General features: G+C 71.6%; 58 protein-coding genes (1 of these 58 running past the window's edge). 25 read left to right on the top strand and 33 right to left on the bottom strand.

Annotated elements, in window-relative coordinates; translation table 11 throughout:
* From BOSE127_RS00295 to BOSE127_RS17465, 8 genes are all read right to left on the bottom strand, one after another.
* On the bottom strand, positions 1-190 hold the 5' portion of the coding sequence (locus BOSE127_RS00295; RefSeq protein ID WP_017887520.1) for a hypothetical protein. Its footprint begins 65 nt before the window's first position; only the first 190 of its 255 coding nucleotides appear in the window; it begins with the start codon at positions 188-190; the stop codon falls past the left edge of the window.
* Positions 187-489 (bottom strand): SHOCT domain-containing protein, encoded by a 303-nt coding sequence (locus BOSE127_RS00290; protein ID WP_156463926.1) that lies wholly within the window; start codon positions 487-489, stop codon positions 187-189. The genes BOSE127_RS00295 and BOSE127_RS00290 overlap by 4 nt, the downstream gene beginning before the upstream one ends.
* A 274-nt stretch (positions 490-763) precedes the next feature.
* Positions 764-1,888 (bottom strand): NAD-dependent epimerase/dehydratase family protein, encoded by a 1,125-nt coding sequence (locus BOSE127_RS00285; RefSeq protein ID WP_042541017.1) that lies wholly within the window; start codon positions 1,886-1,888, stop codon positions 764-766.
* The gene (locus tag BOSE127_RS00280) at positions 1,888-3,081 is read right to left on the bottom strand and encodes a zinc-dependent alcohol dehydrogenase (protein WP_017887523.1); all 1,194 of its coding nucleotides are present in this window, start codon (positions 3,079-3,081) and stop codon (positions 1,888-1,890) included. Before BOSE127_RS00280 ends, BOSE127_RS00285 begins: the two co-directional genes overlap by 1 nt.
* A 154-nt stretch (positions 3,082-3,235) precedes the next feature.
* On the bottom strand, positions 3,236-3,871 hold the full coding sequence (locus BOSE127_RS00275) for a DNA alkylation repair protein (protein ID WP_052481944.1): 636 nt from the start codon (positions 3,869-3,871) through the stop codon (positions 3,236-3,238).
* The gene (locus BOSE127_RS00270) at positions 3,868-4,671 is read right to left on the bottom strand and encodes a sulfite exporter TauE/SafE family protein (RefSeq protein ID WP_159555943.1); all 804 of its coding nucleotides are present in this window, start codon (positions 4,669-4,671) and stop codon (positions 3,868-3,870) included. The genes BOSE127_RS00275 and BOSE127_RS00270 overlap by 4 nt, the downstream gene beginning before the upstream one ends.
* Before the next feature lie 26 nt (positions 4,672-4,697).
* Positions 4,698-4,934, bottom strand: a complete 237-nt coding sequence (locus tag BOSE127_RS00265; protein WP_056073201.1) for a sigma factor-like helix-turn-helix DNA-binding protein — start codon at positions 4,932-4,934, stop codon at positions 4,698-4,700.
* A gap of 201 nt (positions 4,935-5,135) precedes the next feature.
* Entirely contained in the window at positions 5,136-6,332 is a 1,197-nt protein-coding gene (locus BOSE127_RS17465; RefSeq protein WP_159555942.1) for a peptidoglycan DD-metalloendopeptidase family protein, read from the bottom strand.
* A gap of 158 nt (positions 6,333-6,490) precedes the next feature.
* On the opposite strand from BOSE127_RS17465, the gene BOSE127_RS00255 reads away from it, so the two are divergent.
* Positions 6,491-8,365, top strand: a complete 1,875-nt coding sequence (locus BOSE127_RS00255; RefSeq protein WP_159555941.1) for a gamma-glutamyltransferase family protein — start codon at positions 6,491-6,493, stop codon at positions 8,363-8,365.
* A gap of 111 nt (positions 8,366-8,476) precedes the next feature.
* Here the strand turns inward: BOSE127_RS00255 and BOSE127_RS00250 are convergent, their stop codons facing one another.
* Positions 8,477-9,520, bottom strand: coding sequence for an NAD(P)-dependent alcohol dehydrogenase (locus tag BOSE127_RS00250; protein ID WP_042541023.1), 1,044 nt, complete (start codon positions 9,518-9,520; stop codon positions 8,477-8,479).
* Between the two features lie 22 nt (positions 9,521-9,542).
* Positions 9,543-10,157, bottom strand: coding sequence for a DUF805 domain-containing protein (locus BOSE127_RS00245; protein ID WP_042541025.1), 615 nt, complete (start codon positions 10,155-10,157; stop codon positions 9,543-9,545).
* A 123-nt stretch (positions 10,158-10,280) separates the two neighbouring features.
* Between BOSE127_RS00245 and BOSE127_RS00240 the strand changes: the two genes are divergently transcribed.
* The 3 genes from BOSE127_RS00240 to BOSE127_RS00230 all read left to right on the top strand — a co-directional run bounded on the left by BOSE127_RS00240 (position 10,281) and on the right by BOSE127_RS00230 (position 12,657).
* Positions 10,281-10,721 carry an OsmC family peroxiredoxin gene (locus tag BOSE127_RS00240; protein ID WP_042541027.1) on the top strand — a complete coding sequence of 147 codons (441 nt, stop codon included), beginning with the start codon at positions 10,281-10,283 and terminating at the stop codon, positions 10,719-10,721.
* Between the two features lie 96 nt (positions 10,722-10,817).
* Positions 10,818-11,072: a hypothetical protein gene (locus BOSE127_RS00235; protein WP_159555940.1), complete on the top strand. Its 255-nt coding sequence runs from the start codon at positions 10,818-10,820 to the stop codon at positions 11,070-11,072.
* 58 nt (positions 11,073-11,130) lie between these two features.
* Positions 11,131-12,657, top strand: coding sequence for a threonine/serine ThrE exporter family protein (locus BOSE127_RS00230; protein ID WP_017887533.1), 1,527 nt, complete (start codon positions 11,131-11,133; stop codon positions 12,655-12,657).
* Positions 12,658-12,746: 89 nt separating this feature from the next.
* Here BOSE127_RS00230 and BOSE127_RS00225 read toward each other — a convergent pair whose 3' ends face one another.
* Positions 12,747-12,941: a DUF2795 domain-containing protein gene (locus tag BOSE127_RS00225; RefSeq protein WP_027467172.1), complete on the bottom strand. Its 195-nt coding sequence runs from the start codon at positions 12,939-12,941 to the stop codon at positions 12,747-12,749.
* 91 nt (positions 12,942-13,032) lie between these two features.
* The gene (locus BOSE127_RS00220; RefSeq protein ID WP_159555939.1) at positions 13,033-13,251 is read right to left on the bottom strand and encodes a hypothetical protein; all 219 of its coding nucleotides are present in this window, start codon (positions 13,249-13,251) and stop codon (positions 13,033-13,035) included.
* Between the two features lie 85 nt (positions 13,252-13,336).
* On the opposite strand from BOSE127_RS00220, the gene BOSE127_RS00215 reads away from it, so the two are divergent.
* Positions 13,337-13,654, top strand: a complete 318-nt coding sequence (locus tag BOSE127_RS00215; RefSeq protein ID WP_017887536.1) for a hypothetical protein — start codon at positions 13,337-13,339, stop codon at positions 13,652-13,654.
* A 97-nt stretch (positions 13,655-13,751) separates the two neighbouring features.
* Here BOSE127_RS00215 and BOSE127_RS00210 read toward each other — a convergent pair whose 3' ends face one another.
* A complete protein-coding gene (locus BOSE127_RS00210; protein ID WP_159555938.1) occupies positions 13,752-14,678 on the bottom strand; it encodes an SDR family oxidoreductase in 927 nt (308 codons plus the stop codon).
* 198 nt (positions 14,679-14,876) lie between these two features.
* Here BOSE127_RS00210 and BOSE127_RS00205 point away from each other — a divergent pair, with 198 nt between their 5' ends.
* On the top strand, positions 14,877-15,626 hold the full coding sequence (locus tag BOSE127_RS00205) for a hypothetical protein (protein ID WP_017887538.1): 750 nt from the start codon (positions 14,877-14,879) through the stop codon (positions 15,624-15,626).
* A 30-nt stretch (positions 15,627-15,656) separates the two neighbouring features.
* Here the strand turns inward: BOSE127_RS00205 and BOSE127_RS00200 are convergent, their stop codons facing one another.
* The 4 genes from BOSE127_RS00200 to BOSE127_RS00185 form a co-directional block, all read right to left on the bottom strand.
* Positions 15,657-16,439 carry an endonuclease/exonuclease/phosphatase family protein gene (locus BOSE127_RS00200; RefSeq protein WP_017887539.1) on the bottom strand — a complete coding sequence of 261 codons (783 nt, stop codon included), beginning with the start codon at positions 16,437-16,439 and terminating at the stop codon, positions 15,657-15,659.
* A 38-nt stretch (positions 16,440-16,477) separates the two neighbouring features.
* The gene (locus tag BOSE127_RS00195) at positions 16,478-17,974 is read right to left on the bottom strand and encodes an LCP family protein (protein WP_017887540.1); all 1,497 of its coding nucleotides are present in this window, start codon (positions 17,972-17,974) and stop codon (positions 16,478-16,480) included.
* A gap of 145 nt (positions 17,975-18,119) precedes the next feature.
* A complete protein-coding gene (locus tag BOSE127_RS00190; protein ID WP_017887541.1) occupies positions 18,120-18,770 on the bottom strand; it encodes a GntR family transcriptional regulator in 651 nt (216 codons plus the stop codon).
* Between the two features lie 12 nt (positions 18,771-18,782).
* The gene (locus BOSE127_RS00185) at positions 18,783-20,897 is read right to left on the bottom strand and encodes an MMPL family transporter (RefSeq protein ID WP_159555937.1); all 2,115 of its coding nucleotides are present in this window, start codon (positions 20,895-20,897) and stop codon (positions 18,783-18,785) included.
* A 76-nt stretch (positions 20,898-20,973) separates the two neighbouring features.
* On the opposite strand from BOSE127_RS00185, the gene BOSE127_RS00180 reads away from it, so the two are divergent.
* Complete coding sequence (locus BOSE127_RS00180; protein ID WP_159555936.1) at positions 20,974-21,381, top strand: MarR family winged helix-turn-helix transcriptional regulator; 408 nt, start codon at positions 20,974-20,976, stop codon at positions 21,379-21,381.
* 80 nt (positions 21,382-21,461) lie between these two features.
* Entirely contained in the window at positions 21,462-22,505 is a 1,044-nt protein-coding gene (locus tag BOSE127_RS00175) for an LCP family protein (RefSeq protein WP_052481906.1), read from the top strand.
* 73 nt (positions 22,506-22,578) lie between these two features.
* Here the strand turns inward: BOSE127_RS00175 and BOSE127_RS00170 are convergent, their stop codons facing one another.
* The 6 genes from BOSE127_RS00170 to BOSE127_RS00145 form a co-directional block, all read right to left on the bottom strand.
* Positions 22,579-23,283 (bottom strand): LysM peptidoglycan-binding domain-containing protein, encoded by a 705-nt coding sequence (locus tag BOSE127_RS00170; RefSeq protein ID WP_017887545.1) that lies wholly within the window; start codon positions 23,281-23,283, stop codon positions 22,579-22,581.
* A 302-nt stretch (positions 23,284-23,585) separates the two neighbouring features.
* Positions 23,586-24,737: a 23S rRNA (uracil(747)-C(5))-methyltransferase RlmC gene (rlmC, locus tag BOSE127_RS00165; RefSeq protein ID WP_017887546.1), complete on the bottom strand. Its 1,152-nt coding sequence runs from the start codon at positions 24,735-24,737 to the stop codon at positions 23,586-23,588.
* 7 nt (positions 24,738-24,744) lie between these two features.
* Positions 24,745-25,641 carry an SMP-30/gluconolactonase/LRE family protein gene (locus BOSE127_RS00160; RefSeq protein ID WP_159555935.1) on the bottom strand — a complete coding sequence of 299 codons (897 nt, stop codon included), beginning with the start codon at positions 25,639-25,641 and terminating at the stop codon, positions 24,745-24,747.
* A 10-nt stretch (positions 25,642-25,651) separates the two neighbouring features.
* Positions 25,652-26,272, bottom strand: a complete 621-nt coding sequence (locus BOSE127_RS00155; protein ID WP_042539863.1) for a DedA family protein — start codon at positions 26,270-26,272, stop codon at positions 25,652-25,654.
* Between the two features lie 68 nt (positions 26,273-26,340).
* On the bottom strand, positions 26,341-27,000 hold the full coding sequence (locus BOSE127_RS00150) for a FadR/GntR family transcriptional regulator (protein WP_159555934.1): 660 nt from the start codon (positions 26,998-27,000) through the stop codon (positions 26,341-26,343).
* On the bottom strand, positions 26,997-27,719 hold the full coding sequence (locus BOSE127_RS00145) for an SDR family oxidoreductase (RefSeq protein ID WP_071251761.1): 723 nt from the start codon (positions 27,717-27,719) through the stop codon (positions 26,997-26,999). The genes BOSE127_RS00150 and BOSE127_RS00145 overlap by 4 nt, the downstream gene beginning before the upstream one ends.
* A 45-nt stretch (positions 27,720-27,764) precedes the next feature.
* Here BOSE127_RS00145 and BOSE127_RS00140 point away from each other — a divergent pair, with 45 nt between their 5' ends.
* From BOSE127_RS00140 to mnhG, 7 genes are all read left to right on the top strand, one after another.
* Positions 27,765-28,517, top strand: a complete 753-nt coding sequence (locus BOSE127_RS00140; RefSeq protein WP_159555933.1) for an SDR family NAD(P)-dependent oxidoreductase — start codon at positions 27,765-27,767, stop codon at positions 28,515-28,517.
* Positions 28,518-28,618: 101 nt separating this feature from the next.
* Complete coding sequence (locus BOSE127_RS00135; protein ID WP_159555932.1) at positions 28,619-31,531, top strand: Na+/H+ antiporter subunit A; 2,913 nt, start codon at positions 28,619-28,621, stop codon at positions 31,529-31,531.
* Complete coding sequence (locus BOSE127_RS00130) at positions 31,528-31,938, top strand: Na(+)/H(+) antiporter subunit C (RefSeq protein ID WP_017887553.1); 411 nt, start codon at positions 31,528-31,530, stop codon at positions 31,936-31,938. The genes BOSE127_RS00135 and BOSE127_RS00130 overlap by 4 nt, the downstream gene beginning before the upstream one ends.
* Positions 31,935-33,626 carry a Na+/H+ antiporter subunit D gene (locus tag BOSE127_RS00125; protein WP_017887554.1) on the top strand — a complete coding sequence of 564 codons (1,692 nt, stop codon included), beginning with the start codon at positions 31,935-31,937 and terminating at the stop codon, positions 33,624-33,626. The genes BOSE127_RS00130 and BOSE127_RS00125 overlap by 4 nt, the downstream gene beginning before the upstream one ends.
* Positions 33,623-34,204: a Na+/H+ antiporter subunit E gene (locus BOSE127_RS00120; protein ID WP_017887555.1), complete on the top strand. Its 582-nt coding sequence runs from the start codon at positions 33,623-33,625 to the stop codon at positions 34,202-34,204. The genes BOSE127_RS00125 and BOSE127_RS00120 overlap by 4 nt, the downstream gene beginning before the upstream one ends.
* Entirely contained in the window at positions 34,201-34,539 is a 339-nt protein-coding gene (locus BOSE127_RS00115; protein ID WP_152427286.1) for a sodium:proton antiporter, read from the top strand. Before BOSE127_RS00120 ends, BOSE127_RS00115 begins: the two co-directional genes overlap by 4 nt.
* 5 nt (positions 34,540-34,544) lie before the next feature.
* Positions 34,545-34,892, top strand: coding sequence for a monovalent cation/H(+) antiporter subunit G (gene mnhG, locus BOSE127_RS00110; protein ID WP_042539882.1), 348 nt, complete (start codon positions 34,545-34,547; stop codon positions 34,890-34,892).
* 77 nt (positions 34,893-34,969) lie between these two features.
* On the opposite strand, the gene BOSE127_RS00105 is transcribed toward mnhG, so the two are convergent.
* Both BOSE127_RS00105 and mgrA read right to left on the bottom strand, forming a co-directional pair.
* Positions 34,970-36,223, bottom strand: a complete 1,254-nt coding sequence (locus BOSE127_RS00105) for an MFS transporter (protein ID WP_159555931.1) — start codon at positions 36,221-36,223, stop codon at positions 34,970-34,972.
* Positions 36,224-36,577: 354 nt separating this feature from the next.
* Positions 36,578-37,621 (bottom strand): L-glyceraldehyde 3-phosphate reductase, encoded by a 1,044-nt coding sequence (gene mgrA / locus BOSE127_RS00100; protein ID WP_017887559.1) that lies wholly within the window; start codon positions 37,619-37,621, stop codon positions 36,578-36,580.
* A gap of 91 nt (positions 37,622-37,712) precedes the next feature.
* Between mgrA and BOSE127_RS00095 the strand changes: the two genes are divergently transcribed.
* From BOSE127_RS00095 to soxR, 3 genes are all read left to right on the top strand, one after another.
* The gene (locus tag BOSE127_RS00095; protein WP_201300407.1) at positions 37,713-38,168 is read left to right on the top strand and encodes an iron chaperone; all 456 of its coding nucleotides are present in this window, start codon (positions 37,713-37,715) and stop codon (positions 38,166-38,168) included.
* Positions 38,165-39,217, top strand: coding sequence for a YdcF family protein (locus tag BOSE127_RS00090; RefSeq protein WP_159555930.1), 1,053 nt, complete (start codon positions 38,165-38,167; stop codon positions 39,215-39,217). The genes BOSE127_RS00095 and BOSE127_RS00090 overlap by 4 nt, the downstream gene beginning before the upstream one ends.
* A 79-nt stretch (positions 39,218-39,296) precedes the next feature.
* Positions 39,297-39,797: a redox-sensitive transcriptional activator SoxR gene (gene soxR / locus BOSE127_RS00085; protein WP_017887562.1), complete on the top strand. Its 501-nt coding sequence runs from the start codon at positions 39,297-39,299 to the stop codon at positions 39,795-39,797.
* Here the strand turns inward: soxR and BOSE127_RS00080 are convergent.
* Positions 39,794-40,234 carry a MarR family winged helix-turn-helix transcriptional regulator gene (locus BOSE127_RS00080; protein ID WP_236559462.1) on the bottom strand — a complete coding sequence of 147 codons (441 nt, stop codon included), beginning with the start codon at positions 40,232-40,234 and terminating at the stop codon, positions 39,794-39,796. The two genes, soxR and BOSE127_RS00080, sit on opposite strands and share 4 nt — an antisense overlap.
* A gap of 46 nt (positions 40,235-40,280) precedes the next feature.
* Between BOSE127_RS00080 and BOSE127_RS00075 the strand changes: the two genes are divergently transcribed.
* Entirely contained in the window at positions 40,281-41,525 is a 1,245-nt protein-coding gene (locus BOSE127_RS00075; protein WP_159555929.1) for a multidrug effflux MFS transporter, read from the top strand.
* Between the two features lie 12 nt (positions 41,526-41,537).
* Here BOSE127_RS00075 and BOSE127_RS00070 read toward each other — a convergent pair whose 3' ends face one another.
* A complete protein-coding gene (locus tag BOSE127_RS00070; protein ID WP_159555928.1) occupies positions 41,538-42,245 on the bottom strand; it encodes a phosphatase PAP2 family protein in 708 nt (235 codons plus the stop codon).
* Positions 42,246-42,343: 98 nt separating this feature from the next.
* On the opposite strand from BOSE127_RS00070, the gene poxB reads away from it, so the two are divergent.
* Positions 42,344-44,068 (top strand): ubiquinone-dependent pyruvate dehydrogenase, encoded by a 1,725-nt coding sequence (poxB, locus tag BOSE127_RS00065; RefSeq protein WP_042539878.1) that lies wholly within the window; start codon positions 42,344-42,346, stop codon positions 44,066-44,068.
* Positions 44,069-44,134: 66 nt separating this feature from the next.
* Here the strand turns inward: poxB and BOSE127_RS00060 are convergent, their stop codons facing one another.
* The gene (locus BOSE127_RS00060) at positions 44,135-44,818 is read right to left on the bottom strand and encodes an SDR family NAD(P)-dependent oxidoreductase (protein WP_159555927.1); all 684 of its coding nucleotides are present in this window, start codon (positions 44,816-44,818) and stop codon (positions 44,135-44,137) included.
* A gap of 101 nt (positions 44,819-44,919) precedes the next feature.
* Here BOSE127_RS00060 and BOSE127_RS00055 point away from each other — a divergent pair, with 101 nt between their 5' ends.
* Complete coding sequence (locus tag BOSE127_RS00055) at positions 44,920-45,762, top strand: helix-turn-helix transcriptional regulator (protein ID WP_140449183.1); 843 nt, start codon at positions 44,920-44,922, stop codon at positions 45,760-45,762.
* A 135-nt stretch (positions 45,763-45,897) separates the two neighbouring features.
* Here the strand turns inward: BOSE127_RS00055 and BOSE127_RS00050 are convergent, their stop codons facing one another.
* A complete protein-coding gene (locus tag BOSE127_RS00050) occupies positions 45,898-47,196 on the bottom strand; it encodes an MFS transporter (RefSeq protein ID WP_017887765.1) in 1,299 nt (432 codons plus the stop codon).
* A gap of 250 nt (positions 47,197-47,446) precedes the next feature.
* Between BOSE127_RS00050 and BOSE127_RS00045 the strand changes: the two genes are divergently transcribed.
* Positions 47,447-48,247, top strand: coding sequence for a sugar phosphate isomerase/epimerase family protein (locus tag BOSE127_RS00045; protein WP_031260100.1), 801 nt, complete (start codon positions 47,447-47,449; stop codon positions 48,245-48,247).
* Positions 48,244-49,359: a Gfo/Idh/MocA family protein gene (locus BOSE127_RS00040; protein WP_056072597.1), complete on the top strand. Its 1,116-nt coding sequence runs from the start codon at positions 48,244-48,246 to the stop codon at positions 49,357-49,359. The genes BOSE127_RS00045 and BOSE127_RS00040 overlap by 4 nt, the downstream gene beginning before the upstream one ends.
* Positions 49,360-49,503: 144 nt before the next feature.
* Here BOSE127_RS00040 and glgX read toward each other — a convergent pair whose 3' ends face one another.
* The 4 genes from glgX to BOSE127_RS00020 form a co-directional block, all read right to left on the bottom strand.
* Positions 49,504-51,522, bottom strand: a complete 2,019-nt coding sequence (gene glgX, locus BOSE127_RS00035) for a glycogen debranching protein GlgX (RefSeq protein WP_056072600.1) — start codon at positions 51,520-51,522, stop codon at positions 49,504-49,506.
* Positions 51,523-51,581: 59 nt separating this feature from the next.
* Positions 51,582-52,196, bottom strand: coding sequence for a TetR/AcrR family transcriptional regulator (locus BOSE127_RS00030; RefSeq protein ID WP_017887769.1), 615 nt, complete (start codon positions 52,194-52,196; stop codon positions 51,582-51,584).
* A gap of 133 nt (positions 52,197-52,329) precedes the next feature.
* The gene (locus tag BOSE127_RS00025; RefSeq protein WP_042538022.1) at positions 52,330-52,866 is read right to left on the bottom strand and encodes a MarR family winged helix-turn-helix transcriptional regulator; all 537 of its coding nucleotides are present in this window, start codon (positions 52,864-52,866) and stop codon (positions 52,330-52,332) included.
* An 18-nt stretch (positions 52,867-52,884) separates the two neighbouring features.
* The gene (locus tag BOSE127_RS00020) at positions 52,885-53,067 is read right to left on the bottom strand and encodes a hypothetical protein (protein WP_017887771.1); all 183 of its coding nucleotides are present in this window, start codon (positions 53,065-53,067) and stop codon (positions 52,885-52,887) included.
* 226 nt (positions 53,068-53,293) lie between these two features.
* Between BOSE127_RS00020 and BOSE127_RS00015 the strand changes: the two genes are divergently transcribed.
* Both BOSE127_RS00015 and BOSE127_RS00010 read left to right on the top strand, forming a co-directional pair.
* Positions 53,294-53,749 (top strand): Hsp20/alpha crystallin family protein, encoded by a 456-nt coding sequence (locus BOSE127_RS00015; RefSeq protein ID WP_159555926.1) that lies wholly within the window; start codon positions 53,294-53,296, stop codon positions 53,747-53,749.
* An 11-nt stretch (positions 53,750-53,760) separates the two neighbouring features.
* Entirely contained in the window at positions 53,761-54,087 is a 327-nt protein-coding gene (locus BOSE127_RS00010; RefSeq protein ID WP_159555925.1) for a hypothetical protein, read from the top strand.
* Positions 54,088-54,257 lie beyond the last annotated feature (170 nt).

Here is a 54,257-nt window from a genome sequence, read left to right as displayed (position 1 = left end):
GCAGCTCGTCGAGTTCGAGGAGCCGCTGTTCCGGCGAGGTCCGGCGCGCACCGTGCGGGCGCCGACTGCGGACGACCGCGATGCACACGGCGGCGATGACCGCCACGACGACGAGCACCATCAGCAGGGTCCAGACGAGGTCGTAGACCGGCGGGATGAGGGGGTTGCGGAGTTCTTCCGAGGCGATCATCGTCCGCGCAGGGCTTCCGCTCGGGCGCTGCGGTGTTCCTCGTCGGAGATCACGCCGCGGGCGTGCAGGTCGTCGAGTTCGGCGAGGCGCTGTTCGAGCGGCTTGTCCGGTGCGAACGTGCGGCTCTGCATCGCCTGGTACGCGATGTCCTCCTGCATGGTGAGCGGGTTCTGACCGCGGTCGGCCATCCGCTTGCCCCGGTAGAGCGCCAGGACGGCGATCGTCAGGGTCGTGAGGATCGCCAGGGCGACGACGACCCCGAAGGCGATGCCGAACCAGCCGTCGAACAGATCGGGCATCCCCGAGCCACCCGGCCCGTCGATCTCACCGAACGCTGAACCACTGAGCACCATCGCGCTCCCCCTTCTCACAACGACGAGCGAAGCTTAGCGCGAGACGGGGAACACGAGCGGCCGTTCCTTCCCAGAACGCCCGCGATGGAACGTGGAAACGGGCGTACCTGGTCGGAACTCCCGACCCGGTACGCCCGGAAGCACCCGGTACGCCCGATCCGACCCGGCAGCGCGAGCCGCACCCAGGGCGACCACCCCACCCCAGCCAGCCCGACCCCGCTCAGCCGCGCAGCGGCCCCGACCCCGGCACGTTCGCACCGTCCGCGAAGCCAGCCACGAGTGCACGCAACGCTTCTTCGGAGGTGTGTCGGGCCTCCCATCCGAGCACCGACCGGGCACGGTCGGTGCGCATGATCGGCACACCGGCCGCGATGTCGATCCACCCGGCGTCCGTCGGCTGCAACCGCAGCCGCCACGTCAGCGTCACGATCCCGCGCAGCAGCCCCAACGGGATCCGCACGGCGCCGAGCATGCCGAAGGCCCGAGCCAGTCTCGGCGGGTTGAGCACGGGCGTCGCGGCGATGTTGAACGCCCCACCCGCCCGTCGGTCGACCGCGCGCCAGTAGGCGTCGGCGACGTCGTCGGCATGCACGGCCTGGAACACGAACGGGTAGGGCAGCGGCAGCACGAGCCAGCGGATCCACCGCACGATCGACATCGGCACCAGGTGTCCGAGGAACAGCCCGCGGATCTCGGCGGCGGCGTCCCGCTGGAAGATCAGCCCCGGGCGCAGCCGGGTGACGGTCACGGCGGGGTGGTCGGCCTCGAACGCGTCCATCGCCGCCTCGTTGGCGGCCTTGTGGATCGAGTACGTCGCCGTCGGGATGCCGTCCGTCGGCCAGCTCTCGTCCACGGGAGTCCGCTTGCCGTCGACGTCCACCCCGCGGTAGGCACCCACCGAGGACGCAACCACCACCTGGGGCACCTCGGCACGTGCGACGGCGGCCAGGACGTTCGCCGTGCCCGTCACGTTCGTGCGGTACTGCACCGGGATGTCGTGCGTCGGTTGCAGCGCCCACGCCAGGTGGATGACGGCGTCGGCACCCTGGAACACGGCGGCGAGCTGGTCCACGGCGTCCGCGGCACCGATGTCGACGGCGTGCCAGACGGCGGCGTCGTACGGCTCCGCACGCAGGTCCGGCAGCCGCCGGGCGACGCCGACGATCTGGACGCCGGCGCCGTCACGGCCGGTGGCGTCACGTCCACCGCCGTCACGGCCAGCGGCGTCAGGCCCGACCGCGTCACGGCCAGCGGCGTCACCGTCGCCGTCGGCGCGCACCGCCGCGAGCCGACGGAGCACCGCCGTCCCGACGTTGCCGGTCGCGCCGACGACGACGATCCGCATCAGGCTGCGGCCATCGCGGGGTCGAGGACGACCTTGACGCAGTCGTCCTGCTTCTTCTGGAAGACCTCGTACATGTGCGGCGCGTCCTCGAGCGAGACACGGTGCGACGTCAGGTCGAGCGTGCCGAGCGGGTCCGACGGGTCCGAGACGAGCGGCATGATGTCGTCGATCCAGCGCTTCACGTTGCACTGGCCCTCGCGGATGGTGATCTGCTTGTCGAAGAGCGTCATCATCGGCATCGGGTCGGCCATGCCGCCGTAGACACCGCTCAGCGAGACGGTGCCGCCACGACGGACCAGGTCGATCGCCGCGTGCACGGCCGCCAGGCGGTCGACACCGGCGGTCTCGATCGCCTTCTGCGCGAGCTTGTCCGGCAGCAGGCCGGCGGCGCGCTGCGCGAAGCCCGCCATCGGGTTGCCGTGGGCCTCCATACCGACCGCGTCGACGACCCCGTCGGGGCCGCGGCCGTCGGTCAGGTCGACGAGCTCGGGGACCATGTCCTTCGTCAGGTCGAACACCTCGGCGCCGTGCTTCGCCCCCAGGTCACGGCGGACCTGCTCGGGGTCGACGGCGAGCACGCGGTAACCGAGGTGCTTGCCGATGCGGGCGGCGAACTGGCCGACCGGGCCGAGGCCGAGCACGGCGAGCGTGCCGCCCTCGGGCACCTGGGCGTACTGCACGGCCTGCCACGCGGTGGGCAGGATGTCGCTCAGGAACAGCCAGCGGTCGTCGGGGGTGCCGTCGTCCGGCACGACGATGGGGCCGTAGTCGGCGTGCGGCACGCGCAGGTACTCGGCCTGGCCGCCGGGGACCTGGCCGTACATCTTCGTGTATCCGAACAGCGAGGCCCCGGTGCCGTACTCGGTCACCTGGGTGGTCTCGCACTGGGACTGCAGGCCGTGCTGGCACATCCAGCAGTGGCCGCAGGAGATGTTGAAGGGGATGACGACGCGGTCGCCGACCTTCAGGTTGGTGACGCCGGACCCGACTTCCTCCACGACGCCCATCGGCTCGTGGCCGAGGACGTCGCCGCGGTCGATGTACGGGCCGAGCACGCGGTACAGGTGCAGGTCGGAGCCGCAGATCGCCGAGGAGGTGATCCGCACGATCGCGTCGGTCGGCTCCTGGATGGTCGGGTCGGGGACGGTCTCGACGGACACCTTCTCGGTGCCCTGGTAGGTCAGTGCGCGCACGTTGCGTTCCTCTCGTGGTCGCTTCGAGCCGGCCTGGAGGCACGACTCGCGTTCCCCTCCTCGGTACGCGTCCGACCCGTGGACGCTCCCAGCCCCGGGTCCCCCTCGCGCGGGTCGGCGCGCGGACGGCGGCGCGCCGCTCGGCGGACGCCGGTCAGCCCCGCAGCCGGTCCCGCTCCGTCGGTGGCAGGTGCTCGGTCGCCGTCCGGCGGGCCGCCGGGCTGAGGAACCGGCCGCTCTGCTCCAGGAACGCCACCAGCGCCGCCTCGGACGCCCGCTTCCCCGTCTCGCGCAGGACCAACCCGAGCGCCGACTGCACCGTCTCGCTGCGCTCCCGCACCAGGCGTCCGGCGATCCCGAGGGGCACCTCGGCGTCGCCCTGCTTCACGAATGCCAGGGTCGCCACGACCGCGATCCGCCGGACCATCGCCACGTCGGACTTCGCCAGCGCGAACAGCGGGCCGGTCGAGGCGCCCAGCAACGGTGCGCCGACGAGTTCCTCGGCCGCCAGGTCGACGAGCACCGGGTCCTCGAACCGTTCGGCCTTCGCCGCCGACAGGTACTCGTCGGTGAGCTCCGGGTCCGGGTACGCCCGCATCGCCTGCACGAGCAGCAGGACCGCGACGAGCTTCGCGCCGTCGTCCTCGCTCCAGAGCAGCGCCGAGCGTTCCCCCTCGTCGAGGTCGTGGAACTGCCGGGCGACCCTGCGGGCCGCGGCGACGTCGCCGGTGGTCCGGGCGAACGCCGCCAGCACGGCCTCCGCGTCACGCCCTGCCTGGAGGCCCGTCACGCGGCCGCCCCGTCGCTCACGTCGGCCTGCGGTTCCCTCGGGCGCCCGCGGCTGAGCACGATGACCGCGACGACCACCAGGAACGCCGCGAACAACCAGGTGCCGACCTGTGGATCGACCAGGCGTGCCAGGACCGCGCCGCCCGGTGAACAGACGGCGGCGGTGATGCCGACCGTCAACCCGACGCGCAGGTCGACCGCGCGGCGCCGCAGGTTCGCGACCGTCCCGGACACCGACGTCGGCACCATCGTGAGCAGCGACGTGCCCTTCGCCAGCAGGTCACCGGCGCCGAGCACGACCTCGAGGCCCGGCACGATGACGACCCCGCCGCCGACCCCGACCAGCCCGGACAGCACACCCGACAGCAGCCCGAGCAACAGCAGGACGATCGCCTCGACGACCCCGAAGTGCACCTCGCCACCGCGGGTCGGCACCGTGGTGAACAGCGACACGAGCACGACGGCGATGAACCCCACGAAGATCCACGGCAGCACGCGGAGCGGCAGGGCACGGAGCAGCCGTGCGCCGATCGGGGCGCCGATGACGCTGCCGATCGCCAGGGTCAGGGCCGCGAACCAGTGCACCTCGCCCTGCACGGCGTACGCGATCGCCCCGACGACGGCCGCGGGGGCGATCGCCACGAGCGAGGTGGCCGAGGCCCGTCGTTGGTCCATCTGTGCGAAGGCCATCAGCGCCGGCACGACGATGACCCCACCGCCGACGCCGAACAGTCCGGACAGCACCCCCGCCAGGACCCCGATCGCCACCAACACGATCCCGGTCCCGCCACGCTTCCTCATCCCGCCCAGGCTATCCGCGCCGCGGGCTACGACGCAGCCAGCGCCCGCTCGTCCTCGTGCACGAGCTGGTGCACGCGCTGGTACGAGACGCCGAGGACGACAGCGATGTCCCGCAGGGTGAGGCCGTCGTCCTTCAGCGAGACAGCGATCGCTCGCCGCAGCGAGAGCGCTCGAGCCTCCTTCGCCTCGGCCTCGGCCCGCAGCGCCGTGGCTTCCTCGAGCGAGCGCGCCAGGTCAGGCTCGAGCTCGGCGCGGATGACCACGGTGACGTCATCCTGATCGACCCCTGCGACGAAGCCGATCCGGGACAGCGGGCTCCTCGCACCGTGCGAGGCCCTTCATCGAGTGAGCAGAAAAGGTCGAGTGCCCTCGAGCCACCCGACCTTTTCTGCTCACTCGATGCGCGGGGCGAGGACGCGTGCGACACACGCGACGTGCGAACGACGAACGACTCCCCGCCCGCGTCAGCGGAAGTGCATGTTCTTCAGCGGGTCGACGAGCACGCCGTTCCGCCGCGTCTCGACGTGCACGTGCGGCCCCGTCGACTGCCCGGTGTTGCCGGACTTGGCGATCTCGGTGCCGAGCTTCACGATCTGCCCCTGCTTCACCTCGATCTTGCTGAGGTGCGCCGTCAGGACCGTCGTCATGCCGTACGTCACGACGATGTAGTTGCCGTAGGCCCCGTCGTTCGCGACCGTCCGCGTCACGGTGCCCGTCCCCGAGCCGTACACGGGAGTGCCGACCGGCACGGGGGCGTCGGTGCCCTGGTGGTAGCGCGGGACGTGCCCGGCGCCGCGGTCGTCGCCGTACCGCCCGGTGATCTTCGTGCCGTTGACGGGCCAGGCCAGGCCGGTGACCGGTCGGCTCGACCAGACACGGGTGTCCTTCGCCCCGTAGAGCACCACGTTGCCGTCGACCTGCACGAGCAGGTTGCCCGACCCGGCGGTGCTGGTGCGGGAGCTCCAGATCGCGACCTTCTTGCGCGACGCGTCACGGGTCCAGATGACGAAGTTGCCCTTGGTCTGCAGCTCGGCCCAGGCGCCCGGGTGGCCGCCGGTCCGCGACTGCCAGACGACCCGTCCGCTGACCTTCTGCACCAGGTTGCCGTCGGTGCGCATGTTGAGGATCCGCGTGTTCGAGGTGTCGGAGCGCAGGACCGTCCCGCCGAGGATCCTGTTGCCCGACGCGACGCGGTCCTGGAACCCGGTCCAGCCCACGACGACGGCCTTGCCGGCGAGCAGGGCCATCGTGCCGTCGGCGCGGACCTTGAACGCCGTGGAGCTCGCGGTGCCCGCCGACGTCCAGCGCACCAGGCGCTTGCCGTTCCGGGTGATGTCGAGGGCGCGGTCCTTGCGCACGACGGCGATCGCCCCGGAGTTGCCGGCGGTGTTCGACGCCCACAGCACGCGGTTGCCGATGCCGTACTCGACCAGGTTGCCGTCGCCCTGCATGATGAGCTTGAACTGGCCGTTCGGCGACGTGACCTGGTCGCCGGGCAGGATCTTCGTGCCGGCGGGGACCGAGCCGACCCAGACGGCAGAGGCCGCTGCCGGTTCGGCCGTCGCGACGGCTGCCCCGGCCGCCAGGGCCAGTGCCATCACGGCGCCGGCGATGCGTGGGAGTCGGCGCGCACGAGCGACGGTCGACGGAGTGGTGGTCATGGATCCCCTGCCTCGGGCCGACCACACGAGCGCGCGGCCGTTCGGCGCTCGCCCTGCACGAGTCGCCGAACGATGTTCGCTTTTCTGCACGGGGTGCACAACCCCGCGGACGGGGGGTCTCCAGCACCGGACCGGTCACCGCGGGACAGGATGGGGGCATGCCGACGCCGAATCCTGCCTTCGTCCAGCCCCCTGCGCAGACCACTCGACCTGACCTGCGGGGCACGTTCGGGATGGCGGCCTCGACGCACTGGATCGCGACGGCGACCGCCCAGTCCGTGCTCGAACGTGGTGGCAACGCGTTCGACGCGGCCGTCGCCGGGGCCTTCGTCCTGCACGTCGTGGAGCCGCATCTCAACGGCCCGGGCGGTGACCTGACGGCGGTCTTCGCGACGGCCGCGAACCCCACGCCGACGGTGCTGGTCGGGCAGGGTCCGGCTCCCGAGGGTGCGACACCGGAGCACTACCGCGCCGAGGGGCTCGACCTGGTCCCCGGCTCCGGCGCGCTGGCCGCGGCCGTCCCCGGCGCGGTCGACGCCTGGCTCCTGCTGCTCCGTGACCACGGCACCTGGGAGCTGGCGGACGTCCTCGCGCCGGCCGTCGGGTACGCCCGCGACGGCCACCCGGTCACACCGGCGGTGGTCCGGACGATCACGACCGTGCGGGACCTGTTCGAGGAGCACTGGCCCACCTCCGCCACGCAGTGGCTGCCGGGAGGCGCGGTGCCGGTCCCCGGGGACCTGGTGCGCAACGAGGCGCTCGCCACCGTGCTCGACCGACTGGTCGACGCCGGTTCGGGCGCCGGCAGCCGGACCGGCCGCATCGACGCGGCTCGGTCCGAGTGGGCGGAGGGGTTCGTCGCCGAGGCGATCGACCGGTTCGTCCGCGAACCGCACCGGCACGCATCGGGCATCGACCATGCCGGCGTCATCCGCGCGTCCGACCTGGCCGCGTTCCGGGCCTCGTACGAACCCGCGACGACGGTGGCGTTCCGGGGCTGCACGATCGCCAAGACCGGCGCGTGGGGCCAGGGCCCGGCACTGCTCCAGACCCTGCGGCTGCTCGAACCGCTCGACGACGCCCTGCTCGACCCTTCCACCGAGCTCGGTGCGCACACGATCGTCGAGGCGCAGAAGCTCGCGCTCGCCGACCGCGAGGCCTTCTACGGCGACGGCGAGGTCCCGCTCGACGTCCTGCTCTCCGACGCCTACGCCGACGAACGCCGCGCCCTCATCGGCGAGCGTGCGTCGGCCGAACTCCGGCCCGGCACGATCGCCGGGGTCGGACACGCCATGCCGCCGATCCGCACGTCCTCCGGCTCCGCCGCGGCGGCGGGCGTGGGCGAACCGACCGTGCAGGTCGCCCGCGACCGTGACGGCGACGTCCCCCCGGCTGCTCCGGTCGAGGACCGCGGTGAGCCGTTCGTGACCCCCGACGGCGAGACCCGCGGCGACACGTGCCACATCGACGTCGTGGACCGCTGGGGCAACATCGTCAGCGCGACCCCGTCCGGCGGCTGGCTGCAGTCCTCACCGACGATCCCGGAGCTCGGGTTCTGCCTCGGCACCCGCCTGCAGATGACGTGGCTCGAACCGGACACGGCCTCGACCCTGCGCCCCGGCGAGCGCCCCCGCACCACGCTGACGCCGACCCTGGTGCTCCGCGACGGGCAGCCGGTTGCGGCGCTCGGCTCCCCCGGCGGTGACCAGCAGGACCAGTGGCAGCTGCTGTTCCTGCTGCGCTGGATCGTCGGCGGGTACTCCCCGCAGCAGGCCATCGACGCCCCGGCCCTGCACACCACGTCGTTCCCGGGGTCGTTCTGGCCGCGCACCTGGGAGCCCGCGGGCCTGGTGGTCGAGGACCGCCTGGGCGACGAGGTGATCGCCGCGCTCGAGGCCCGCGGACACGTCGTCACGCGTGGTGGCGACTGGAGCCTCGGCCGGTTGACGTGCGTCACGCGCGACCCGGACACCGGTGTCCTCGGCGCCGCCGCGAACCCCCGCGGCAACCAGGGGTACGCCGCGGGACGCTGACCGGCGCTCGTTCCTTCCCAGAGCACCCGCGCTGGAAAGAGGGATCGGGCGTCCCTGGTCGAAACTTCTGACCAGGGACGCCCGATTCCACCTGGGACGCCCGAGCCCGGCTCAGAGCGTCGGGACGACGACCGCGCGGCCCGAGAGCTCGCCGGCCTCGAGCTTCCGGTACGCCTCGAGCGCGTCGGACAGCGCGTACCGCTCGACGTCGGGCACGATCTGCCCGGCGCGGTACATCGCGACGACCTCGTGCAGGTCCTCGATGGTGCCCCAGTAAGTGTTCGTGATCGTCGACTCGTACGGCGTCGCGAAGAAGTTCCACTCGGTGGTGCCGCCCGCGATCCCGACGACGGTGAACCGGCCGCCGACCGCCATCGAGGCCTGCGCGACCCCGATCGTGGGAGTGGCTCCGACGAAGTCGAACGCCGCATCGACACCGCGTCCGCCGGTGATCTCGCGGATGCGCTCCGCCTGGTCCCGGCCACCGGGGACGGTGATCGCGCCGCGGGCGGCCGCGCGGTCCATCGCGTCCTGCTTCATGTCGGTCGCGATGACCGTGGCGCCGGTGAGCGCCGTCAGGATCTGCACGGCGATCTGCCCGAGGCCACCGAGCCCGACGACGAGTGCGAAGCGACCGCCCCCGGCCAGGTTCGGCAGGGAGTTCTTGATCGCGTGGTACGGCGTGAGGGCGGCGTCGCTCAGCGGTGCGGCGGCGACCGGGTCGGCGTCGCCGAGCGGCACGAGGTTCCGCGCGGGGACGCTGACGTACTCCGCCATGCCGCCGTCGCGACCGAGGCCGATGCCCATGTACGGGTTCGTCGCGGCGTTCTCGCAGTAGGTGTCCTGGCCCTTCGAGCAGTACGAGCAGTGCCCGCAGCCGACCGGTCCGTAGACCAGGTAGGCGTCACCCTCGGCGAAGCCCGTCACCCCGTCACCGACGGCCTCGACCCAGCCGGAGTTCTCGTGGCCGAGCACGAAGGCGGGGGCCTGGGCTCCCGGCTGCCCCTGCTGGAACTCGCGGTACACGGCGACGTCGGAGTGGCAGGCACCGGCGCCGGCGACCTTGAGCAGGACCTCACCGGGTCCGGGTGCGGGCTTCGGGACCTCGGTCAGGGACGGGAAGGTCTGGTACTGCTCGAACACGACGGCGCGCATGGGTGTCTCCTTTGATCGCCCTTCACGCTACACCTGTCGTCGTGGACGACATGTGTCGTCCAGTTGCCGCGAGATCGCGTCCGCCGCCGAACAGACCGCGGTCGAACCGTGCTCCGCCCGGACGGGGCCGGCTCGCGGCCATACCCATCACCACGAGCCAGCCGATCGGTCCGGTGAACACGAGGAGCAGGATCCACAGCCCGGTGTGGTCCCGGTCGTGCAGCCGCCGCACGAGCAGCGACCACCGGGGCACGATGGTCAGGATCGTCGGGACGAGCAGCACCAGGTCCCACCCGTCCGGCCAGACCTCCCGGTTGCCGGCCCCCCAACCGAACGACCCGTCCCGCCCGCGGTCGACCAGGTCGAACGAGACCTGCGGTGAGGGGACGGCTCCGAACGGGTCGACGTACAGCTCCCACCGCCCTCCGGTCCCGTGCACACCGACGACCCAGAGCGCGACCCCGGCCAGCGCGAGCTCGAGCGCGATCACCCACCAGAACTCCGAACGGCTCGCCCGTCCGTGGAACCGCCACCCTTGCGTCCAGAACCGCAGCCAGGCGACCACCGGGTTCGTCACGTCGGCCGGACCCTGTTCGAGCACGGACCTGCGGAAGTTCACGGCCTCACTGTCCCCCATGCGCCCGATCGTAGGGCAGACCTGCGTCTTCACCGTGAGCCGGTTGCGAGAACGAGCGTTCTCGGATTGACTCGGGAGCGGTGGTCCCATTCGGGACCACTCCCCCACACGAAAGGAGCGGGCATGCCCACTCGCACCGCACGCACCGCCTGGAACGGCGGCCTCGAGGACGGTTCCGGCCAGGTCGAACTCTCGAGCTCGAAGGTCGGCACGTACGACGTCTCGTTCCCGAAGCGCACCGCCGAGGACGCCGGCGGCACCACGAGCCCCGAGGAGCTCATCGCCGCCGCCCACTCGGCCTGCTACGCCATGCAGTTCTCCGCCGTCCTCGGCGAGGCCGGCGGCACGGTCGAGGCCCTCGACGTCAAGGCCGACGTCTCGCTCGGCCCGGACCCGGACGGCGGCTTCCGCCTCACCGGCATCGTCCTGACCGTCAGCGGCGAGGTCTCCGGCATCGACGAGGCCGCCTTCCTCAAGGCCGCCGAGGACGCCAAGGCGACCTGCCCCGTCAGCAAGGCACTGACCGGCGTCGAGATCACGCTGCACGCGACCTTCGAGCAGTAGGCGCGCGAAGCAGGAACCGTCACGACGTGACGGACGGGAGGCCCGGTGCCAGCTGGTACCGGGCCTCCCGTCCGTCGCCCACCTACGCTGGGTGCCGTGCCCCGATTCCTCGCCACCCCGACCCTCGTCGCCCTCTGGCTCGGCCTGCTGACCGTCGTGGTCGGGGTCGTGTTCGTGTTGACGGCGCCGTCGGCCTCAGCGGAATGGTTCGCGTACGCGCCCCTGGCCCACGTCACGTTCGTCCCGAGCGTGCGCCCGTGGCAGCTGACGGTCGGACCGGTCCTCGTGCTGGTGGGCGCGGTCGTCGCGGCGTTCGCCCTCGGCAGACTCAGCGCGCGCCGCCGGAGCTGATCCGGACGCGTCCAGCGGACGTCCGGACTCAGCTGCCGTCGACTGGCACCATGGCGGGATGGCCGAGCAGCACCCCCCGGGCCCGCACAAGCCGGGCCGCCCGCCCCGGCCACGCCGGCGCAGTCTCGCGCAGCACGACCTGCGCGACGCACGGGCCCGGCTGCGCGGCACGATCTACGAGCACGTCGAGCCCGACGCCAAGGGGCGCGACCAGTACACGGCGACGCAGATCGTCGACTTCTGCCTCGACCTGGCCGAGGTCATGCTCGCCTCCGGTGCCGACACCCGCAGCGTCGAGACGGCCGTGGTGGCGGTCTCGACGAAGTGGAACCTCGCCCCGCTCGACCTGGACTTCTCCGGCAGCTCGGTGACCATCCAGTACGCCCCGGCCGACGTCCCGCCGCTCGTCAAGGTCCGGACGGTCAGCTCCGACGGCTCCGACCTCGACCGGTTGGCGCGGGCGAACCAGATCGTCGACGACCTGATCCACGACGAGCGCGACATGACCTCGGCGGTGAGCGCCCTCGTCGCGGTGCTGCGGATGCCGCCACGCTGGCCCACGTGGCTCGCCGACGTGGGGCTGTCGATCCTGGGCACCTCGATCGCGATGCAGGCCGGCGGCGGGTGGCGAGCGGGCATCGGAGCGTTCGTGCTGATGTTCGGGATCATCCTGTCGGGGCGCTGGCTGACCGGCCGCGGCTACCCGCAGTTCTTCGTGTCCGGGGCGCAGGGGGCGGTGGCGTCCGTGATCGGCACCCTCGCGATCGGCGCGGGTGTGCTGCACCCGGCCGGCGCCGCGACCATGGTGGCGGCGCTGGTGGTCCTGCTCCTGCCGCACGTCGCGCTCGTGACCTGGGCCCAGGACGCGATCTCCGGGTTCCGGGCGATGGCGGTCGCCCGCGCGTTCTACATCGGGCTGGTCATCGCGGCGATCGTGGTGGGGGTGCCCGCCGGGATCGCGATGACGAAGTGGCTGCACCTCGAGGTCGACCCGTCCGGCATCGTCACGCAGACGCTGCCGTTGTGGGCCTCGCTCTCGCTCACCGTGGTGTCGGCCGGGGCGAACTGCTTCGTGCAGCAGGCCAGCGCGCGGGTGATCCCCGTCACCGTGGTGTTCTCGGTCGCCGCGGGTGCGTCACTGTGGGGGCTGCGGCAGCTCGGCCTGCCGCTGCTCGGTGCGACGTTCCTGGCGGCGGTCCTGCTGGGCGTGCTGTCGACCTACGCGGCGGTCCGGATGCGGACGGCCGTGGCGGCGATCGCGGTGCCGGCGTTCTGCGGAGCGCTCCTGCCCGGTGTCGCCGTGTCCGACGCCCTGCTGAACTTCATGTCCGGTTCGTCGAGCGCGGCCCTCGACTTCGTGGCGGCGGTGTCCGTGGCGCTGGGGATCGGCGCGGGCCTGGTGCTCGGTGGGCTCTTCGCGACACCGGGTGCCCGGCGAGCACTCCGACGCACCCGTCGGGTCGTCGTGCACTCCGTCCACAACGACACCAGGGCACTGCGGGTCATCCGGGACACCGGGTACGACCCCGGCGACGGGTCGGTGCCGCGCGGGTCGCGGAGCGGTGGTGCCGGCGGCGCGTCGTGAGCGCGGCGGGGTGCGCTCGGTGAGCAGAAGACGTCGGGTGCGGTCATCGCACCCGACGTCTTCTGCTCACTGAACGGGCTCGGTCGACGTCAGCCGGCGTCCGAGACCGCGCTCGACACCGCGGTCGGGGCGTCGTACTCGCCGTCCGGGATCGCGCGGAGCGCCTCGAGGACGTCGTCCGGAGCGCCCTCCTGCTCGGCGGTGGAGACCACGTCGTCCTTCGAGGCCGGGTAGTCGATGCCGCTCAGGTACTTCTGGACCTGGATGGGGTTCGGTGCTGCCATGTCGGTTCCTTCCGTCGGGTTACGACACCCGGGGTACCCGCGGTGCGCTGCACGACGACGCAAGGAACGCGCTCCGTGGACGAACCGCCGGTCAGAGTTCCCAGCTGCCCGAGCCGTCGTCGTCCCACATCGCCAGACGGCGGGCAGCCTGCGGCTCGTACCGATCCATCCAGCCGCGCTCGAACCGGGCGACGGCACGGTCGAACGCCGCCACGAGGTCGAGCTCGGCACGCAGCAGGGCCTGCAGCTGCAGCCCCTCGTACAGCGCGATGAGCTGCTCGGCGCCGCCGAACACACAACGCCGGGGCACCAGCACCCCGGTACGGGTGGCGGCACAAGGGGGGACAGACCCGGACGTCGAGCCGGTTCGCGGCCGTCCGTGCGACCATGCGGGCATGACCCCGAACGACCCCACAGCCCAGGGACTCGCCACCATGGCCTCCGCCGGGTTCGAGTTCGGCGGCGATCCCGACCAGGTGGCGCACGACGTCCGGGCCATGTGGGAGCAGCTCGGCCGGCCCGTCGGTGCCTTCGAGGCGGCGGCTCGGGCCATCGCGGTGCTCCCCCAGCGCCCCGAGGTACCGATCGCCGACCAGGCCCGGCGCCGCGCCTTCGAGCAGGCGATCGGCATCAACCCCGTCGAGGTCGAGCTGGCCGCCGCGATGTCCGCGCGCGAGCTCCTCGAGCGGATGGCACGCTCCGTCACCTGCTGACGCGACCAGACGCCGTCGACCCGACCACACGGACGACGGGAGGCGCGGTGCCCACCGGCACCGCGCGTCCCGTCAGGGTCCTGTCAGAACAGGCGCCCTACGGCGTCGGCATCCCACCGTCGACGTGCAGCGTCTCGCCCACGACGTACGACGACTCACCGCTCGCCAGGAACACGTGCGCCGGCGCGAGCTCTGCCGGCTGGCCCCAGCGACCCAGGTAGGTCTGCTCGCCCGCGCTCGGCAGCGCCTCGGGCGGCTGGCCGCCGGCCGGCTGCAGCGGCGTCCAGATCGGGCCGGGAGCGACCGCGTTCACGCGGATCCCCTTCGGCGCGAGCTGCGCGGCCAGGCCCTTGGCCATGTTGTTCACGGTCGCCTTCGTGGCCGCGTAGTGCACCAGGTGCGGCGACGGAGCGTACGCCTGGATCGACGTCGTGTTGATGATCGTGGAGCCGGGCTGCAGGTGCGGCACGGCTGCCTTCGTGATCCGGAACGTCGCGTAGGCGTTCGTCTTGAAGGTCTCGTCGAACTCCTCGTCGGAGATCTTGGTGATGTCGTCGACGTTCTGCTGCTTGCCGGCGTTGTTCACCAGGATGTCGAGGCCGCCGAGCTGCTCGACGGCGTCGGCCACGAGCTGCTCGCAGACCTGGAGCGAGGTGATGTCGCCCGGCAGCGCGACGGCCTTGCGGCCGGCTGCCTCGATCAGGCTGACGATGCGGTCGGCGTCCTCCTGCTCCTCGGGCAGGTACGAGATCGCGACGTCCGCACCCTCACGGGCGTAGGCGATGGCGACGGCGGCACCGATGCCGGAGTCGCCACCGGTGACGAGCGCCTTGCGGCCGGTCAGACGACCCGAGCCCCGGTAGGTGTCCTCACCGTGGTCGGCGGGGACGTTCTGCGCCATCTCCCCGTCGGTGCCGGCACCCTCGAGGTACTGCTCGTCGGGCTTCTTGTCGGCGTACATCTTCGTGGGGTCCTGCATCACGTACTGGTCAGGCCCGGTCTGGTCGTTCTGGTGGTCCGTCATGCCGCCGACGGTACGCAGGGGGTCGCTGCGGGCCGTCCAGGAGGCTGTCCCCCGGTGCGCGGAGCGGCCTGCGCCCGCCGTCCGCTCCGGTCCGGGGCCGCAGGTGCGTGATCCTCGTTTGTCACGGTCCGGTGACGGGCCGGCCCCGATTCGGTAACACCTGTCGTTCTGCCCCGACCGAGGTCGTACCGTCGAACGGTGACTCCTCGGACCCTGCTGGCGCTCGGCGCCGCCGTGCTGGCCTTCTCGGCCGGTGCGCTCGCGTTCGACGGCACCACCGGGCTCGGCGTCGACGTGGCCGTCGCTGCCGAGACCTCGCACGACGCCGCTCCGGTCCACGTGACGAACGCGGACCTCCGCCGTGTGGACTCGATCGAGCTCGACGCCGAGGCCCTGGTGCTCCGGGACGGCGACGACACCGTCGTCGAGTCCTCGATGCGCGACTCCGGCCTGACCGTGAGCGTGCTGAACCGGCTGCTCGGCACCCCGTCGCGCACGCAGACGGCCGAGGGCGACGGCGGGGCGTGCTTCCCCGCGGGCACCACGTACACCTGGGGCGGCGCCGTCCGCGTGGCAGCCCTGACGACCGACGCCGCGGCCGGCAACGCCGTCGAGATCCGGGTGTTGCGCGACGCGGTCCGCAGCACCTTCGGCAGGCAGATCGAACTGACCGGCCCGGACGGCGTCCGGGTGGGCGACGACATCGGGAACGAGATCGCCGACGCGCCCCGCTCCGAGCGCGTCTCCTTCGGATCGGACGACTCGCGTGCCTGGCAGCTCCTGCTCCGCGAAGGGTGGGCGGACCGGCACCACGACGACGGTGACGACCACGAGTCGGGCAAGCGCACCGACGATGCCGGGACCAACGGGGTCTCCGCGCTGACGAACGAGACGACCGTCACGGTGCTCGGCTCACCGATGCCCGTCCACGCGCAGCGCAGCTGCTGACAGCGAGCAGAGCGCAGCTGCTGAACCGGTTCAGACCCGCAGGGTCGTGATCACCGGGAAGTGGTCGCTGGCGAACCAGGTCTCGGGGCCGTCGTGGTCGATCACCACGCGGTCCACGGCGTTGACGCCCCGGGTGAGCACCCAGTCGATCCGCTCGGCCGAGTCGACCGGCGGCTGCCAGTCGTTGAACGTGGCGGTGCGGTCGGACGGGTCACCCGCAGCCAGCCAGGCGTCTTCGAACCCGGCTTCGGCGAACACCCGCGATGCCGTGCCGGTGCCCGCGGGTTCGTTGCAGTCCCCGGCGAACACGACCGGCCCGGTGGTGCCGGCCAACCGTTCGGCGATGAGCGCGGCGCTCCGGCCCCGGACCTCGTCACCGTGCGGCCCGGGCTCGTGGTCCAGGTGTGTGGTGAGCAGGGTGAACGCGGGACCCTCGGCGTCGAGGAACCGGGCGTGGTTCGCGATCCGCGGGTACAGGCTGCCCCAGGTGTTCGAGACGGGCTCGTCCGGGGTGTCCGACAGCCAGAACGACCCCTCGTCGGACGGGCGGAAGCGGTCGCGGCGGTAGAAGACGGCCGCGTGCTCGCCGGCGTCGCCGCCCTCGCGCCCCTGCCCGACGTCGGCGTGGTCCGGCAGACCGGCACGCAGGTCGTCCATCTGGTGGGCGAAGGCCTCTTGCACGCACAGCACGTCGGGGTCGTGTCGACGGATGACGTCGAGCACGACCGGTAGTCGGGCCGGCCAGTCGTGCGCGGGGTCCGGGTTCTTGATGTTGTAGGTCATCAGGACGATCGGGCGTGCGGCGCTGGTCACTCCACGAACCTACCGACCGGTCCCCCGGCGGGTTCCCATCAGTTGATGCAGGTGCCCTCGGTGCCGTAGTTGTGCACGTCGGTCGACTTGGGCGTCGGTTCCTTCGCGGGCTTCTTCGTCGGCTTCGAGCCCGAGCCGCCGGTCGCCGGCGTCGAGGCCCCGGCGCTCGGCTCGGTCGCGACCGGCTTCGCGGTCTTGCCGTCGGTGCCGAGCACCAGGGTGACACCGGTCACGCTGGCGGTGCGGACGGCGACGGCGCCGGGGACCGCGGACACGACGGCCTTCGCCTGCGCCTCCTGGCCGGCGGGGTACTGCACCTGCGTCGTCTTCGTCGTCGCGGACGAGCCGGCCGGCGGGACCTGGAAACCGCGGGCGGTCAGGACCTGGCCGGCCGCGGTCGCAGCACCCTCGACCCCGCTGCCGTTCAGCACGGTGACCGAGGTGTTCGCGGGCTGCGCGCGGCGGGCCTTCGTGTACGCCTCGGGCTGCCCCACCAGGCCCTGCACGAACGCGGGCAGTCCGACGGTGTCGACCTCGACGATGGACAGCGGCGAGCCGTTCACGTAGATGGTCGGGGTGCCGAGGGTCGGGATCGTGGCCGACTGGATGTTGCCGGGCCGCAGGTTGCGCATCTGCGAGGCGAGGTCGATCAGGTCGGTGTCGGTCTGGATCGATCCACCGACGGCCTTGAGGATGTTGCCCATCTTCACGGGGTTGAGCAGCGTGCCGGCCGACGTGACCTTCCGTGCCTCCTGCGACAGGAAGTACTGCTGGCGCACGTTGCGGTCCAGGTCGCCGTTCGGCAGGCCGTGGCGCTGGCGCACGAAGGACAGCGCCTCCTTCGCGTTCAGCGAGGACTTGCCCGCGGGCAGGTTGACGCCGGAGTAGGGGTCGTTCGTCGCCTGGTTCAGGCAGACCTCGACCGGTCCGAGCTCCTTGACCACCTGGTAGAAGCCGAGCAGCGAGACGCGGACGTAGTGGTCGATCTGCAGGCCGCTCAGGTTCTCGATGGTCTTGATGAGCATCTTCGCACCGCCGGTGTCCCCACCGCCGTTGAGCGTGCCGTAGTAGAAGGCGCTGTTGAGCTTGCCCTTGCCGACGTCGGGGATGTCGACGTACGAGTCACGGGGGAACGAGATCATCGTCGCCTGGCTGCCGTCGGCGCTGATGTGCAGCACGATCATCGTGTCGGTGTTCGTCGCACCGCCGTCGTCCTGGGTGCTGAGTTCGGCGAGCTGCTCCGGGGTGGCGTTGTCCGGACGGTGATCGTCGCCGACGAGCAGGATGTTCTGCGCCTTGCCGTCGACGTCGTCCTTCGTGTCCTTCTTGCCGGTGATCGCGTTGACGATCGTGACGCCGTCGGACAGCTGGTTGTACGCGTAGCCCGCGTACCCGACGCCCAGCAGGAGGGCCATCGTGAGCACCCCCGCGACGGCCGGGAACACCACGCCCGCCCGACGCTTCTGGCGCCCGTGGCGCGGCGTCGCGGCACCGCGGCGCGCGGGCTCGGTCGTCTGCTCGGGTTCGTTGCTCACCGGGAAACCATAACCGGCGAGTGGACGGACGACATGGGATGCGCCTGGAAGGTCACCCCGTAGTGGCCGTCACCACCTGAGTGACGGAACGGTGTCCGCGGTGCTGCCACGGGCCTCCTGTCCGTCACCGGTCGCGCTCGTGACGCTAGTCGCGCGACGGGAGCAGGTGGATCGCCTCCATGGCGAGCTCGGCGGCGATCGGGTCCTTCGCGACGACGGCGTCCTTGAGCTTCGTCAGCTCGGGCAGGATCACGTCGGCCGGCAGGAGCTCGGCGAGCTCCGGCACGCGGAGCTTGAAGGAGAGCCCGTCCGTGGTCGACGCGCAGAGCTGCACGAGCGACGGGTTGCCGCACGCGTCGGCCCACATCGCGTAGATGCCGGCACCGTCGCGCGCGACCTTGTCCTGCTCGTCGGCGCTCACCCGCGCGTGCACGTCGTCGAGCATCTTCACGATCTTCTTGCGCTGCGCGTCCGTGAACCGGGGCACCGCGAGCCGCACGACGCCGCCGTAGATCACACCGAGGGTGCGGTACGCGTCGAGGAGTTCTTCCTTCGTCGGTGCCGCGACCCGGGTGTAGCGGTTCGGCGCCATCTCGATGAGGCCGGCACGGGCGAGTTCGGCGAGGGCTTCGCGGATCGGCGTGCGGGACACCCCGAGCCACGCGATGAGGTCGTCGTCGTTGAGCCGTTCCCCGGGTTCGAGCGTGCCGTCCATGATGGCGTCGCGGATCTTGTCCTGCACCGTGTCACGGAGGAGCTTGCGCTCTGCGGCGGGCTGCGTCGAGGGAACTGGCATGGGCCTAGCGTGTCACATGTCAGGGCGCGTGCGCGAGAGGCGCGAGGGCCACCAGGCCCGGTGCCCGAGGTCGTACGCCAGTGCCGGCACGAGCAGCGACCGGACCACGATCGTGTCGAGCAGCACGCCGAACGCGACGACGAACGCGATCTGCACGAGGAACAGGATCGGGATGACGCCGAGGGCCGCGAACGTGGCGGCCAGCACGACGCCGGCGGACGTGATCACCCCGCCGGTCACCCCCAGGCCGCGCAGGACGCCCTCGCGCGGACCGTGGCGCAGTGCTTCTTCGCGCACCCGGGTCATGAGGAAGATGTTGTAGTCGACGCCCAGGGCCACCAGGAACACGAACGAGTACAGCGGCACGCTCGGGTCGGCGCCCGGGAAGTGGAACACGTGGTCGAAGACGAGGGCACCGACACCGAGGGCCGCCGCGAACGAGACGATCACGCTGCCGATCAGGACGAGCGGTGCGACGACGCTGCGGAGCAGGAGCATCAGGATCAGCAGGATCACGACGAGCACCACGGGGATGATGAGCGTGCGGTCGCGGATGCCGGTGTCGTTCGTGTCGACCGCCGTCGCGGTGACGCCACCGACGATCGCGCCCGGGTCGACCCGTTCGACGGCGGTGCGGAGGTCGCGGACGGTCTGCTCGGCGGCGTCGGAGTCTGCGGCGTCCGACAGGGTCGCCTCGAGCAGGACGTCGCCGCGGGAGACGGTCGGCGCGGCGCTGCCTGCGGTGTCCCCGGTCACCGGGACGGTGCCGGCGGGGCTGTCCTTCGCCGCGGCCACGACACCGTCGACCCCGTCGACCGCCGTGATCGCGTCGACGAGCTGGTCGAGGTCCCGCTCGGCGCCGATCACCTGCGCGGGGCTGCCGGAGCCGCCGGGGAAGTGGTCGGCCAGCACGTCCTGCCCGTCGCGTGCCTGGGACGACCCGATGATCAGGTCGCTCTGCGGCACACCGTCGGCCTTGAGCCCGAACAGGCCGGCGCCCATCGCGAGCAGTCCGACCGTGCAGACGATCCACACCACCCGCGAACGACGGGCGACGAGCCGGCCGACGCGTGCCCAGACACCACGGGCGTCGGGGCCGGTGAGCACGGGGTGGGCGCTGCCGTGCACGGGACGGAGGGGCCAGAACGCCGCACGGCGGAACGCGAGCAGCAGCGCGGGCAGGAGTGTCAGGGCGGCGAGCAGGCTGAACGCGATGCCGATGGCGGCGACGGGGCCGAGCGCCTTGTTCGAGTTGAGGTCGGACAGCAGCAGGCAGAGCACCCCGACGATCACCGTGCCGCCCGAGGCCAGGATCGGCTCGAGGCTCCCGCGCAGCGCGGCCTTCGTCGCGTCCCAGCCGGTGCGGTGGTCACGCAGGGCCTCACGGAAGCGCGCGGTGTACAGGAGCGCGTAGTCGGTCGCGGCACCGATCACCAGGATCGACAGGATCCCCTGCACCTGCCCGTTGACCGTCACGATGTCGGCCTTGGCGAGCCACCAGACCACGAGGATCGAGGCACAGAGGGCGAACGTGGCGGTCCCGAGCACCAGGACCGGGAGCAGGGGGGATCGGTAGACGATGATCAGGATCACGAAGACCGCGGCGAGCGCCACCCCGAGCAGCAGCCCGTCGATGCCGGCGAAGGCCTCGGTCAGGTCGGCGGTGAACCCGGCCGGACCGGTGACGTACCCGCGCACACCGGACGGCAGGGCATCGCCCACGTCGGCCCGGACGGCCTCGACCGCGGCGCCGGTCTCGGCGTCCTGGGTGAGCGTCGCGACGATCTCGACCGCATCGCCGTCCTTGCTCGGGATCACCGGGCTGACGGCCTCGACGTCCGCGCGGTCGGACAGCGTCGTGGTGAGCGCCTTCGCGTCGGCGAGGTCGGTCGAGGTCAGTCCCCCGTCACGCTCGAGGACGATGATCGCGGGTGCCCCGGACTCGTCGCGGAACTCCGAGGACCGCTCCTGCACCTTCGTGGCGTCGGCAGAGGCGGGCAGGAACGAGGTCTGGTCGTTGGTGGAGACCTCGGAGATCTTGCCGAAGAACGGACCGCCGACCGAGGCGATGCCGAGCCAGACCACGATGACGAGCGCGGGGAGGACGATGCGGAGGAAGCGGGACACGTCGGCGAGCGTACACCGATCGTCAGCATGCTGATTACTTGACGATCGCGCGCACCGCCCACCGTAGAATCACGACATGGAGGACACGACCGAGCAGTGGCCCCTCGGACGACTGCTGTCCGCGGCCGCACGCTCCGTCGAGCGGGACTGGGACGAACGACTCCGGGCCATCGGGCTCTCGCACGCCGCCGTCGTCGCGATCGACATCCTCATCCGGACCGGCCCGACCGGCGCCGACACCATCGCCCGCACGGCCCGGGTCCAGCCGCAGACGATGTCCCGCACCCTCGAGCGGATGGAGCGCGACGGCCTGGTCGAGCGCACACCGCACGCCGCGGACCGTCGCCGCCGCGTGGTCAGCGTGACGCCGGCCGGACGGTCGGCCTGGGAGACCGCGCGGCACATCGAGCGCGAGGTCCTGCCCGAGGACGCCGCCCTGCGGGTCGCGCTTCGCGAGGTCCTGGCGAAACCACAGCAGGACTGAAACGCTGTACTTGAAATACCACATGCGATAAGATCCTCGGGTCGGTTGCTCGCCGACCCGAACCCGCAGGAGTCCCCCGCATGTCCGAACGTCGCGCAGCCCGGGCGGCCGCTGACCACGCCCACCGCACCGCCATCCGCAGCACGCGCCGGCGACGGCCCTTCCTGGTCGCCCTGGTGGCGACGCTCGGCTCACTCGTCGGCATCGCCGTCGTGGTCGCCGTCGTCGCGAGTGTCTTCGTCGGCGGGCTCGCGCGGAGCTTCGACGCCGGTCGTGACACCATCGCCGACCCGTTCCCCGACGGAGCGCGGCCCAGCGCCACGGGCGGCGAGAACATCCTGCTCATCGGGTCCGACGCCCGCGCACAGGGCGGCCCCGAGGGTGCACAGCCCGAACTCGGCGGGCGGTCGGACACGCTGATGCTCGCGCACGTCCCCGCCGATCGACAGCACGTGTACCTCATGTCGATCATGCGTGACTCGTGGGTCGAGGTCCCCGGACACGGGCGGGCGAAGATCAACGCCGCGTACTCCTGGGGCGGGGTCGCCCTCACCACCCAGACCGTCGAACAGCTCCTGGACGTCCGGATCGACCACGTTGCCGAGATCGACTTCGCCGGGTTCGAGGACATGACCGATGCCCTCGGCGGTGTCACGGTCGACTCACCCGTGGCGTTCTCGGCGCGGGGCCACGACTTCACCACCGGGGCGAACCGGCTCGACGGGGCCGCCGCGCTCGCCTTCGTCCGGGAGCGTTACGCCTTCGCCGACGCCGACCACACCCGCGTCCGCAACCAGCAGGCGTTCATGCGCGGCGTCGTGGACGGGCTGCTGTCCCGCGACACCGTCACGAACCCCGGGCGCATCCAGGACTTCGTCACCGCGACGAGCGAGCACCTGTCGGTCGACGCGGGCCTGTCGTTCTCACGACTGGTCGGACTGGGCTGGTCGCTCCGAGGTGTCGGGGCAGACGACCTGGTGACCTTCACGGTGCCGACCGCGGGCTCCGGCACCTCGCCGGACGGGCAGTCGATCGTCAGGCTGAACGGGCTCGAGGTCTCCTCGCTGTCCCAGGCGCTCCGCTCCGACGACGTCGCCGGCTGGCTCACCGACAACCCGCAGTAGCCCCCGCCTCGCGCACGACGACGCCCCACGACTCGAGGTCGTGGGGCGTCGTCGTGTTCGGTCTGCGGAGAGATCAGGCGGGGAGCTGGAGCTCCTGGCCGGAGTAGATCAGGTTCGCGTCGTCGATGGTCGACGTGTTCGCGGCCCAGAGCTGCTTCCAGCCGCCCTCGATCTTGAGCTTCGTCGCGATCGTGTCGAGCGTGTCACCCGAGGCGATCGTGTACGTCTTGCCGCTCGTCTTGACCGGGGCCGGCTTGCTCGGCGTGGTCGCTGCCGGGGCCGGCGTCGACTCGGTGGTGCTCGGCGCGGCCTGCTGCGGGGCAGCCTGCTCGGCGGGGGCCGGAGCCGGAGCCGCCGGCTGCGGGGCGGCCTGCTCGGCCGGAGCCGGAGCCGGCGCGGGCGCCGGCGCGGCCGCTGCGGGAGCCGCACCGCTGGTGCCGCTCAGTCCGAGCTGGGCGGAGCATGCGGGCCAGGCACCCCAGCCCTGCGAGGCGAGGACGCGCTCGGCGACGGCGATCTGGGCCTCGCGGCTGGCGGAGGCGGGGTTGCCAGCGCCACCGTTCGCCTGCCAGGTGCCGAGGTTGAACTGCAGGCCGCCGTAGTAGCCGTTGCCGGTGTTGATGGCCCAGTTGCCGCCGGACTCGCACTGCGCGAGCTGGTCCCAGGTCGAACCGGACGCTGCGTTCGCGGGGGTTGCCGCGAGGCCGACACCGGTCGCGGCGATGCCGGCGAACGCCAGGCCGCCGACGATGGTGCGGGTACGGGAAAGCTTCTTCATGTGATTGCTCCACCGGGGTCACGAGCCGCATCTGCTGCGGGATCCACTGCCCACCCCGACCGATCGCGGTCAGTTGTGGGGTGCGCCACCGGGGGCAGTGGTCATCGGGCCGGCGGCACCTCGGTCGGCAACCATAGGAAACTCTTCACCGTTATCAAACTGAGACAAACGGTTCTACCCGTTCATGCTATGTACCCCTGGCGGAAACCTGTACGCCTCGATTCCCATGGCCATGGTCATCGACCCGTACCCGGGTACGTCACCTTGGCAATTCCCTGGCAATGACGACCGGGAGGCCCGGATCACGCCCGCGACAGGAGCGTGACGGCCTCGAGATGGCCGGTCTGCGGGAACATGTCGAGCACCCGGGCCCGTCGGAGCCGGAACGACGGCATGCGGGCCAGGTCCTTCGCCAGGGTCACCGGGTTGCAGCTCGAGTAGACGACGTGCTGCACGTCCGACTCCTCGAGCCAGGTCGACAACCGCTCGCCGATCCCGCGACGCGGCGGGTTCACCACGACGAGTTCGGGCACCGCATCCGGACGGGTCCGGAGGGCGTGCTCCGTGGCGTCGTCGGCGGCGAACCGGACGCCCTCGAGCCCGGCCTCACGCGCCGACTGCTTCGCCGAGCGGATCGCCTCGGCGCTCGACTCGATGCCGGTCACCGCGCGGCCGGGACGAGCGGCGTGCAGCGCGAACCCGCCGACGCCGCAGTACAGGTCCCACATCGACGCGGGATCGAGTTCGTCGATCCAGGTCGAGGCCTGCGCGTACAGCTCGGTCGCGACGCCGGTGTTCGTCTGGAAGAAGCTCTGCGGCCGCAGGTGCATCGTGATCCCGCCGAGGCGCATCGGCAGGGTCTCCTGCTCGGTGAGCACGACCTCGCGGTCGCCCTCGGTGACGGCCTTGTGCTCGGGCAGCAGGTTGGCGGTCACGACGACCGCGTTCGGCAGCGCGGCGCGCAGGGTGTCGAGGTGCTGTCGGAGTCGCGGCAGCTGCCCCTCCGAACGCAGCACGAACCGGATCATCAGCTCGCCGTCGGGCGACTCGGTGACCAGGACGTACTTCAGCTCACCGCGGCGTGCGGCGACGTCGTACGGGATCAGCCCCGCGGTGGTGACGAACCCGGCCAGGACGGGCAGCGCGTGCCGGATGCCGGGGGTGCAGATCCCGCAGTGCCGCAGGTCGACCCCGCGCTGCCGGTGGTCGAGGATGCCGACGGTCGGGTGCTCGACGGACCCGCCGACGACCATCTTCGCCTTGTTCCGGTACCCCGACTCCGGGCTCGTGATCGCCGGTGACCAGGAGACCGCACCGGGACCCCCGGCGGCCTCGACGGCGTCGTGCAGGAGCTCGCGCGTCCGGAGTTCCTTGTCGAGGACCTGGTCGGCGTAGGGCTGGCCCATGAGCGTGCACGACCGGCACACCCCGCGGTCGAAGTAGTCGCACTGCATGGCCGAGTCAGGATACGGCAGCGTCCCGCGTCGTCGTGGCGATCCGGTACACCGAGGTCGTCGCCGTCAGGAAGAGCGTCGTGCCGTCGTCGCCACCGAAGCACAGGTTCGACGTGACCTCGGGGACGGCGACCTCGCCGATGCGTGCCCCGGCCGGGTCGAACACGACGACGCCGCGGTGGGACGACGACCAGACGTTGCCGTGCACGTCGACCCGGATGCCGTCCGGCGCGCCTTCGCCCGGCTCGAGCCGCGCGAACACCCGACCGTTCTTCAGCAGGTCGCCCCGGCGGTCGTACGCGCGGATGACCGGCTCGTCGCCCGACGAGCTCGCGATGTACAGCACCCGCTCGTCCGGGTCGAACGCCAGGCCGTTCGGCTCGTCGAGGTCGGTCGCCACGGGCCGCAGGTCCTCGCCCGCCGGTCCGCACCGGAACACCCAGTGGTCGCCGTACTCGCGGACGCCGGGGTGTCCCTCGCGCGGCTGGGTGATGCCGTAGGCGGGGTCGGTGAACCAGACACCGCCGTCCCGCGCGACGACGACGTCGTTCGGGGAGTTGAACCGGGCGCCGTTCCACGTGTCGACGATCGGTGTGACGACCCCGTCGCGGTCACGCTCCACCCGGCGCAGGCCGTGCGAGCACTGCACGACGCTGCCGTCGCGGTCGAGCGTGCGGCCGTTGGTGAACTCGACACCGTCGGCGTACACCGAGGTCTCCCCGGAGTCGGCGTGCCACTGCAGGATCCGGTCGCCGGGGATGTCGGACCACCGCAGCGTCCGCGTGGTCGGGATCCAGCAGGGGCCCTCGGCCCAGGTGCTGCCGGTGGCGATGCGGTCGAGCGCGTCGGGGTCCGGCACGAGGTCGTCGAGCAGCACGGGTTCTCCTTCGAACGGGGTGCCCACACTACTTTCCTCAGGCTGCGGCGGCGGCCTCACTGCGTCGTCGAACGGCCTTCTCGATCGCGGAGATCGCGAAGCCGAGCAGGATCGACGCCACGACGGCGACGGTCGTGACGAGGAAGGGCTGCTCGCGGCTCCAGCGCCCGGTGGCCGCGGCGATGCCGACGCAGTACGCGGCCCACACGACGTCGGCGAGCACGCAGCTGACCAGGAAGCGCCGGAGATCGAGCCCGCTGTCCGCGCCGACCAGGTTCGTCGTCAACCGGCCCATCGGGATGAAGCGTCCGAGCACCGCGATGCGACCGGGAGCGGCGCGGTAGCGGCCGTCGATGGCGTCGCGGGCCGCGCGGACCTTCGGACGCGCGAACCAGGACCGCGAACCGAGGTCGACGGAGCGAGCCAGGTGGTACAGCCCGAGGTCGCCGAGGACCATGCCGATCGACGCCGCGACGACGAGGAAGAGCACCGGCACGAGCCCACCATCGCCACCGACCAGGAGCGTGCCGATCGCGACGACGAGTGCCTGGCTGGGGAGGAAGACCGCCACGCTGCCGACGGCGAGCACCAGGCCGACCACGAGGAAGGCCCACGGGGTGCCGACGAGCTGGACGACCAGGTCCTGTGCTGCGTCCACGACTCACCCTCCACGGGCACCGGAGGGAGCGCACCGGCCTCCATCTTCGCAGGTCGGCGGCGCGCCGCTCACGTCCGGTCGACGATCGCCCGCATCGCCGCGGCCGCGTCGTCCGGCCGTCCGTCCACCACGGCACCGGCGAGCGCGAGGTGGAGGCCGACGTCGTGCCGGTCCGGACGGATGCTCCCGCGTTCCAGCAGGACCTGGCCCACGACCCGGTGCAGGCGTCGGTACAGCGTGTTGCCGGACAGGTCGAGCACGAGCGCGTGGAGCCGCACGTCCGCGGTCACGAAGTCGGGGCGGTCGTCGCGGGTCGCGGCGGCCGCGAGCTCGTCCGCGGTGGTGCGGAGCGCCTGCCGTCGGTCCGCACAGGCGTCGAGCGCCGCTCGCCGGGCTGCTGCGGCGGCCGCGGCGGGTTCGACCGCCGCGCGCAGCTCGCGGAGTTCGACCGCGACCCGGTCGCCGTCCGGGCCCCGCAGGCGCCACCGCACCACGCGCGGGTCCAGGACGTCCCACCGATCCGCATCGAGGACGGTGACGCCGACCCGGCGCCTGGCGGTGAGCAGGCCGAGGGCGACGAGGACACGCACCGCCTCGCGGACGATGCTGCGACTGGCACCCGTCCAGGCCACCAGGTCGTCGACGCTCCGGCGGCTCCCCGCGGCCAGGGTGCCGGAGACCACGGCGTCACCGACCTGGTCGAGGACCCGATCGAAGGTGCTCGTCACCGCTGGGAGACCGGCGACAGCACGAGCTCGTCCACGCGGACGTGAGCCGGCGCCCCGAGCACGAAGGCGACGGTCCGCCCCACGTCCTCCGGCTGGAGCATGCGCTGGCGGGCGGCCGCGTCGGGGACCTCCGGCCGCTGATCCAGGAAGTCCGTCGCGACGTCGCCCGGGCACAGGTGTGTGGCACGCACGCCGTGCTCGGCCTCCTGCTGGTTCAGGCTCCGGACGACCGATCCGAGCGCGGTCTTGCTCGCCGAGTACGCCACGCCGGCCCCGGGCTGGAAGGACCACCCGGCGTACGAGGACACGACGACCACGACACCGCCGGACGAGCGGAGTGCCGGCAGTGCGGCGTCCACGACGGTGACGGCCGCGGTGAGGTTCGTGTCCACGATCGCCCGGAAGTCGGTCAGCGACTGGTCGTCCCACCGGCGTCGCGGGGCGTTGAGCCCGGCCGCCAGCAGGAGTCCGTCGAGCCGGCCGTGCCGCTCGAGCACGACGTCACGTGCGGCGGCCACGGCTGCGGGGTCGTTCGCGTCGAGGGGCAGGACGTCCGCGGTCCCGCCGGTTGCCCGGATGGCGCCTGCGACCTGCTCGAGTCGGTCCGCGCGACGCCCGCTCAGCACCACGGTCCAGCCGTCCCGTGCCGCCGCCTCGGCACCCGCGGCCCCCATGCCGCTGCCCCCACCCGTGACCCAGAGCACACGCTGATCCGTCATGCTCGAATAGTATGCCTATTCAAGGCACCGACGACGGGAGCAACGATGCACCTCGACCTGACCGACCGCGTGGTCGTCGTGACCGGCGCAGCGCGCGGGATCGGCCGCACGCTCGCCGACCGTCTCGTCGACGAAGGGTGCCGCGTCGTCGCACTCGACCTGGCCTTCGAACCGGACTTCCCGCTCGAGCACGTCGTGTGCAACGTCGCCGACCCGGCGTCCGTGCGCGACGCCGTGGACGAGGTCGTCGGGCGGCACGGCACGATCGACGTCCTGGTGAACAACGCCGGCATCAACGTCACGGGCACGGTCGCCGAACTGCAGTGGGACGCCTGGCGCCGCTGCATGGACGTCAACCTCGGTGGCACGTTCCTGATGAGCCAGGCCGTCGCACCGGTGATGCAGGCGGCCGGGCGCGGTCGGATCGTCAACGCCGCGTCGTTCGCGGCGATCGTGCCGAGCGTCGGGAGCGCGGCCTACGCGGCGTCGAAGGCCGCGGTCGTCTCGTTCACCCGGGTCCTGGCGTCCGAGCTCGGCCCGTGGGGGATCACCGTGAACGCGTACGCACCCGGCATGGTGCCGACGGCGATGAACGGCTTCGCGACGATGCCGACCGAGGCACAGGACCGTCTGCTGGACACGCTGTCACTCCGCCGGTGGGAGACTCCGGACGACGTCGCCGACCTGCTCGTCTTCCTGGCGAGCGACGCCTCGGGGTACATCACGGGCACCCTGCTCGACGTCTCCGGCGGCAAGCTCGCGACCCAGATCCCCGCCCGCGCGCACGGTCGGACCTGAGCGGACTGCTGTCCGGCCGCACAGGTTCTCCACATGGCTCGCTTCGTAAGCTGTGAGAGCCCAGTGAGCCGGACTGCCGCCCGACCCCGAGGAGGTGCCCGATGGTCTTCGTCCTCGTCGCGTTCGCGATCGTCGCCCTGATCGTCCCCGCACTGACCCCCGTCCTCGGGCGCCGCGTCTTCTTCGTCGCAGCCCTCGCCCCTGCCGCCGCCGCGGTGCTGACGATCGCCCAGACCGACGCCGCCCTGCACGGCAGCGTCGTCGAACGGCACCAGTGGGTCTCCCAGCTCGACCTCGACGTCACGCTGCGGATGGACGCCCTGTCGTGGGTCCTCGCCCTCGTGGTGTCGATCGTCGGCGCGTTGGTGCTGGTCTACTGCGCCTCGTACTTCGAGCGGGACGAACCCGGGCTCGGTCGGTTCGCCGGGGTCCTGACCGCCTTCGCCGGCTCGATGTACGGGCTCGTGATCGCCGACGACGTGATCGTGCTGTTCGTCCTGTGGGAGGCCACGACGGTCTTCTCCTACCTGCTCATCGGGCACGACGCTGCGAAGCGCGCCAGCCGTGCCGCCGCCATGCAGGCGCTGGTGGTGACCACCGCCGGCGGCCTGGCGATGCTCGCGGGCCTCGTGATGCTCTCGGTCGCAGCGGGTACGACGTCGCTGTCCGGGATCGTCGCCGACCCCCCGAGCGGCACGGTCGTCTCGGTGTCGGTGGTCCTGGTGCTGCTCGGAGCACTGACGAAGTCGGCGATCGTGCCGTTCCACTTCTGGCTGCCCGCCGCGATGGCCGCGCCCACCCCGGTCAGCGCGTACCTGCACGCCGCGGCGATGGTGAAGGCCGGCATCTACCTGGTGGCCCGGCTCGCCCCCGCGTTCGCGCTGCTCGACGGCTGGCGCGAGACCATCACGCTGCTCGGTGTCGCCGGGATGCTCGTCGGTGGGTACCGGGCGCTGCGCCAGACCGACCTGAAGCTCCTGCTCGCCTACGGCACCGTGGCCCAGCTCGGGTTCCTCGTGCTCGCCGCCGGATGGGGCGCCCCCGCGGTCGCCCTCGGCGGGGTCGCGCTGCTCGTGGCGCACGCCGCCTTCAAGTCCACGCTCTTCCTGGTCGTCGGTGCGATCGACCACGTCGCCGGCACGCGCGACCTCGGTCGGCTCAGCGGGCTCGGCCGTGCCCGCCCGTGGCTGGCGGTCGTCGCGGTGCTCGCGCTGGTGTCGATGGCCGGGATCCCGCCCACGATCGGGTTCGTCGCGAAGGAAGCCGTGCTGACCGGCTTCACCGAGTCGCTGCACGGCCCCGACGCCGGCTGGGCGTGGTTCGCCCTGGCCGGCGTGACCGTCGGCTCGGTGCTCACCGTGGCGTACTCGCTGCGCTTCCTGTGGGGCGCCTTCGCCCGGAAGCCCGGCGTCGCGACCACCGAGCCGCACGCCCTGCACGGCCTCGCCGTCGTCCCCTCGGTCCTCGCGCTCACCGGCCTCGCCCTCGGCCTGCTCACCCCGGTGGTCGCGCACGGCATCGAGCCCGCTGCGACGACCGCGGCGCTCGGCGGCGGAGCGGTCCCGCACCTCGCGCTCTGGCACGGCCTGGAGCCCGCGCTCGGCCTGTCCGCGATCACCCTGGTCGGCGGCCTCGCACTGTTCGCCCTGCGCCGACCGGTCGAGGCGATCCAGCACCGGCTCGCCGGGTTCCCGAGCGCCGCGGGCACGTACCGGCACGGCATGCGGCTGCTCGACCGCGGAGCGACCGGGCTCACGGCAAGCCTGCAGCGCGGCTCGCTCCCCTACTACCTGACGGTGATCCTGTCGGTGTTCGTCGCCGGGGCGCTCGCCAACCTGGTGCTCGGTGGTCCGTGGGAGTTCCACGTCCGCTTCGCCGACTCGTGGGGCCAGATCCCGGTGATGATCGTGATGTCGATCGCCGGCATCGCGGTGCTCACGGCGAAGACCCGGTTCGCCGCCGCCGTCCTGGTCGGCGTCACGGGCTACGGCCTGTCGGTGCTGTTCGTCCTGCACGGCGCGGTCGACCTCGCCCTGACGCAGCTCGTGGTCGAGACGGTCACCCTGATCGCCTTCGTCCTGGTCCTGCGCCGACTGCCCCCGCGCATCGCGACGACGAACCCGTCGCGGTTCCGCATCGTGCGGGCCCTGTTCGCCGGGCTGGCGGGGCTGACGCTCGCGATCGTCGTCGTCGTCGCCGCCTCGGCCCGCACCGCGCGTCCCCTCTGGCCGGACCTGCCCGCGCTGACGAGCTCGTTCGGGCACGGTCTCAACGTGGTGAACGTCGCCCTCGTCGACCTGCGCGGCTGGGACACCCTCGGTGAACTCACCGTCGTGGTCGCCGCGGCCACCGGTGTCGCGAGCCTGATCTTCGTGAACTCGCGCGAGGACACCCTGCCCCGGCTGCGCGACCTGCCCGAGACCCTGACCGCGAACGGCGAGCGCACCGACGGTGAGCCCCGCGCCTGGCTACCGACGAGCGCCGCGATCCCGACCGGGCGCTCGGCACTGCTCGACGTGGTCGTCCGGTTGCTGTTCCACGGCCTGATCGTGCTGTCGGTCTACCTGCTGTTCGCCGGGCACAACGCCGCCGGTGGCGGGTTCGCCGGTGGCCTGGTCGCCGGCATCGCGCTCGCGGCCCGCTACCTGGCCGGCGGACCGGCCGAACTCGGCGCCGCGGCCCCGGTGCGCGCCGGTCGCCTGCTCGGCCTGGGGGTCGCGACGGCCGCGATCACCGCGATCGTGCCGCTGTTCTTCGGCCGCGAAGCCCTGTACTCCGAGTTCTTCGAGGCCACCGTCCCGGTCCTCGGCCACGTCGAGTTCGTCACCGCAACGTTCTTCGACATCGGCGTGTACCTGGTCGTCGTCGGCCTGGTGCTCGACGTCCTCCGCAGTCTCGGGGCCGAGGTCGACCGGCAGCGCCTCGAGGACGCCTCGACCCCGACACGCGACACCACCGAGGAGTCCGTCGGCGACACCCTCGATGCCCCCACCCCGGAAGGGAGCGCCACGTGACCGTCACCCTCGTCCTCGTGATCGCCATGGCGGTGCTGTTCTCGTGCGGCGTCTACCTGCTGCTCGAACGCTCCCTGACGCGGATGCTCCTCGGCTTCCTGCTGCTCGGCAACTCGCTCAACCTGCTGCTGCTGGTGATGTCCGGTGCCGCGGGCGACCCGCCGATCGGCAAGAGCGCCGAGGGCATCACCGACCCGCTCCCCCAGGCGTTCGCCCTGACCGCGATCGTCATCACCTTCGCCGTCAGTGCGTTCCTGCTCGCCCTGATCCACCGGTCGTGGCAGCTGTCCCGTGCCGACGAGGTCGAGGTCGACGAGGCCGACGCCGCGATCGGCCGCGACCGCGACGAGCCGGCCGACGAGGACCCGGAGACCACCACCGACGCAGAACAGGAGGCGACCCGATGACCTGGCTCGTCCCGCTCCTCGTCCTCGTCCCGCTGCTCGGTGCCGCGGTCGCGCTCGGACTCCTCCGGCACCAGAAGCTCCAGCGCGCGATCACCGTCGTGGTGCTCGTCGTGGCCCTGGCCGTCGCCGCCACGCTCATGGTCCTGGTCGACCGGCACGGCACGATCGTGGTGCAGGTCGGCGGCTGGGACGCCCCCTACGGCATCTCGCTCGTCGTCGACCGGCTGAGCGCCCTGCTGCTCACCGTCAGTGCGAGCGTGTTGCTGCTCGTCCTGCTGTTCTCGATCGGGCAGGGCCTGGCCGCCGACGACGAGGACGCCCCGGTCACGATCTTCTACCCGACCTACCTGGTGCTCGCGGCGGGTGTGCTCGACTCGTTCATCGCCGGCGACCTGTTCAACCTGTACGTCGCGTTCGAGATGCTGCTGGTGGCGAGCTACGTGCTCATCACGCTGGGCGGCAGTGAACAGCGTGTCCGGGCGGGCACGACGTACATCGTCACGAGCCTGATCGCGTCGGCGATCTTCCTCGCCGCCATCGGCCTGGTCTACGGCGCCACCGGCACAGTGAACATCGCCCAGATCAGCGAACGCGTCGCCGACCTTCCGGAGCACGTGCAGCTGCTCCTGCACACGATGCTGCTGATCGGGTTCGGCATCAAGGCGGCGGTGTTCCCGCTGGCGTTCTGGCTGCCGGACTCGTACCCGACGGCCCCGGCACCGGTCACGGCGGTCTTCGCGGGCCTGCTGACGAAGGTCGGCATCTACGCGATCATCCGGCTCGAGACGGTGATCTTCCCGCGGCCACAGCTCAACGAGGTGCTGCTGGTGGTCGCGGCGCTGACGATGGTGGTCGGGGTGCTCGGCGCGGTGTCGCAGACGGACGTCAAACGACTGCTGTCCTTCACGCTGATCAGCCACATCGGCTTCATGGTGATGGGCGTCGGCCTCGGCACCGTCGCGGGCACGGCGGCCGCGGTGTTCTACACGGTGCACCACATCGTCGTGCAGACCACGCTGTTCCTGGTGTCCGGCCTGATGGAACGCGTCGGCGGGACGACCTCGACCCGGTCGCTCGGCGGACTGCTGAAGGCCGCACCACTGCTGGCCGCCCTGTACCTGATCCCCGCGTTCAACCTGGGTGGCATCCCGCCGTTCTCCGGCTTCATCGGCAAGCTCGGCCTGTTCCGCGCCGCCGCCGAGGACGGGTCCCCGATGGCGTACGTCACCATCGGCGCCGGCGTCGTCACCTCGCTGCTCACCCTGTACGCGCTGATGCGGGTCTGGGACGCCGCCTTCTGGCGGCCGAAGCCCGCGGCCGAGGCCGCGGCCCCGCACGCGACGAGCGCCGAACCGCACGCCCACCTGCGGTCGCCGGAACCGGCGCCGCTCACCGTCTCCGAGGAGACGGGCGAGGCGTACCACCCGGGAGGCTCGGTGACGGTCACCGACGCACCGCACGCGGCCACCGCCTCCAGTCCGACCACCGGCGCGACCGAGGCGGTCGGCGAGGCCCCCGAGAAGGTGCGCCTGCCGCGCATGCTCGTCGGCGTGACGACCGTCGCGGTGCTCGGGTCCGTCGCCCTGACCGTCGTCGCCGGCCCGCTCTACGGCTACGCGACCCGCGCAGCGGAGTCGCTGGAGTCACCCGACCGCTACGTGCAGGCCGTGCTCGGAGGTGAGCGATGACCGACGTCCGCCGCATCTCGAACGCCAGGCGGATCGCACTGGCGTGGCGCTACGACGTGCCCCTGGTCGCGGGGCTCACCGTGCTGTGGGCGCTGCTCTGGGGGTCGTGGACCCCGCTGACGCTGCTCTGCGGCATCGTCGTGGCGCTCATCGTCACCCAGGCGCTGCCGCTCCCGCCGGTCCCGTTGTCCGCGCGGTTCTCGATCGTGCACGTGCTGCGGTTCCTGGTGGTGTGGTCCGGGCTGGTCATCGTGGCGTCGTTCCGGGTCGCCTGGGTCGCGTTCCGCCCGCGCGGTGTGCGGCGCAGCTCGATCACGCTCGTGCAGCTGCACTCCACGTCCGAGATGACCTTCACGCTCGCCACCCTCGCGGTCTCGCTCGTGCCCGGTTCGTACGTCGCCGACGTCGACCTGCGGCGCCGCCGGCTGCTGCTCCACGTGCTCGACACCGAGCGCCTGGAACAGGTCGACGACGAACGCCGGATGGCACTCCGGATCGAGGCCATGGTGATCCGTGCACTCGGGTCGAAGCAGGACGTCTCCGAGCTGTCCGAGCCGCTGCCGGAGGTGACCCGGTGAGCCCCGCCGTTCTGGTGATGGCCGTCGCCGTCGCGCTGGTGCTCGCGCTCCTGGGGGCGACGTTCGCCCTCGCGGTGTTCCGCATCGTGCGGGGTCCGACCATCCTCGACCGCATGATCGGGTCGGACATGGTGCTGACGACCGTGCTCGTGGTGATCGCCGCCGCGATGGTCGTCCGGCAGGACCTGACCGGCATCCCCGTGCTCGTGGTGATCTCGGCGACGAGTGTGTTCGCCACCGTCGCCGTCGCCCGGGCCGTCACCCCCTCGGCGGACCCGTCCGACGAGGGCCTGACCGCCACCACACCCGAGCGCGCCGAGGAGGACCAGTCGTGATCGAGATGATCGAGTCGTTCGTCGACGACGCCGGCATCCGGGCCTGGATCGCCGTCGGGCTGTTGCTCGTCGGGTCCCTGCTGTCGCTCGGGGCAGGGGTCGGCATCGTCCGGTTCCCGGACCCGCTCGTCCGTCTGCACGCGATGGCGAAGCCGCAGGTGCTCGGGCTCGCCCTCGCGCTGGCCGCGATCGTCGTCGCGGTGTGGACGTGGACGGCGTTCTGGGTCGTCCTGCCGATCATGGTGTTCCAGCTGTTCCTGGTGCCGGTCTCGACGCACATGATCGCCCGCGCCGGCCTGCGAGCCGACGACTACCGGCACGAGGACCTGCTCGTCGACGACACGGAGTCCTGACGCAGGCACTTGACGGACGGGAGGCCCGTGGCGGCGTCGCCACGGGCCTCCCGTCCGTCAGGTGGTCACGTTCGCCGTCAGGCGGTCGCGACCCGGCGGGGCAGCAGCAGGTTGCCGACCGCGGCGACCACGACGATGGCGGCGGAGACCGCCGGCAGCAGCATCGCCGCTGCGGTGCCGTGCTGCTCGGCGACGTCACCCGCGATCGCGGAGGCGATCGACTGGCCGACGATGACCGCGGACCCGAGGATCGTCATGGTGGTGGCGGAGCGGCCGACGGGTGACCGGTCCGAGCCGAGGCTGTACTGGGCGACCAGGGTGGGCCCGATCCCGATGCCCATGACCGCGAGGACGATGCCCGCGGCGACGACGGAGTCGGCACTGGCGAACGCGATCGCACCGCCGAGGAGCACGACACCGAAGACGAGCCAGCGCCAGCCGAGGCCGAACGCCCGGGGGAACGCCGCCGACCCGAGCGCCAACCCGGCGGACCCGATGCCCATCAGGCCGTAGAGCAGACCGGCCTGCGAGGCCTCGCCGTGGGTCTCCATGAACGCGGTGAGCGAGGTGAGCGTCGAGCCGAAGAACAGGCCGATGCCGAGGATGCCGACCACCACGACGACGAGTCGCGGGCGCAGGAGCTGCCGCGCGGGTGCCTGCGTCAGCTCCGCGTGCTGGCCGACCACGAGCTTGCCGGTCGGGTGCAGCGCGAATGCGGTGACGAACACGAACGTCAGGACCGAGGCGCCGGCGACGGCCACCCACGGGGCGATCGCGCTGGCGAGGATGCCGACCAGGAAGGGCCCGATGATGAAGACGGTCTCGTCGGCGGCGGACTCGTAGGCCATCGTGCCGCTGAGGGTCTTCTCGCGCCGTGCCGGGGCCATCCGCTGGCCGATGATCGCGACGAGCCGCGTGCGGGACATCGGGGCGACCTGCGGGGCCGACGCACCGATGCAGAACGCGACCGCGAGGACCGCGAGGTCGGGCGCGGTGCCGCTGACGACGAACGGGAAGAACCCGAGCAGCGCCGCGTTCACCAGGCCGACGGGGACGAGCACCGCCCGCTGGCCGAAGCGGTCGGCCGCGGCGCCGACCAACGGGCCGAAGACCGCGGAGCCGATGCCGACGGCGGCGGAGTTGACGCCACCGAGGGCGACGGAGTCACGGGTGGCGACGACCAGTGTCAGGACGCCGACGACCATCATGGCGAACGGGAGCCGGGCGATGAACGCGACGGGGAAGTACCAACGGCCGGCGAGGGAGACGAGTGAGGCGTCGGCTGCGGCCGGAGTGGTGCCGGTGTCGCCGGTGGAACGGGTCTGGAGCATCGGGGTTGTGCCTTCTCGGCCCGACCCGGTTCGGCGGGGGCGGACCCATCGGGTGCCGCCGTTGTCCGCCGGGGAGCCGGCGGCCGGTAGATACACACTGCGTGTTCTGAACAGCGCCCATCGTACCAAGCGGGCGTCAGGGCCCCGGAGGAGTTCGGGCCGGGCTTGGTCCCGCCGGTCACGACACCCCGTCGGCCGGCCGCGGCGCGGTCGCAGACCGTCGCCTGCGGCGCCGCCAGCCGACAGTTCGCGACCAGTCGGCAGGCGACCCGCGACGTGTCGTGACCAGTCAGCTGAGCTGACCGAGCAACGAGATGCGACCCGCCGAGGAACTGCTGCGGCGGGTCGCTCGGGTCAGGAGACCTCGCCCGCGCGGGCTCCCGCCCACAGGTCGACGTCGGTGATGCCGACGGAGTGCTCGTCGATGACGCGGAGCTCCTCGTCGGTGAACGACGTGTTCGACAGCGCGGCGACGTTGTCCTCGAGCTGCGAAACCCGCGACGCACCGATCACGAGCGAGGTCACCCGCTCGTCGCGGAGTGCCCAGGCGAGCGCGAGCTGCGCGAGGGACTGTCCGCGGGCGGCGGCGACGTCGTTCAGGGCGCGGAGGTGCTCGACGACCTCGGGCGTGATGCTCGACGCGTCGAGGGACTTGCCCGCCGCCGCTCGGGAGTCCTCGGGCACACCGTTCAGGTACTTGCCGGTCAGCAGCCCCTGCGCGAGGGCGGTGAAGCCGATCACGCCGAAGCCGAGTTCGCCGGCCGTGTCGAGCAGCCCCTCGGTCTCGATCCAACGGTTGAGCATCGAGTACGAGGGCTGGTGGATGAGGAGCGGGGTGCCGAGGTCGCGGAGGATCTCGGCTGCCTGCCGACTGCGCTCGGCGTCGTACGACGAGATCCCGACGTACAGCGCCTTGCCCTGCTGGACGGCGGTGTGCAGGGCGCCCATCGTCTCCTCGAGCGGGGTCGACGCGTCGAGGCGGTGCGAGTAGAAGACGTCGACGTAGTCCAGGCCCGTGCGCTGCAGGGACTGGTCGAGCGAGGCGAGCACGTACTTGCGCGAGCCGCCGCCCTGCCCGTACGGTCCGGGCCACATGTCCCAGCCCGCCTTCGTCGAGACGACCATCTCGTCACGGTACGGCCGGAAGTCCTCACGCATCAGGCGGCCGAAGTTCACCTCGGCGGCGCCGTACGGCGGGCCGTAGTTGTTCGCGAGGTCGTGGTGGGTGATCCCGAGGTCGAAGGCCCGACGGCTGATGGCGCGCTGGTTCTCGAACGGCATGTCGTCCCCGAAGTTGTGCCAGTAGCCCAGGGAGAGCAACGGCAGGTCGAGGCCCGAGCGGCCGGTCCGGCGGTACGTCATCGAGTCGTAGCGGTCGTCACTGGCGATGTAGGTCATGCAACGAGCCTGGCACTCGAAGACGGCCACGGCCTCGCGTGCTTCGCTTCGCGGACCCATGATGGGTGCACCAGACCACGAGGAGACGACGATGGCACGGACGACGAAGACCGAGACCACCTTCACCGACGAGGAGCGCGCGGCGATGCAGGAGCACGCCGCCGAGGTCAAGCGCACCCGCAGCACGAAGGGCACCAAGGCCGAGAAGGCCGCAGCCGACGCCGCTGCGGTCGAGGCGAAGATCGCCGAGATGCCCCAGCCGGACCGGGGACTGGCCGAGCGCATCCACCGCATCGCGCTCGAGGTCGCACCCGAACTCGCGCCGAAGCTCTGGTACGGCATGCCCGCCTACGCGCGCGACGGCAAGGCGGTGTTCTTCTTCCAGGACGCCGCGAAGTTCAAGGCCCGGTACGCGACGCTCGGGTTCCAGGACTCGGCCGGGCTCGACGACGGCACGTTCTGGCCGACGTCGTGGGCGATCAGCCCGGAGTTCTCCGAGGCCGACGAGGCACGGGTGGCCGAGCTGATCCGCCGCGCGGTCGGGTGACGGCGCTCGGGCTGGGGGCCGCTCCCGTCTTCGCCCTGCTGTTCCTGGTGCTGTACCTGCTGGGACGAAGCCGGGACCCGCGGATGCTCCGCAACGGAGTGTTCCTGACCGCGGCCGTGCTGTTCGGGCTCGCGACGGTCGTGTCCGTGCTGACCGCGGTGGTCCCCGGGTTCAGCCTGCTCGTCGCCGTGGTGCTGTTGCTCGTGCCGCTCGCCGTGGTGGTGCTCGGGGTCGCCCTGGTCGCGAACGGCCTGCAGATGCTCCGGGCCGAGGGCCGCAGCGTCGGCAACCTGCTGTCGCTCGCCGCCGGGGTGGCCGTGTTCGTGCTGCCGGCGGTCGCCATCGCCCTGCTCGTCTCGGGGAGCGGTGAGGGCTTCACGCTCTGGGACGGCACGAAGATCGCGGTCGCAGTGCTGATGGTGTTCGTCTGCGGGTACTTCGCGCTGTCGCTGGTCGCGTTCGCCCTGTACTCCGTGGTCTACGGGCGGACGCGGCACGGCATCGTCCCCGACACGATCGTCGTCCTCGGCTCCGGGCTCGTGCACGGCGAGGTCCCACCGCTGCTGCAGAGCCGGCTCGACCGGGCGCTCTGCGTCTACCGGGCCGAACGGAGCGCCGGACGCCGGCCGCTCCTCGTGCCGTCCGGCGGGCAGGGCGACGACGAACCCCGCCCCGAGGGCACCGCGATGGCCGAGTACCTGGTGGCGAACGGCGCCGACCCGGACGACGTGGTGCCGGAGACCACGTCCCGGAACACCCGCGAGAACCTGCGGTTCTCGCGGGACGTGCAGACGGCCGCCGGACGGGACGGCCAGATGGTCGTGGTCACGAACAACTACCACGTGCTGCGGGCCGCGACCCTGGCCCGTCGCCTCGACCTGCCGGCCCAGGTCGTCGGCGCGCGCACGGCCGCGTACTACGTCCCGAGCGCGTTCCTGCGGGAGTTCGCGGCCGTGATCGTCGAGCACCGCTGGCTCAACGTCGTCGCCTGCACGCCGTTGGTGCTGTTCACCGGGTTCCTGCTCTGGGAGTCGTTCCAGCAGCGGTAGACGCGACCCACGGACGGACTGGAGGCCCTTGGCGGGCCCGCCACGCGCCTCCGGTCCGAGCCGCCGTAAGATCTCGACCATGGTCGAGATCCAGCCGCCACGTCCCACCGACCTGCTGCCCATCGGCGAGATCGTGCGCCGCACGGGCGTGGCCGCCTCGGCCCTGCACTTCTACGAGCGCAAGGGGCTGATCCACCCGGAGCGCACCGACGGTGGCACGCGGATGTACCCGCGGCACGTCGAACGGCGGATCGCGATCATCCAGGTGGCCAAGCGCCTCGGCATCCCGCTCAGCGAGGTCGCCGAGCAGTTCGAGGCACTGCCCGCCGACCGCATGCCCTCGCTGCGGGACTGGAACCGGCTGAACGAGCGGTGGCGCGCACGACTGCGGGCCCGCCAGCTGGAGCTCGAGCGCCTGCAGCAGGAGATGACGCAGTGCATCGGCTGCGGCTGCGTCTCGCTCGGTGCCTGCTCGGTCGTGAACCCGGGCGACGCCCTGGGCGACGAGGGGCACGGCGCACGCCGACTGCTGCCGATCGAGGACGACGCAGCCGGCGCCGCCGAGGACGCTGTCGCCTAGCTCGCGCGCAGTCCGTCGTCGATCCGCTGCAGCAGCGCGAGGGCCTCGGCCGTGCCCCGCTCGTCGCCGCCGAGTGCCGTCCGGAGCTTGCCGGACCAGTGCCGGTAGAGCCGGTCGACGCTCTCCTGCGCCAGCGCGGTCGAGTGCAGCTGCACGGTACGGGCGTCGGCGGGGTCCTGGCGCCGCTCGACCATCCCCTTGGCCACGAGCGACCGGAGCGCGACGCTGAGGTTGCTGCGCTGCAGGGCGGTGGCCTCGGCGGTGGTGCTGGGCGAGGTGCCCGGGTTGCGGTTGATCCAGCGCATCACGAGCGCCTCGGTACCGGTCAGCGGCACGATGTCGAGCGTCTCCGAGCCGTGCGGGTCGATGTCGCGCGCGATCCTGAGCAGGACGTCCGCGAACTCGGCGAGGACGTGGTCGGACACGGCGGAGTGCATGTCCGTACTGTACCGATCTCCGGCGATGAGTTATGCTTTCATAACAATGACCACGGACACCGGAACCATCCGCGCGACGATCGCGACACCCACGACCAAGCAGCAGGGCATCACGACCGCGCTGCTCCTGGTGCTCGGCCTGCTCAGTGCCGTCGCCCCCTTCGCCACCGACCTGTACCTGCCGGCGTTCCCGCAGATGACCACCGAGCTCGGGGCGAGCGCCACCGCCGTGCAGCTCACCCTGACCGCGTTCCTGGTGGGCGTGACCGCGGGCCAGCTCGTGTTCGGCCCGCTGTCCGACCGGTTCGGCCGTGTGCCGCCGCTCATCGCCGGCGCCGCCGTGTGCGTGCTCGCCAGCATCGCCGCGGTGCTCGCGCCGAACATCGGCGTGCTCATCGCCGCCCGCCTGCTGCAGGGCCTCGGCGGTGCGGCGGGCATGGTGATCAGCCGTGCGGTCATCTCCGACCTGGCGACGGGCAAGTCCGCCGCCCGGGCGTTCTCGCTCATGATGATCGTCGGCGGGGTCGCCCCGGTCGTCGCACCGCTGCTCGGCGGTCTGCTCACGGGCCCGATCGGCTGGCGCGGCCTGCTCTCGATCGTTCTCGGCCTGTCGGTCGTCATGCTCGTCGCGGTCCTCGCCGTGATCCGCGAGACCCACCTGAAGGAACACCGCGACACCCTGCGCGCGGAACGCCGCGGCTCGGGCTCGGCACTCCGAGCCCTGCGTTCCCGCACGTTCCTCGGCTACACGGCCGTGTTCGGCTTCGCGTTCGCCGTGATGATGGCCTACATCTCCGCATCACCGTTCCTGTACCAGGACATGATCGGCTTCGGCACGGTCGGCTACGGCCTGGCCTTCGGGCTGAACGCCCTGGCGCTGATGGGCGTCAGCATCCTGTCCGCCAAGCTCACCGCGACCCGTTCGGTCACGGGGGTGCTGTCGCTCGGCATCGTGCTGGTGCTCGCGTCGACCGTCGCGTTCGCGCTGCTCGTCGTCTCCGGGGCGCCGGTCATCTGGCTCGCCGTGCCGCTGTTCACCGCGGTGGGCTCGCTCGGCCTGGTGCTCGGCAACGCCACGGCGCTCGCCCTCGGTGCGGTTCCGTCGGCCGCCGGCAGCGCCTCGGCCGTGCTCGGTGCGCTGCAGTTCGGGCTCGCGGCGCTCGTGTCCCCGCTCGTCAGCATCGGCGGCTCGGACACCGCGGCACCGTTGGCGATCGTGATGCTCGCCGCCTCGGTGGTGGCCGTCGTGGCGCTGCTCGCGGCGCGGGGCCGGACCAGCACGGCCCGCTGACCCAGCCCGGCGTCAGCCCCGCCGCGGCCGCAGGAACGGCACCCGCGGCATGAGCCAGTCGACCCACACCACCCGCACCCCCGGCGCCACGGCGAGCGCCCACAGGATCGAGGCAGCGGCGTCGGTCGGGTAGTGCACCGCGTCGATCGACACCGCGAAGAACACGATCACGATGGCCACGACTCCCAGCGTCAACGCCAGTCGGTGCCACCGGGTCTCGCGGAGCAGCCAGATCAGGGCGATGACGAACGCCGTGATGTAGACCGTGTGCCCGCTCGGGTACCCGGGGTCGGGCTGCACCGGGAACGGGTGCGGCAGCACGGCGACGTCGGGCCGGGCACGGTGCACGATCTCCTTCACGACGGCGGACGGCACCCACGTGATCGCGATGGTGCCGCCGAACGCCAGCGCCGGGCGCAGGTCGCGCGTGCGCCACCAGATCACGGCGACGACGACGACCGTGATCCCGATCGCCGGGGCCGGACTGATCACGTGGTAGACCGCCGTGGTGAACACCCCGGTGAACCCGGTGTGCAACGCGTTGAGGGCCTTGGACAGCCCGAGGTCCACCGTGCCCAGGGTGAACCCGACGATGGTGATGACGACGACCGCGATGACGGCGATCGCCACCGAGACGAGCGGGTACGGCGAACGCTCGAGGATCCCGTACGAGGCGGGCTCCCGTCGGCGGGGACGGAGGAGCGGCGCGTCGTCGGTCATCAGACCATCGTGACAGCCCGACCTCGGCATCTGGGGTCGAGCGAGCCTCACGATCATCCGAAAGCGTTCAGCGCAGCGGTCGGGAGTAGACAGGACGCATGCCAACCGTTGCCGAGAACATCGTCGCCACCCTCCGCGCCAACGACATCCACCGGGTCTACGGCCTGCCCGGGGACTCCCTGAACGGCTTCACCGACGCCCTGCGCAAGGACGGCACGATGCGTTGGGAGCACGTCCGTCACGAGGAGGCTGCTGCGTTCGCCGCCTCGGCCGAAGCTGCCCTGACCGGTGACCTGACCGTCTGCGCCGGCAGCTGCGGCCCCGGCAACCTGCACCTGATCAACGGCCTGTACGACGCGAACCGTTCTCGGGTGCCGGTCCTGGCGATCGCCGCGCACATCCCCACGGCGGAGATCGGCTCCGGCTACTTCCAGGAGACCCACCCGCAGGAACTGTTCCGCGAGTGCTCGGTCTACGTCGAGTACGTCGCCGACCCGGTGCAGATGCCCCGCCTGCTCGAGATCGCGATGCGCGAGGCGATCGAGAAGCGCGGCGTCGCGGTGCTCGTGATCCCCGGCGACGTCCTGCTCGCCGAGGCGAAGGACGACCGCGTCACCCGCATCGAGCGGACCACCCCGCGGATCGTGCCGAGCGAGGCCGAGCTGCAGCGCACCGCCGACCTGCTGAACGGTGCCGACCGGATCACGATCCTGGCCGGAGCCGGCGTCGCGGACGCCCACGACGAGGTCGTCGCCCTGGCCGAGCGCCTGCAGGCCCCGATCGTGCACGCACTGCGCGGCAAGGAGTACATCGAGCACGACAACCCGTACGACGTCGGGATGACCGGGCTCCTCGGCTTCGCCTCCGGGTACCGCGCGATGGAGGACGCCGATGTCGTGCTCATGCTCGGCACCGACTTCCCGTACCAGCAGTTCTTCCCGGCCAAGGCGAAGCACGTGCAGGTCGACATCCGCGGCTCGCAGCTCGGCCGTCGGCACCCGGTCGACATCGGCCTGGTCGGCACCGTCAAGGACACCGCCCTCGCACTCATCCCGCTGCTGACCGGCTCGCACCCGACGAAGCACCTCGAGGACTCCCTGAAGCACTACCGGAAGACCCGCGAGAAGCTCGACGACCTGGCGGTCCCCGCAGGGAAGAAGAAGCCCCTGCACCCGCAGTACGTCGCCCGGGTGCTCGACCGGCTCGCCGCCGAGGACGCCGTCTTCATCCCCGACGTCGGCTCCCCCGTCGTGTGGGCGTCGCGCTACCTCACGATGAACGGCAAGCGCCGGCTGATCGGCTCGTTCGTGCACGGCACGATGGCGAACGCCGTCCCGCAGGCGATCGGTGCGCAGACCGCCTTCCCGGACCGGCAGGTGATCGCGCTGGCCGGCGACGGCGGGCTGACGATGCTCCTCGGCGAGCTCATCACGATCGTGCAGAACAAGCTGCCCGTGAAGATCGTGGTCTTCGACAACTCGTCGCTCAACTTCGTCGAGCTCGAGATGAAGGCCGCCGGCTTCGTGAACTACGGCACCGAGCTGCAGAACCCGGACTTCGCCGCGGTCGCCGAGGCGATCGGCATCAAGGGCTTCCAGGTCGACGTGTCCGACGACTTCGAGGACGCGATGGCCGCCGCGCTCGCGCACGACGGCCCCGCGCTCGTGTCGGTCCGCGCGAACCGCCAGGAGCTCTCCATGCCCCCGGCGGTCACGCTCGAGCAGGCGAAGGGCTTCACGCTCTACGCCATCCGCACGGTGCTGTCGGGTCGCGGCGACGAGCTGCTGGACCTCGCGTCCACCAACGCGCGCCAGCTGCTGTAGACGCGACCGGATGACGGACTGGAGGCTCCTGGCGGCGCCGCCACGAGCCTCCAGTCCGTCTCTTCGTCACCACCCGAGCGTCTGGCCGTCCTCCAGGAACACGCCGGTGGGGCCCTCCGGGCCCGCGCTCGCGGCGGCCGCGATCGTCGCGGCGCTGACCTCGACGGGGCGACCGTGCGGGTTCGGCATGCCACCGAACTCGGTGGCCGTGTAGCCGGGCTCAATCGCGACGAAGTGCACCTGGGGCACGACGCGTGCGTACTGCACCGTCAGCATCGAGACGGCGGCCTTGGACGCGCCGTAGACCACGGCAGGAACGGTGGACGCCGGCTTCGACGGGTCGTGGGTGGCAGTGAAGGAGCCGAGCGCGCTCGACAGGTTCACCACGATCGGGTTCGCGGAACGACGCAGGAGCGGCAGCGCGGCCTCGGTCGCGCGGATGGTGCCGACGGCGTTCGTGTCGAAGACGGCGAGTGCCTCGGGGCCGTTCTGCCCCCAGAGGGCGATGCCGGCGTTGTTGACGAGCACGTCGAGCCCGCCGTTCGCGTCGACGTGGGCGAACGCGGCGGCGACCGAGTCGTCGTCGCGGACGTCGAGCTGGACGGAGCGGGCGCCGATCTCGGCGGCGACCGCGGCGCCCTGGGCGGCGTCCCGTGCGCCGATCCAGACGGAGTGGCCCGCCTCGACGAGCTGACGGGCGGTTTCCCGGCCGAGGCCGCGGGTGGCCCCGGTGATGAGTGTCGTTGTCATGGGTCCAGCGTCGTACTCGGCGACGACCGCAGGGAGTCGACCGGTTGTCGTAGGACCGGCAGGGCCAGGACCCGGCCGCTCGGCGCGCGCAGACTGGGGGCATGGCGGACACGGACTTCGGGCACACCCTGCGGCGGCTGCGCGACCACGTCTCTCCCGATGCCGTCGGCGTGGTCGTCGGGCCGCGTCGGAGAGCGGCCGGGCTGCGTCGAGAAGAGCTGGCACAGCTCGCGGGGATCTCCGCCGACTACCTGACCCGGCTCGAGCAGGGGCGCGCGACCTCGCCATCGGCCCAGGTCGTCGAGGCGCTCGTGCGGGCGCTCCGGGTCACCGATGCCGACCGCGAGCTGCTCTACCGGCTCGCCGGGCACGCGGTCCCGGGCGCCGACGTGGTGCCGTCGCGGATCCCGCCGAGCGTGCAGCGACTGCTCGACCGCCTGGCGGACACCCCGGTCGCGGTGCTCGACGCCGCGGGCAACCTGCTCGTCGCCAACGCCCCGTACGACGCACTGATGGGGCCGGTCGAGGCGCTGCGCGGGAACGACCGGAACACGACGTGGCGGCACCTGGTCGGCTCCGGCAGCCGTGCCGTGCACACACCACAGGAGCAGGCGGTGTTCGAGGCGAACCTGGTGGCGGGGCTCCGGATGACCGCGGCCCGCTACCCGCTCGACCGCCAGCTGCAGCACCTCGTGCGGGAGCTGCGGGCGGCGAGCCCGCGGTTCGTTGAGCTGTGGGACTCGGGCGCGACCGCGCCGGGCGAGACCGCCCGGCGGAAGGTGATCGACCACCCGGACGTCGGGCTGCTCACCCTGGACTGCGACACCCTGGTCGTCGGGCCGGAGGACCTGCGGATCCTGGCGTACACGGCGGAGCCCGGGTCGGTGGATGCGGAGCGGCTGGCGCTGGCTGTTGTGGTGGGGACGCAGTCATTGGTGGGGTGAGGCGGGCTGGGGCGGCGGCGAGCATGGGGATCACGCTATCGGGGGCCGCTGACGCAACCAGGCAGACGGACGGGAGGCCCGTGGCGGCGTCGCCACGGGCCTCCAGTCCGTCTTCTGGTCGCGTTGCGACGGGCGCTACCGCACCCGCTTGATGGGGATCACGACGAGTGCGCCGATGAGGGCGATCGCACCGGCGGCCCAGCACATGAGCTCGTAGTTGTCGGCTGCTCCGTCGGACCCGACCTTCAGGAAGAACAGGGCGATCGCCGGAGCGAGCGACTGCGGCAACGCGTTCGCGATGTTGATGACACCGAGGTCCTTGCCGGGCCGGTCGGCGTTCGGCAGCACGTCGACGACGAGCGCCGTGTCGATGGCCGAGTAGATGCCGTAGGCGAAGCCCATGATGATCTCGGCGACGTAGAAGCCGGTGACCGTGTCGGCGTGTGCGAGCGCGACGAGCCCCACCGCGAACATGGCCGTCGACCCACCGACGAACACCTTGCGGCGACCGAGCTTGTCCGAGGCCCAGCCGGACAGCGCCGCGCTGATCAGCAGCGCGATCGTGTAGAGCAGGACACCGAAGGCGACGGCGGCCGTGGCGTCCTTCGGCTTCTCGATGCCGATGTGCTCCTGCATGTAGAGCAGGCGGTACGTCGTGAACATGAACGTCGCCAGGATGATGAGGAAGCGCGACCACCAGGCGAACGCGAAGTCCGGGTTCTTGACCGGGTTCGTCCAGAACGACGCGACGAGGTTCAGGAACGTGAACTTCTTGAGCGTGTAGGTCGGCAGGTCGTCCCGGGCCACCACGGCGTACACGGCCACCAGGATGATCGCCAGGATGCCCGGCGCGATGAACAGCACGGGCAGGTTCGCCACGAAGAAGACCGACAGGTACGTGCCGGCGAGCACGGCGATGTTCTGCGCCAGCGCGATGATGCTCGAGGACCGACCACGCTGCAGCTGCGGCACGTTGTCGGCGAAGCTCGCGAGCAGGGTGGCGAGGGTGGCGTTCGCGGCTAGCTGGGCGAGCAGCCAGGCCAGCGTCAGGTTGAGGACGTCCGGCGAGTAGGCGATCCAGGCGAGGGCGATCGCGAAGACGACGACACCGCTGAGCAGCCAGGGGCGACGACGGCCCCAGCGCGTGCGGGTGCGGTCGGACAGGGCGCCCGCCAGGGGGTTCATGATGAGCGCACCGAACGCGCCGATCGGCAGCACCGACCCGATGACGTTCGCGGCGTCGTCGCCGACCAGGGCCTGCGCCTTGAGCTGCATGCTCACGTAGACGGGGGCCATGAGCGCGACGAAGAGGCCGAACTGCCCGAGGAACAGGGCGATCTGGTAGCCGATGCCCACCTTCACCGTGCTGACGGGCTGGGTGATGCCCTCTTCCGGGTTGAGCAGTGCCGGGCTGCCGGGTTCGGGTGTGCTCATGACGCCTCCTTGAGTCGATGAAAACCTTGCTCGGCAAGGTTTTTCCGACGCGAGCATACATCGACAGGTGTCGTCTGCAACACCGGGCCCGTCACGGGCCGTGACGCGCGGGCCTTCCGGGCCGCGTCACACGGGGCAGCAAAAACTACACACCGGGTGGTTTTTGGGGTAGCGTCGTCATCGATCTCGCCGCGGAGCATCGCTCCTCGACGGGCCGCGACACCCAGACAGGATCGAAGGAGCCTCTGCAATGCCCACCACTTCTGTGCAGCTGTACTCGCTGCGCGACGCCATCGCCGAAGACCTCGACAAGGCCATCGCCCGTGTCGCCGAGATCGGGTACGAGAACGTCGAGCCCTACGCGTTCGTCGAGCGCGCCACCGACCTCGAGCGTGCGTTCGCGGCCACCGGCCTCAAGGCTCCGTCCGGCCACGTCGCCGTGATCGACGCCGAGGACACCGCGCCGATCTGGGACGCCGCCGAGCGCCTCGGCATCCACACCGTCATCGACCCCTTCATCCCGACCGACCGCTGGCAGACCGCCGACGACGTCGCGAAGATCGCCGAGCGCGTCAACGAGCTGACCGCCGAGGCCGCCGGCCGTGGCCTGCAGTTCGGGTACCACAACCACCAGTGGGAGTTCACGAACAAGGTCGACGGCCGCACCGTCTACGACCTGTTCGTGTCGCAGTTGTCGCCGGAGACCGTCCTCGAGGTCGACACCTTCTGGGCGACCGTCGGTGGCGCCGACGCCCCCACCGTGCTCACGGGCCTGGGCGACCGCGTCGTCGCGATCCACGTCAAGGACGGCAAGGTCGACGGTGACATCCGCACCGCGCTGCCCTCGTCCGAGAGCGCCCTGATCGTGCCCGAGGCACTGCAGCGCGCCTTCGAGAACCAGACCCCCGCCGGCCAGGGCGACGTCGACGTGGCCGCCATCCTCGCCGCCGCACCCGAGGCCATCCGCGTGGTCGAGTTCGACGCGTACAAGGGCGACGTCTTCGAGGGCATCACCGAGTCCCTCACCTGGCTCAAGGACAACGACAAGTGAGCCGCGTCGGGATCGGCATCATCGGTGCCGGCAACATCTCCACCCAGTACCTCGAGAACCTGACGAAGTTCGCCGACGTCGAGGTCCGCTTCGTCGCCGACGTGCTGCTCGACCGCGCTGCTGCCCAGGCGGCGGAGTACGGCGTCGCCGCGTCCGGCACGGTCGAGGAACTCCTCGCCCGCGAGGACATCTCGATCGTGATCAACCTGACGATCCCGGCCGCACACGCCGAGGTCGACCAGCAGATCATCGACGCCGGCAAGCATGTCTGGAGCGAGAAGCCGATCGCCACCGACCACGCGTCGGCCGCGGCGGTGCTCGAGTCGGCGAAGGCCAAGGGCCTGCGCGTCGCGACCGCTCCGGACACCGTGCTCGGCGCGGGCATCCAGACGGCGCTCCGTGCCATCGCCCGCGGCGACATCGGTGAGCCGCTCTCCGCGACCACGCTGTTCCACGTCCCCGGACCCGAGGCGTGGCACCCGAACCCGGACTTCCTGTTCGCCACCGGTGCCGGCCCCCTGTTCGACATGGGCCCGTACTACGTGACGACCCTGGTGCACGCGTTCGGCACCGCCTCGCGCGTGCAGGCCGTCTCGTCGAAGTCGCTCGACCGTCGCACGATCGCGTCCGGCCCCCGCGCCGGCGAGACGTTCCCGGTCGAGGTCCCGACGCACCACGCGGCCCTGATCGAGTTCGCCGGCGGGCAGTCCGCACAGTCGACGTTCTCGTTCCAGCACGCCCTGCCGCGCATGGGCTTCGTCGAGATCAACGGCACGCTCGGCACGATCTCGCTGCCCGACCCGAACACCTTCGAGGGCTCGTCGCAGCTCTGGCGCTACGGGCAGGACGAGCCCGAGACGCTCGAGGCGGTCGGCTCCACCTGGGGCCGTGGCACCGGTGTCGTCGAACTCGCCCGCGCCATCGCCGAGGACCGCCCCGAGCGTGCCTCCGGCGCCGTCGCACTGCACGTGCTCGACGTCCTGCTCGGCATCCGTGACGCGGCCGAGTCGGGTTCCGCCGTCGACATCACGTCGACCGTGGACGCGATCCCGCCGCTGCCCGAGGACTTCGACCCCGCGGCAGCCGTGCTGACCGCGGGCGCGAACGCCTAGGAGCGCCGCGCGCACCACGAGCACCACTTCGTGAGCAGGAATGGTCGGGTCCCCACCGGGAACCCGACCATTTCTGCTCACCAAGCGAAGCCGCGCGAGCGCCCCGCCCGCGCGAGCGAGCCCGCGCGAGCGCCGCGCCCCGCCTCAGACCAGCGCGGTGAAGGACGCGTCGCGCACGAGCAGCGTCGCCGCGTCGCCCACCACGGCCTGGTCGGGGTCGCTCGACAGCCCGAGCGACCAGTTGCCGCCGCCCGGACGCTCCGGCAGCGTGAACTCCACCGTGGTGCCCGACGCGTTCAGCAGCACGGCCACGGTGTCGTCCCCCTGGTGCAGCACGAGCGTCACGGCCCGGTTGCCCCCGTCCGCCCAGTCGCCGTCCTCGAACCCGGCGGCGTCGGCGCGGAGCACGGCCACCGTCGACTCCGAGTCACCGGGCGCGGTGCGGAACCACTCCGGACGCAGCGCCCGGTGCTGCCGACGGAACGCGATCGCCGCCGTGGTGAAGGCGAGCAGGTCCTGGTCGGCGGCGGCCCAGTCGAACCACGAGATCTCGTCGTCCTGGCAGTACGCGTTGTTGTTGCCGCCCTGCGACCGGGCGAGCTCGTCGCCACCCAGGATCATCGGGACGCCGGCGGAGAGCAGCAGGGTGCCGAGGAAGTTGCGGCGCTGCCGGTCGCGGTAGTCGTTCACCGCGCCGTCGTCGGTCGGGCCCTCGATGCCGCCGTTGAACGAGGTGTTGTCGCTCTCGCCGTCGTTGTTGTCCTCGCCGTTGGCCTCGTTGTGCTTGTCGGCGTACATCGTCAGGTCGGCCAGGGTGAAACCGTCGTGGGCGGTCACGAAGTCGACCGAGCAGAGCGGTGAGCGGCGCGACCCCTCGTAGACGTCCGGGCTGCCCAGGACCCGCTGGACGGCGTCGCCGAGCGCACCCTCGTCACCACGCCAGAAGGCGCGCAGGTCGTCGCGGTACTTGCCGTTCCACTCGGACCAGTCGGCCGGGAACCCGCCCACCTGGTAGCCGGCGGTGTCCCACGGCTCGGCGATCATCTTGACCTCGCGCAGCACGGGGTCCTGATGGATGATGTCGAGGAACGCGGAGTGCTTCTCGGCCTCGCCGTCCTGGCGGGTCAGGGTCGTGGCCAGGTCGAACCGGAAGCCGTCGACGTGCATCTCCTCGACCCAGTAGCGGAGCGAGTCCATGATCAGGCCGAGCGCTGCCGGGTGTCCGACGTTCAGGCTGTTGCCGGTGCCGGTGGTGTCGAAGTAGTTCGCCTCGTCACCCTCGACCAGCCGGTAGTACGACTGGTTGTCGATCCCCTTGAACGACAGCGTCGGGCCCATGTGGTTGCCCTCGGCGGTGTGGTTGTAGACGACGTCCATGATGACCTCGAGTCCCGCGGCGTGCAGGGCCTTGACCATCGACTTGAACTCGGCGACCTGCTGTCCGGCGGTGCCCGAGGACGAGTACTCGTCGTGCGGCGCGAAGAAGCCGATGCTGTTGTAGCCCCAGTAGTTGCGGAGCCCCTTGTCGAGCAACGTCGAGTCCTGCACGAACTGGTGCGTCGGCAGCAGCTCGACCGCGGTGACGCCGAGGTCGGTCAGGTGCTTGATCGCCGCCGGGTGGGCCATGCCGGCGTAGGTGCCGCGGATCTCCTCGGGGACGTCCGGGTGCTGCTTCGTGAAGCCCTTGACGTGCACCTCGTACACGACGGTGTCGGCGAGCGGGGTCCGCAGCAGGCTGTCGCCGTCCCAGTCGAAGGACCGGTCGGCGACGATCGACTTGGGCATCGCGCCGGCCGAGTCGGTGTCGTCGAGCTGCTCGGGGTCGTCCATGTCGTGGCCGAACAGGGCCTGGCCCCACTCGTAGGTGCCGTCGACAGCGGTGGCGTAGGGGTCGAGCAGGAGCTTCGCGCCGTTGTGGCGGAGGCCGTTCGCCGGGTCCCACGCGCCGTGCACGCGGAAGCCGTAGCGGGTGCCGACGGCCACGCCGGGCACGACGTCGTGGAAGGTGTAGCCGGTGCGGTTGCGGAGCTCGGTGCGGTGCTCGGTGCCGTCGTCGTCGAAGGTGCAGAACTCGACGCGCTCGGCGGTGCTCGAGAACAGGGCGACGTTGGCGCCCCCGTCGACGAGCGTGACGCCGAGCGGGGTGCGCGTGGAAGTGGTCATGCTGCCCTTCTACCGGCCGGTCGCTGTGCCACCGGCAGTCTGGCCGTACCCCTGGCCGCTCAGCGCACCGGCGGGACCAGCTGCTCCAGCAACCGCAGCACCCGTTCACCGTCGACGGCGTCGGGGTCGAGCAGCCACTGCACCTGCAGCCCGTCGGACGCCGCGATGCTCAGGCTCGCCAGGTCGACCGGGTCCAGGTCGGTGCGGATCCGTCCGCTCGCCTGGTCCGCCTCGATGAGCACGGCGAGTTCGGCGCGCAGCCGGGCGAAGCGTTCGCGCATGAAGTCGCGCGTGGCCGGGTGGCCTTCCTGCACGGCGTCGGCGGCGAGGGTCGTGTACAGCTGCACCAGCCCCGGGACGGCACGGTTGCGCGACGCGCTCTCGCGCATGTCGCCGATCGCCGACTTCATCCGGTCGGGTGCGCCCTGCTCGCGGACCTCGTGCTCCCGGTAGACGGCGAGCAGCAGTTCGTCGCGGCTCGGGAAGTAGTGGCGGAGTGCCGCGTGCGTGATCCCGAGGGCCTCGGCCACGGAACGGAGTGACGATGCGTCGACCCCCTGTTCCGCGACCATGCGGATCATCTCGTCGAGGATCTGGGTGCGCCGCTCGGCGCCCTTGCGGTACCCGCCGCGGCGCGGCTGGGCCGCGTCGGCGTCGTCCGCGGGGTGGGTCATGCACCCAACTTACCGTTGGAAGGTTTTTACGCCACCGTCGGACGGGAGGCCCGTGGCGGGCGCACCACGGGCCTCCCGTCCGCATCGCGGTCGCGTCGCACCCGTCGGGTCGCGTCAGCCGGGCGCGCTCGCGTCAGTCCTGGTCGTCGACCGTGTACTCGTCGACCGGCGTGGGCGAGCCCGCGGCGAGCGCGTCGACGATCTTCGTGAGCGAGTCGGCGAGGACGGCGTTGTCCGCGTCGGGGAGCTGCTCGAGCACCTGGACGACGGCCTCGTGGAACCGTGCGTACGAGGCGTCGATCTTCTCGGTGGCCTGGTCCGTGGGGGCGAGCACCTGCGCACGGCGGTCCGTGGGGTGCGCCGCGCGGGACAGCAGCCCCTTCTGCACGAGCCCGTCGACGATCTTGGTGACCGACGCGTTCGAGACGGCGAGCATGACGGCCAGGTCCTTCGGGCCCGTCGTGCGGCCGTCCCGGTGCGCCTGCAGCAGGTACCGGACGGCGAGGAACTCGTTCTTCGTCAGGCCGCTGTCGATGCGGGCGGACTCGATCTGCTGGTCCTCGGCGTGCTGCAGGCGGAGCAACGCGTCGACGGCGGTCTTCGCGGCCCGCGACTCGGGTTCGCGGGTGTAGAGGTGGACGTGCTCTCGACGGACGACGGTCAACGGCATGGGGTCATGCGCTCCTTGCTATACGGCAGGCGTGGTGAAGAAGTCCGCGTAGGACGGCTCGGAGCGACCGGCGAGCAGCGAGGGGTCCTGGATGCGACGCGCGACGTACGCGTCGATGACCGCCGGGTCGGTGAGGCCGACGCGCGTGTGGCTGCTGCCGATCGTCGCGACCCGAGGCATCCCGGAGTACGTGCTGTGCATGTCCTGTCCCGCCCTTCTTGCTTGCCGTGTGTCCCGTTCGGACGGCTGAACTCTTTCACACAGTGAACGGTCAGTTCAACGAACCATTCGCGCTGTGTACGTTTTGCGCGCTGCGTGGTTCTCGGCGTCCTCTGAGCGTTCTTTTGGCACTCGCCAGGGTCGAGTGCTAAAACGGTGGCAGTTGAGTCGAGGGGACTCAACGAGAACCACGAAGGAGTTGATTTCGATGACGATGAACTTCGATCCGTTCCGCGAGCTCGACCGACTCGCGGGTTCGCTCCTCGGCACCGCCGCCGGCCCGCGCTCGATGCCGATGGACCTGTACCGCACCGGGGACCACTACGTCCTCGACGTCGACCTGCCCGGCATCGACCCGGGCTCGGTCGACATCGACGTGGACGGTTCCGTCCTGACCATCCGCGCCGAGCGCACCCTGGGCGCGCCCGAGGGCTCGCAGTGGCTCACCCGTGAGCGCCAGCCCGGCACGTACGTCCGGCAGCTGACGCTCGGCGACGGCCTCGACGCCGAGCGCATCACCGCCGGGTACGACAACGGCGTGCTCAGCGTCACGATCCCGGTCAAGGAGTCCGCGAAGCCGCGCAAGATCGCCGTCACCGTCGGTGGCGCGTCCGAGCAGCTCGCGGTCGGCTCCGGTGCCGCCGGTTCCGGCGCCGCCGAGTGAGGAGCTGAGCGATGACGTCCGTCCTGCTGCACGCGGTGGTCGCGGTCCTCGTCGTCACCGCGGCGCTCGCACTGACGAGCCTGGACCGGCGCACCGCCGTGCTCCTCGGGGCCACCGGCAGCCTGACCGGCACGTTCCTGGCTTGGCTCGCCGCTCCACGGCTCCTCGAGCAGTCGCTCCTGGCGCCCTGGGTCGCGTCGGTGCTCGGCACGGCCCTGCTGATCGCGGGGTGGAGTGCCGTCCGCGCCTACTCGGGCATCTTCGAGGCGCCGCGTGACGAAGAACCCGAGACGGGGGCGCTGATGACCGTGGGCGGGTCCACCCCGTCGGTGCGGTGACCCGCTGACGGACAGGAGGCCCGGTGCACGTCGTGCGCCGGGCCTCCCGTCGTTCCGTGGGTTGCGGGACTACTCCTTGTGCAGCGTGTCCTGCACCAGGCCGGCCGTCTTCTCGACGACGTTCGGCAGCTCGGTGGTGCCGTACAGCCGGACGTCGGGGTGGGTGGGCG

This window comes from Curtobacterium sp. 8I-2 (assembly GCF_902506155.1).
Lineage (GTDB): Bacteria > Actinomycetota > Actinomycetes > Actinomycetales > Microbacteriaceae > Curtobacterium > Curtobacterium poinsettiae.
This window is presented reverse-complemented; position numbering and strand designations above follow the sequence as displayed.

Excerpts from the sequence above, each read along its gene's own strand:
- BOSE127_RS00095 (WP_201300407.1), top strand. The coding sequence starts at position 37,713 with ATGGCACGGACGACGAAGACCGAGACCACCTTCACCGACGAGGAGCGC.
- BOSE127_RS00175 (WP_052481906.1), top strand. The coding sequence starts at position 21,462 with ATGTCCGAACGTCGCGCAGCCCGGGCGGCCGCTGACCACGCCCACCGC.
- BOSE127_RS00215 (WP_017887536.1), top strand. The coding sequence starts at position 13,337 with ATGACCCCGAACGACCCCACAGCCCAGGGACTCGCCACCATGGCCTCC.
- BOSE127_RS00105 (WP_159555931.1), bottom strand. The coding sequence starts at position 36,223 with ATGCTCCAGACCCGTTCCACCGGCGACACCGGCACCACTCCGGCCGCA.
- BOSE127_RS00255 (WP_159555941.1), top strand. The coding sequence starts at position 6,491 with ATGCCGACGCCGAATCCTGCCTTCGTCCAGCCCCCTGCGCAGACCACT.
- BOSE127_RS00140 (WP_159555933.1), top strand. The coding sequence starts at position 27,765 with ATGCACCTCGACCTGACCGACCGCGTGGTCGTCGTGACCGGCGCAGCG.
- BOSE127_RS00190 (WP_017887541.1), bottom strand. The coding sequence starts at position 18,770 with ATGCCAGTTCCCTCGACGCAGCCCGCCGCAGAGCGCAAGCTCCTCCGT.
- BOSE127_RS00050 (WP_017887765.1), bottom strand. The coding sequence starts at position 47,196 with ATGAGCACACCCGAACCCGGCAGCCCGGCACTGCTCAACCCGGAAGAG.
- BOSE127_RS17465 (WP_159555942.1), bottom strand. The coding sequence starts at position 6,332 with ATGACCACCACTCCGTCGACCGTCGCTCGTGCGCGCCGACTCCCACGC.
- BOSE127_RS00230 (WP_017887533.1), top strand. The coding sequence starts at position 11,131 with ATGGCCGAGCAGCACCCCCCGGGCCCGCACAAGCCGGGCCGCCCGCCC.
- BOSE127_RS00025 (WP_042538022.1), bottom strand. The coding sequence starts at position 52,866 with ATGCCGTTGACCGTCGTCCGTCGAGAGCACGTCCACCTCTACACCCGC.
- BOSE127_RS00285 (WP_042541017.1), bottom strand. The coding sequence starts at position 1,888 with ATGCGGATCGTCGTCGTCGGCGCGACCGGCAACGTCGGGACGGCGGTG.
- soxR (WP_017887562.1), top strand. The coding sequence starts at position 39,297 with ATGGTCGAGATCCAGCCGCCACGTCCCACCGACCTGCTGCCCATCGGC.
- BOSE127_RS00060 (WP_159555927.1), bottom strand. The coding sequence starts at position 44,818 with ATGACAACGACACTCATCACCGGGGCCACCCGCGGCCTCGGCCGGGAA.
- mgrA (WP_017887559.1), bottom strand. The coding sequence starts at position 37,621 with ATGACCTACATCGCCAGTGACGACCGCTACGACTCGATGACGTACCGC.
- BOSE127_RS00075 (WP_159555929.1), top strand. The coding sequence starts at position 40,281 with ATGACCACGGACACCGGAACCATCCGCGCGACGATCGCGACACCCACG.
- BOSE127_RS00015 (WP_159555926.1), top strand. The coding sequence starts at position 53,294 with ATGACGATGAACTTCGATCCGTTCCGCGAGCTCGACCGACTCGCGGGT.
- BOSE127_RS00210 (WP_159555938.1), bottom strand. The coding sequence starts at position 14,678 with ATGACGGACCACCAGAACGACCAGACCGGGCCTGACCAGTACGTGATG.
- BOSE127_RS00030 (WP_017887769.1), bottom strand. The coding sequence starts at position 52,196 with ATGACCCACCCCGCGGACGACGCCGACGCGGCCCAGCCGCGCCGCGGC.
- BOSE127_RS00180 (WP_159555936.1), top strand. The coding sequence starts at position 20,974 with ATGGAGGACACGACCGAGCAGTGGCCCCTCGGACGACTGCTGTCCGCG.
- BOSE127_RS00245 (WP_042541025.1), bottom strand. The coding sequence starts at position 10,157 with ATGGGGGACAGTGAGGCCGTGAACTTCCGCAGGTCCGTGCTCGAACAG.
- BOSE127_RS00045 (WP_031260100.1), top strand. The coding sequence starts at position 47,447 with ATGCCCACCACTTCTGTGCAGCTGTACTCGCTGCGCGACGCCATCGCC.
- BOSE127_RS00125 (WP_017887554.1), top strand. The coding sequence starts at position 31,935 with ATGACCTGGCTCGTCCCGCTCCTCGTCCTCGTCCCGCTGCTCGGTGCC.
- BOSE127_RS00170 (WP_017887545.1), bottom strand. The coding sequence starts at position 23,283 with ATGAAGAAGCTTTCCCGTACCCGCACCATCGTCGGCGGCCTGGCGTTC.
- rlmC (WP_017887546.1), bottom strand. The coding sequence starts at position 24,737 with ATGCAGTGCGACTACTTCGACCGCGGGGTGTGCCGGTCGTGCACGCTC.
- BOSE127_RS00020 (WP_017887771.1), bottom strand. The coding sequence starts at position 53,067 with ATGCACAGCACGTACTCCGGGATGCCTCGGGTCGCGACGATCGGCAGC.
- BOSE127_RS00010 (WP_159555925.1), top strand. The coding sequence starts at position 53,761 with ATGACGTCCGTCCTGCTGCACGCGGTGGTCGCGGTCCTCGTCGTCACC.
- BOSE127_RS00135 (WP_159555932.1), top strand. The coding sequence starts at position 28,619 with ATGGTCTTCGTCCTCGTCGCGTTCGCGATCGTCGCCCTGATCGTCCCC.
- poxB (WP_042539878.1), top strand. The coding sequence starts at position 42,344 with ATGCCAACCGTTGCCGAGAACATCGTCGCCACCCTCCGCGCCAACGAC.
- BOSE127_RS00070 (WP_159555928.1), bottom strand. The coding sequence starts at position 42,245 with ATGACCGACGACGCGCCGCTCCTCCGTCCCCGCCGACGGGAGCCCGCC.
- BOSE127_RS00240 (WP_042541027.1), top strand. The coding sequence starts at position 10,281 with ATGCCCACTCGCACCGCACGCACCGCCTGGAACGGCGGCCTCGAGGAC.
- BOSE127_RS00250 (WP_042541023.1), bottom strand. The coding sequence starts at position 9,520 with ATGCGCGCCGTCGTGTTCGAGCAGTACCAGACCTTCCCGTCCCTGACC.
- glgX (WP_056072600.1), bottom strand. The coding sequence starts at position 51,522 with ATGACCACTTCCACGCGCACCCCGCTCGGCGTCACGCTCGTCGACGGG.
- BOSE127_RS00145 (WP_071251761.1), bottom strand. The coding sequence starts at position 27,719 with ATGACGGATCAGCGTGTGCTCTGGGTCACGGGTGGGGGCAGCGGCATG.
- BOSE127_RS00225 (WP_027467172.1), bottom strand. The coding sequence starts at position 12,941 with ATGGCAGCACCGAACCCCATCCAGGTCCAGAAGTACCTGAGCGGCATC.
- BOSE127_RS00290 (WP_156463926.1), bottom strand. The coding sequence starts at position 489 with ATGCCCGATCTGTTCGACGGCTGGTTCGGCATCGCCTTCGGGGTCGTC.
- BOSE127_RS00080 (WP_236559462.1), bottom strand. The coding sequence starts at position 40,234 with ATGCACTCCGCCGTGTCCGACCACGTCCTCGCCGAGTTCGCGGACGTC.
- BOSE127_RS00055 (WP_140449183.1), top strand. The coding sequence starts at position 44,920 with ATGGCGGACACGGACTTCGGGCACACCCTGCGGCGGCTGCGCGACCAC.
- BOSE127_RS00270 (WP_159555943.1), bottom strand. The coding sequence starts at position 4,671 with ATGAGGAAGCGTGGCGGGACCGGGATCGTGTTGGTGGCGATCGGGGTC.
- mnhG (WP_042539882.1), top strand. The coding sequence starts at position 34,545 with ATGATCGAGTCGTTCGTCGACGACGCCGGCATCCGGGCCTGGATCGCC.
- BOSE127_RS00120 (WP_017887555.1), top strand. The coding sequence starts at position 33,623 with ATGACCGACGTCCGCCGCATCTCGAACGCCAGGCGGATCGCACTGGCG.